Source organism: Effusibacillus pohliae DSM 22757 (genome assembly GCF_000376225.1).
GTDB lineage: Bacteria > Bacillota > Bacilli > Tumebacillales > Effusibacillaceae > Effusibacillus > Effusibacillus pohliae.
The window spans coordinates 1-40,485 of record NZ_AQXL01000107.1; the positions used below are offsets into that span (position 1 = coordinate 1).

44 protein-coding genes, 1 tRNA gene and 1 pseudogene are annotated in these 40,485 nt (G+C 55.0%); 6 read left to right on the forward strand and 40 right to left on the reverse strand.

The window, feature by feature from the left end; translation table 11 throughout:
- Nucleotides 1–138: 138 nt before the first annotated feature.
- The 3 genes from C230_RS0105410 to C230_RS21245 all read right to left on the reverse strand — a co-directional run bounded on the left by C230_RS0105410 (nucleotide 139) and on the right by C230_RS21245 (nucleotide 1,951).
- On the reverse strand, nucleotides 139–954 hold the full coding sequence (locus C230_RS0105410) for an SDR family NAD(P)-dependent oxidoreductase (RefSeq protein ID WP_018131018.1): 816 nt from the start codon (nucleotides 952–954) through the stop codon (nucleotides 139–141).
- A gap of 96 nt (nucleotides 955–1,050) precedes the next feature.
- The gene (locus tag C230_RS0105415) at nucleotides 1,051–1,371 is read right to left on the reverse strand and encodes an ArsR/SmtB family transcription factor (protein ID WP_018131019.1); all 321 of its coding nucleotides are present in this window, start codon (nucleotides 1,369–1,371) and stop codon (nucleotides 1,051–1,053) included.
- A 133-nt stretch (nucleotides 1,372–1,504) separates the two neighbouring features.
- The gene (locus tag C230_RS21245; RefSeq protein ID WP_156807361.1) at nucleotides 1,505–1,951 is read right to left on the reverse strand and encodes a hypothetical protein; all 447 of its coding nucleotides are present in this window, start codon (nucleotides 1,949–1,951) and stop codon (nucleotides 1,505–1,507) included.
- Nucleotides 1,952–2,137: 186 nt separating this feature from the next.
- On the opposite strand from C230_RS21245, the gene C230_RS0105425 reads away from it, so the two are divergent.
- On the forward strand, nucleotides 2,138–2,719 hold the full coding sequence (locus C230_RS0105425; RefSeq protein ID WP_018131021.1) for a Uma2 family endonuclease: 582 nt from the start codon (nucleotides 2,138–2,140) through the stop codon (nucleotides 2,717–2,719).
- Nucleotides 2,720–2,775: 56 nt separating this feature from the next.
- Here the strand turns inward: C230_RS0105425 and C230_RS0105430 are convergent, their stop codons facing one another.
- The 6 genes from C230_RS0105430 to C230_RS19565 form a co-directional block, all read right to left on the reverse strand.
- Nucleotides 2,776–4,299 (reverse strand): amino acid permease, encoded by a 1,524-nt coding sequence (locus C230_RS0105430; protein WP_018131022.1) that lies wholly within the window; start codon nucleotides 4,297–4,299, stop codon nucleotides 2,776–2,778.
- Nucleotides 4,300–4,335: 36 nt separating this feature from the next.
- The gene (locus C230_RS22920) at nucleotides 4,336–4,476 is read right to left on the reverse strand and encodes a hypothetical protein (protein ID WP_018131023.1); all 141 of its coding nucleotides are present in this window, start codon (nucleotides 4,474–4,476) and stop codon (nucleotides 4,336–4,338) included.
- Between the two features lie 16 nt (nucleotides 4,477–4,492).
- A complete protein-coding gene (locus C230_RS0105440; RefSeq protein ID WP_018131024.1) occupies nucleotides 4,493–5,260 on the reverse strand; it encodes an SDR family NAD(P)-dependent oxidoreductase in 768 nt (255 codons plus the stop codon).
- A 111-nt stretch (nucleotides 5,261–5,371) separates the two neighbouring features.
- Nucleotides 5,372–6,757 (reverse strand): glutamine synthetase family protein, encoded by a 1,386-nt coding sequence (locus C230_RS0105445; protein WP_026174153.1) that lies wholly within the window; start codon nucleotides 6,755–6,757, stop codon nucleotides 5,372–5,374.
- Nucleotides 6,758–6,795: 38 nt separating this feature from the next.
- A complete protein-coding gene (locus tag C230_RS0105450) occupies nucleotides 6,796–8,250 on the reverse strand; it encodes an NAD-dependent succinate-semialdehyde dehydrogenase (protein WP_018131026.1) in 1,455 nt (484 codons plus the stop codon).
- Nucleotides 8,251–8,293: 43 nt separating this feature from the next.
- Complete coding sequence (locus tag C230_RS19565; RefSeq protein WP_018131027.1) at nucleotides 8,294–9,052, reverse strand: gamma-glutamyl-gamma-aminobutyrate hydrolase family protein; 759 nt, start codon at nucleotides 9,050–9,052, stop codon at nucleotides 8,294–8,296.
- Between the two features lie 268 nt (nucleotides 9,053–9,320).
- Here C230_RS19565 and C230_RS23845 point away from each other — a divergent pair.
- Nucleotides 9,321–9,530: pseudogene (locus C230_RS23845) on the forward strand (PH domain-containing protein); the annotation flags it as partial.
- 106 nt (nucleotides 9,531–9,636) lie between these two features.
- The gene (gene yfbR, locus C230_RS0105460) at nucleotides 9,637–10,215 is read left to right on the forward strand and encodes a 5'-deoxynucleotidase (protein WP_018131028.1); all 579 of its coding nucleotides are present in this window, start codon (nucleotides 9,637–9,639) and stop codon (nucleotides 10,213–10,215) included.
- Between the two features lie 318 nt (nucleotides 10,216–10,533).
- Here the strand turns inward: yfbR and trhO are convergent, their stop codons facing one another.
- Together trhO and C230_RS0105475 are read right to left on the reverse strand one after the other, a co-directional pair.
- Complete coding sequence (gene trhO, locus C230_RS0105470) at nucleotides 10,534–11,415, reverse strand: oxygen-dependent tRNA uridine(34) hydroxylase TrhO (RefSeq protein WP_018131030.1); 882 nt, start codon at nucleotides 11,413–11,415, stop codon at nucleotides 10,534–10,536.
- A gap of 209 nt (nucleotides 11,416–11,624) precedes the next feature.
- On the reverse strand, nucleotides 11,625–11,828 hold the full coding sequence (locus tag C230_RS0105475; RefSeq protein ID WP_018131031.1) for an alpha/beta-type small acid-soluble spore protein: 204 nt from the start codon (nucleotides 11,826–11,828) through the stop codon (nucleotides 11,625–11,627).
- Between the two features lie 183 nt (nucleotides 11,829–12,011).
- On the opposite strand from C230_RS0105475, the gene speE reads away from it, so the two are divergent.
- Nucleotides 12,012–12,878 carry a polyamine aminopropyltransferase gene (speE, locus tag C230_RS0105480; protein WP_018131032.1) on the forward strand — a complete coding sequence of 289 codons (867 nt, stop codon included), beginning with the start codon at nucleotides 12,012–12,014 and terminating at the stop codon, nucleotides 12,876–12,878.
- A gap of 81 nt (nucleotides 12,879–12,959) precedes the next feature.
- On the opposite strand, the gene C230_RS0105485 is transcribed toward speE, so the two are convergent.
- The 12 genes from C230_RS0105485 to C230_RS0105540 form a co-directional block, all read right to left on the reverse strand.
- On the reverse strand, nucleotides 12,960–13,784 hold the full coding sequence (locus tag C230_RS0105485) for a phosphate/phosphite/phosphonate ABC transporter substrate-binding protein (RefSeq protein ID WP_018131033.1): 825 nt from the start codon (nucleotides 13,782–13,784) through the stop codon (nucleotides 12,960–12,962).
- Nucleotides 13,785–13,900: 116 nt separating this feature from the next.
- Nucleotides 13,901–15,028 (reverse strand): acyl-CoA dehydrogenase family protein, encoded by a 1,128-nt coding sequence (locus tag C230_RS0105490; RefSeq protein WP_018131034.1) that lies wholly within the window; start codon nucleotides 15,026–15,028, stop codon nucleotides 13,901–13,903.
- Nucleotides 15,029–15,046: 18 nt separating this feature from the next.
- A complete protein-coding gene (locus tag C230_RS0105495; protein ID WP_018131035.1) occupies nucleotides 15,047–16,330 on the reverse strand; it encodes a hypothetical protein in 1,284 nt (427 codons plus the stop codon).
- A 110-nt stretch (nucleotides 16,331–16,440) separates the two neighbouring features.
- Nucleotides 16,441–17,319, reverse strand: a complete 879-nt coding sequence (locus C230_RS0105500; protein WP_040393006.1) for a DUF72 domain-containing protein — start codon at nucleotides 17,317–17,319, stop codon at nucleotides 16,441–16,443.
- 5 nt (nucleotides 17,320–17,324) lie between these two features.
- The gene (locus C230_RS0105505) at nucleotides 17,325–18,152 is read right to left on the reverse strand and encodes an aldo/keto reductase (protein ID WP_026174156.1); all 828 of its coding nucleotides are present in this window, start codon (nucleotides 18,150–18,152) and stop codon (nucleotides 17,325–17,327) included.
- 76 nt (nucleotides 18,153–18,228) lie between these two features.
- Entirely contained in the window at nucleotides 18,229–19,440 is a 1,212-nt protein-coding gene (locus C230_RS0105510) for an MFS transporter (RefSeq protein ID WP_018131038.1), read from the reverse strand.
- A 78-nt stretch (nucleotides 19,441–19,518) separates the two neighbouring features.
- Nucleotides 19,519–19,725 (reverse strand): MscL family protein, encoded by a 207-nt coding sequence (locus tag C230_RS0105515; protein WP_018131039.1) that lies wholly within the window; start codon nucleotides 19,723–19,725, stop codon nucleotides 19,519–19,521.
- Nucleotides 19,726–19,952: 227 nt separating this feature from the next.
- A complete protein-coding gene (locus C230_RS0105520) occupies nucleotides 19,953–21,425 on the reverse strand; it encodes a 5-methylcytosine restriction system specificity protein McrC (protein WP_018131040.1) in 1,473 nt (490 codons plus the stop codon).
- A gap of 1 nt (nucleotide 21,426) precedes the next feature.
- A complete protein-coding gene (locus C230_RS0105525; RefSeq protein WP_018131041.1) occupies nucleotides 21,427–22,893 on the reverse strand; it encodes an McrB family protein in 1,467 nt (488 codons plus the stop codon).
- Nucleotides 22,894–22,960: 67 nt separating this feature from the next.
- Nucleotides 22,961–23,440, reverse strand: a complete 480-nt coding sequence (gene rlmH, locus C230_RS0105530) for a 23S rRNA (pseudouridine(1915)-N(3))-methyltransferase RlmH (RefSeq protein WP_018131042.1) — start codon at nucleotides 23,438–23,440, stop codon at nucleotides 22,961–22,963.
- Nucleotides 23,441–23,537: 97 nt separating this feature from the next.
- A complete protein-coding gene (locus C230_RS21855; RefSeq protein ID WP_018131043.1) occupies nucleotides 23,538–23,714 on the reverse strand; it encodes a CxxH/CxxC protein in 177 nt (58 codons plus the stop codon).
- 219 nt (nucleotides 23,715–23,933) lie between these two features.
- Nucleotides 23,934–25,097 carry a S1C family serine protease gene (locus C230_RS0105540; protein WP_018131044.1) on the reverse strand — a complete coding sequence of 388 codons (1,164 nt, stop codon included), beginning with the start codon at nucleotides 25,095–25,097 and terminating at the stop codon, nucleotides 23,934–23,936.
- Nucleotides 25,098–25,301: 204 nt separating this feature from the next.
- Here C230_RS0105540 and C230_RS0105545 point away from each other — a divergent pair, with 204 nt between their 5' ends.
- The gene (locus C230_RS0105545) at nucleotides 25,302–25,520 is read left to right on the forward strand and encodes a hypothetical protein (RefSeq protein ID WP_018131045.1); all 219 of its coding nucleotides are present in this window, start codon (nucleotides 25,302–25,304) and stop codon (nucleotides 25,518–25,520) included.
- A gap of 109 nt (nucleotides 25,521–25,629) precedes the next feature.
- Here C230_RS0105545 and C230_RS0105550 read toward each other — a convergent pair whose 3' ends face one another.
- The 5 genes from C230_RS0105550 to yycF are packed head-to-tail and all read right to left on the reverse strand — an operon-like array spanning nucleotide 25,630 to nucleotide 31,016.
- Nucleotides 25,630–26,454, reverse strand: a complete 825-nt coding sequence (locus tag C230_RS0105550; protein WP_018131046.1) for an MBL fold metallo-hydrolase — start codon at nucleotides 26,452–26,454, stop codon at nucleotides 25,630–25,632.
- Nucleotides 26,455–26,478: 24 nt separating this feature from the next.
- Complete coding sequence (yycI, locus tag C230_RS0105555) at nucleotides 26,479–27,282, reverse strand: two-component system regulatory protein YycI (RefSeq protein ID WP_018131047.1); 804 nt, start codon at nucleotides 27,280–27,282, stop codon at nucleotides 26,479–26,481.
- Nucleotides 27,283–27,285: 3 nt separating this feature from the next.
- A complete protein-coding gene (locus C230_RS0105560) occupies nucleotides 27,286–28,563 on the reverse strand; it encodes a YycH family regulatory protein (protein ID WP_018131048.1) in 1,278 nt (425 codons plus the stop codon).
- On the reverse strand, nucleotides 28,560–30,323 hold the full coding sequence (locus C230_RS0105565) for an ATP-binding protein (RefSeq protein WP_018131049.1): 1,764 nt from the start codon (nucleotides 30,321–30,323) through the stop codon (nucleotides 28,560–28,562). Before C230_RS0105565 ends, C230_RS0105560 begins: the two co-directional genes overlap by 4 nt.
- Before the next feature lie 6 nt (nucleotides 30,324–30,329).
- Nucleotides 30,330–31,016: a response regulator YycF gene (gene yycF, locus C230_RS0105570; RefSeq protein WP_018131050.1), complete on the reverse strand. Its 687-nt coding sequence runs from the start codon at nucleotides 31,014–31,016 to the stop codon at nucleotides 30,330–30,332.
- A 198-nt stretch (nucleotides 31,017–31,214) separates the two neighbouring features.
- Between yycF and C230_RS0105575 the strand changes: the two genes are divergently transcribed.
- Nucleotides 31,215–31,619 carry a hypothetical protein gene (locus tag C230_RS0105575; protein WP_018131051.1) on the forward strand — a complete coding sequence of 135 codons (405 nt, stop codon included), beginning with the start codon at nucleotides 31,215–31,217 and terminating at the stop codon, nucleotides 31,617–31,619.
- A gap of 109 nt (nucleotides 31,620–31,728) precedes the next feature.
- Here the strand turns inward: C230_RS0105575 and C230_RS0105580 are convergent, their stop codons facing one another.
- The 12 genes from C230_RS0105580 to C230_RS22930 all read right to left on the reverse strand — a co-directional run.
- Entirely contained in the window at nucleotides 31,729–33,006 is a 1,278-nt protein-coding gene (locus tag C230_RS0105580) for an ArnT family glycosyltransferase (protein WP_156807363.1), read from the reverse strand.
- A 257-nt stretch (nucleotides 33,007–33,263) separates the two neighbouring features.
- A tRNA-Phe gene (locus C230_RS0105585) sits at nucleotides 33,264–33,339 on the reverse strand.
- A gap of 59 nt (nucleotides 33,340–33,398) precedes the next feature.
- Nucleotides 33,399–33,569 carry a hypothetical protein gene (locus tag C230_RS22380; protein WP_018131053.1) on the reverse strand — a complete coding sequence of 57 codons (171 nt, stop codon included), beginning with the start codon at nucleotides 33,567–33,569 and terminating at the stop codon, nucleotides 33,399–33,401.
- An 80-nt stretch (nucleotides 33,570–33,649) separates the two neighbouring features.
- Nucleotides 33,650–34,177 (reverse strand): hypothetical protein, encoded by a 528-nt coding sequence (locus C230_RS0105595; protein ID WP_018131054.1) that lies wholly within the window; start codon nucleotides 34,175–34,177, stop codon nucleotides 33,650–33,652.
- 45 nt (nucleotides 34,178–34,222) lie between these two features.
- Complete coding sequence (locus C230_RS0105600) at nucleotides 34,223–34,951, reverse strand: hypothetical protein (RefSeq protein ID WP_018131055.1); 729 nt, start codon at nucleotides 34,949–34,951, stop codon at nucleotides 34,223–34,225.
- On the reverse strand, nucleotides 34,951–35,493 hold the full coding sequence (locus C230_RS22925) for a hypothetical protein (protein WP_018131056.1): 543 nt from the start codon (nucleotides 35,491–35,493) through the stop codon (nucleotides 34,951–34,953). The genes C230_RS0105600 and C230_RS22925 overlap by 1 nt, the downstream gene beginning before the upstream one ends.
- Complete coding sequence (locus tag C230_RS0105610) at nucleotides 35,490–35,999, reverse strand: methyl-accepting chemotaxis domain-containing protein (RefSeq protein ID WP_018131057.1); 510 nt, start codon at nucleotides 35,997–35,999, stop codon at nucleotides 35,490–35,492. Before C230_RS0105610 ends, C230_RS22925 begins: the two co-directional genes overlap by 4 nt.
- A gap of 19 nt (nucleotides 36,000–36,018) precedes the next feature.
- Nucleotides 36,019–36,546: a hypothetical protein gene (locus C230_RS0105615; RefSeq protein ID WP_018131058.1), complete on the reverse strand. Its 528-nt coding sequence runs from the start codon at nucleotides 36,544–36,546 to the stop codon at nucleotides 36,019–36,021.
- Between the two features lie 11 nt (nucleotides 36,547–36,557).
- A complete protein-coding gene (locus C230_RS19570; RefSeq protein WP_018131059.1) occupies nucleotides 36,558–38,408 on the reverse strand; it encodes an AMP-dependent synthetase/ligase in 1,851 nt (616 codons plus the stop codon).
- Nucleotides 38,409–38,563: 155 nt separating this feature from the next.
- Nucleotides 38,564–39,847, reverse strand: coding sequence for an adenylosuccinate synthase (locus C230_RS0105625; RefSeq protein ID WP_018131060.1), 1,284 nt, complete (start codon nucleotides 39,845–39,847; stop codon nucleotides 38,564–38,566).
- A 143-nt stretch (nucleotides 39,848–39,990) separates the two neighbouring features.
- Nucleotides 39,991–40,140: a hypothetical protein gene (locus C230_RS22390; protein WP_156807364.1), complete on the reverse strand. Its 150-nt coding sequence runs from the start codon at nucleotides 40,138–40,140 to the stop codon at nucleotides 39,991–39,993.
- Between the two features lie 40 nt (nucleotides 40,141–40,180).
- Nucleotides 40,181–40,485, reverse strand: a 305-nt coding sequence (locus tag C230_RS22930) for a hypothetical protein (protein ID WP_026174159.1), incomplete at its 5' end; no start/stop codon positions are given.

Genomic DNA, 40,485 nt, shown 5'->3' on the forward strand with positions numbered 1-40,485 from the left:
GCCTCGGGGTCGATCCCCCATAAAAAACACAACCTTCCTGTCCTGCTTGGTTTCATATTCGCTTATGGACGCCGAAAAGTAAATCGCTTTGGAGGACATTTTCATAATCATGTTGTGCCCCGCCAGGGGCATGGGGGTTTAAGCCTTTATGTTTTGCGAGGGCGTTCTCGGTTCATGCTTTAGCTTCCCCTGCACCATACGGACGATGCGGGTAACCGTGTTGCGCGGGAGAAACCGGACCGAGAACGCCATCAGTTTGTTTTTTAGCCCGGGAATCACAACCGTCTTGTTTTGCATCAACCCGACATAGCCGATGTTCGCCACCGTTTCGGAATCCATGGTTCCGCTTTTGAACAGTTTGGACTGCTCCAGCCCCGCCCGTTTTTCAAACCCGGTGCTGGTGGGGCCGGGGCAGAGGGCGGTGACGCTGACGCCGGTACCCTGCAACTCATTCGCCAGTGCCTCCGAAAAGGACAGGACATAGGCTTTCGTCGCATAATACACGGCCATTAGCGGCCCAGGCTGAAAGGCTGCCATGGAAGCCACGTTCAGAATTTTTCCTTCCCCCCGTTCCATCATCGCCGGCAGGAACAATTTGGTGAGCTGCGTCAAAGCTGCGATATTGAGCTGGATCATCTCCCATTCGGCCTGCCCGTCGGTTTCGCTGAAAAAGCCGTACAGACCGAAGCCGGCATTGTTGACAAGCACGTTCACCCGGATGGACTCTTTTTGCAGTTCTTCATAAATTTCAACCGGTGAAGCGGGCAGCGCCAAATCTTTGACAATCACTTTCACGGATATCCCGAACTGCTCTTGCAATTCTTTTGTCAACCGGGACAAAACCGACTCGCTTCTTGCCACCAGGACAAGATCATATCCGTCTCTCGCGAACAGCTTGGTCAAATCTCGGCCGATTCCACTGGATGCTCCTGTAATCAGTGCTGTTTTCCCCATTTTTTCTCCTCCGTTTCGCACGATTTCCCAATTTGGTTTGTTGGTTTAAACATTTAAACGTTAAGGGCAAAAACAGGTCTTCGACCGGATCGCAACCTATAGGCAGGTTTCCTCGGCGGCTTTGATCAGTTCTTTCAGCAGTTGCAGCGCATCTTCCAATTGCAAGGAGTAATAGTTTTCCGTTCCCTTCCGGGTAACGGACACCAGCCCCGCTTCCCGCAAAATTTTCAGATGATGCGAGATGGCGGGTCTTGACAAAGGCAGCTGCTCTGCAATCTGATTGACGTTAAGATTCTCATGATCGGCCAGCAGAAGGATGATTTCCTGCCGCATCGAATCACCCAGCGCATGAAACAGCGGGTTGCATTTTCGAAATAGCATCAGCACGTCCTGGTGGTTTGCGGTGGAATCTGACATCTCTTCGCCCCGTTTTGTTTTTTCGTTTAAACGTTTAAACTAATCGCCTTCATATTACAACGGTACGATCGTTTTTGTCAAGACAAATGACGCAAACAACAAACCGCCGCCCGGTCCGAACGGCGATTTTCTTTTAGTATTCCAGCTTTTTGGCATACTCCCACATCGACTCGCCGACCAGCGACCGGGCGAGAACGATCGCCTCCCGCAGATGAACCAATTGCTGCTCCTGCCACCGCTTCGCGGTGCGCACCCATTGTTCGGCCGTCCTCGTGGTGGCCGACCGCAACATGCGATCCATGGCTCTTCCCGTTTCCACATCATGCTCTTCCGCCTCGAGCATGCAGCGAATCATGATTCCCATTACATCCGGGTGCCGTTCACCCGCCAGTATCCGGCGGAGGCATCCAATCGCCGTCGTCCGGTGGTAACTGCTTTCATAGTTGTGTTTGTCCACGTCCCGCAAACCGGGAAGCGCTTTCGTTTCCGGGTTCAGTTCCATTTGCGTCGACAGCGAGCATTGCACCTCCAGCGCATACAGACTGTTTTGCAGGTGTGCCAGCACCTGACGATTTGCCATTCCCATCCGCCCCTCCCCTGTTTTTCCGCTACAACCTATGCCCAGAGCGGAAAGAATGACACCGCGCCCGCTTGTCTCCGCTTGCCATTTTTTCGTGAATCGGAATGGAGCTCCACTCTTCAATTGACAGATACGAACATACGTGCGACAATGAATATAAAATGGGTGTGCGCGGAGGTGGAACCCATGGACTATGAAAGCAAGAAAAAGCCGCTTTCAGTCAAGGAGTCAGGGTGGACTGTCGAGGAGTACCTGAAGCTTCCGGAAGACGGTAACCAGTATGAAATTGTCGGCGGGAGACTGGAACTGAAACCGTCCCCCACAACCACCCACCAGCGGATCAGCCAGCAGTTGGAGCGTACGCTGATCGATTCGTGCGAACAGGAGTACATTATTCTTCATGCGCCTGTCGACGTGATCCTGTCTGATACGGAGACCCGGCAGCCTGACATCCTGCTGGTTCACAGAAGCCGGAAATCGATCGTTCAGGAGCACGGGGTGGTCGGTCCGCCCGATCTGGTGATCGAGATCCTTTCGCCGAACAGCGCGAAACGGGATCGGGTCATGAAGAAGGAATCGTATGCGCGATTTGGCATACCTGAATACTGGATTGTCGATCCTCCCCATCTGACGATCGAACTGTATGTACCGGAGCGTCCCGGTGAGCCGTATGTTTTGGCGAATGTGTTCGGGGCGGAAGACACAGTCCGGTCGGAACGCGTTCCCTGTGTGTCGTTTGTGGTCAGCGAGGGGCTGAAGATTGTGTAAAGCTGGATACAGACGCACACGCCCCCTGTTCGGCACAGGGGACGTGGTGTTGTCTCTCACATATCAAACTCCGCTTCCCTGCGCCTGATTTCCTCCTGCGAAGTGGCAAGCGCCGCTTGCGGTCCCGCAAAATGCCGCTTGTAATAACCGAAATCCATCACCAGCAGCAAGACAAACATGCCGATCAGCGCATACAGCGCATTTTCGTTCGGGGGAATCACCATGATGACGGAGATAAATACAATCCACAGCAGGCTGATGGCGTTAACCGGCTTGCTCCAGCTTCCGAGATTCCAAGGTCCGTAATGTTTTGGCAAAAATACGCCTTTCGCTTCCGCCCGCAACTTCAGAAAAATGGGGATTCCATACGATACGTACAGACCCACCACACTGACCGCGGTCAGAAACGCAAGCGTGGTGTAGCTTGTATCGGGGTTGACCGATTTTACAATATAATCGAACAACGCCAGCGCAAACGACAATACCACTGCCAGCCAAATCGCCTTCGCGGGAGTGCGGTATTTGCGGCTGATTTGCGCCCAGTGAGAGCTCCCGGGCATCCCTTTGTCGCGGGAAAAAGCGTACATCATGCGGGAGAACGAAGTCACCGACGAAAGCCCGCAGAACCACATCGCCAGCGTCACCAACCACAGCACCACGTTGCCGAATGTGCCACCCAGCGCTTGACTGATAACGTAAATAAACGCGTTGCTGGCACCGCTGGCTGCCGCCGCATCCTGTATCGACAGGGTGACAACGGCCAGCATGATGAACCCGAACACGAACGAAAACGCGACGGACGTAAAGATTCCCCACGCGGCACGCACCCGCGGGTTGACCGTTTCCTCGATCGTGTGGGCCGAAGCGTCATAGCCCGTGAACGTCCACTGCGCTTGCAGCAGTCCGATCAGAAACGCCAGGGCATACGGTTTGTCGGAGAATGTCTGCCCCAGTTGGAACAGATACTCGATCGGCTGCAGGCTGTTTTTTGTAAAAAACGCCAGGCTGATGACGAGAACAGCCACCACCGCGATATGATACCAGGCGGAAAAATCGTTCAGCCGCGCGACCATCCGAATCCCGACATGGTTCAAAATGCCGTGCAGCAGGAGAATGATGCCAAATACGAGCAGCGTCGTCGTTTCGGTCGAACTGTAGCCGAACGCTCCCGCCAGCAGCGGATCGGCAAACAGAGCGCATGAATAGTCAATCCCGGCGACGATCCCAATCTGGCCGATCAAGTTGATCCAGGCCGTATACCAGCCCCACCTTTGGTTGCCGAGAATCGCCGCCCAGTGATAGAGCGCTCCGGCAGTCGGAATCGCCGATGCCAGTTCCGCCATCGAGGTGGCGATCAACAGGACAAACAGCGCCACCAGCGTCCAGCCGAAGCCCATTATGCCCGGTCCTCCGTAGGTGAGACCGTGACCGTAAAGAGACACCGCCCCGGTTAAAATCGAGATGATCGAAAACGAGATCGCAAAATTGGAGAATCCCCCCATGTCGCGCAGCAGTTCCTGCGCGTAGCCAAATTGATGCAGGTGCTTCTTGTCTTCCAACGCCTGTTTCCGCTTATCCATCGGTATGCCTCCCTTCTGATTCCGATGTTTGCCCCTTCACTTCGGTTGGGCCCGGGAGCCAAGAAAGCTCTCATGCTGCGACTCATCAAATGTGCGCACACTTTCGTTCGCCCTCCGGCCAATCGCCACCGCCACCGCGAGCGTCACCAATACAAGCAAAATCCCCAGCGCCGTCATCCCCGTCCCACCTCCATCAAAAATAGTTGCACGTGATGCCCCCGTCCACGTTCAGAATCGCCCCGTTCGTCCAATCTGACTCGTCGGACGCCAGGTAAATCGCGCAATGCACGATGTCTTCCGGTCTGCCGAATCGCCCGCTCGGTTGCCGGCTCAAGCGGATGCGCTTCGCCTCTTCGTCTTTCACCAGCCAATCGAGCAACAAAGGGGTCTCGATCGGGCCGGGACAGATCGCGTTGCTGCGAATTCCGTGCGGCCGGAACTGGATCGCCAGCGAGCGGGTGAGCGACACGACCGCACCTTTCGATGCGGTGTACGCATCCTGCGGCACGCTGCAGCCCATAAACGCTACAAACGAGGCGATATTGATGATCGATCCTTTTTGCCGGGGCAACATCTCCGGAATCACATATTTGCACATCAGGTAGATGCCTTTCACGTTCACATCCATCACCCGGTCCCACACCTCGACGGGGGTGTCGATCACCGAGTGGTCCTCCGCCGGCATGATACCCGCATTGTTGTACAGGACGTCGATTTTGCCGTAACATTCGATTGTCCGGCGGACCGCCTGTTTCACACTGTCCTCATTCGCCACATTGCAAGCGAAAAATTCGGCCTCTCCGCCCGCTTCCCGCACCAGTTCCACCGTCCGCCGGCCCGCCTCTTCGTTCAGTTCGAACACGGCGACTTTCGCCCCTTCTTTGGCAAACAGGCGGGCTGCCGTCTGCCCCATGCCGCTTCCCGCACCTGTGATGATACAAACCTTATCTTGCAACCGCATCCTCATCCGCTCCTTTTGCAAGTTTCATGTCGCTGAGAGTCAGTACCTGTTGGATCCCAAGTACTCGGAATGCGCTCGAAACTTTGCGTCGCTTTGATGGGAGATGATCGTTTACCCCTGCTCAAAATACCGCGCCCGCTCCCAGGCGGTGACTACCGCGTCAAACGCCTGTTGCTCCACCCGCGCCATGTTGTAATAATGGTCGGCCACCAGTCCGCCAAACACTTCGCGGACGGCCCGGCTTTCCTTCCACAGTTGCATCGCCTCATACAGCGATCCCGGCACCCGCGGCACGCCCGACACCTTGTAAGCGTTGCCCCTGAATTCGGTCGGCAGCGGCAATTTCTGCTGAATGCCCTGCAGCCCCGCGCCAATCATCGCCGCATACGCCAGATACGGGTTCATATCCGCTCCCGGAATCCGGCACTCGATCCGCAGGCTCGCCCCATCGCCGACGATCCGGTAGCCGGCTGTCCGGTTGTCGCGGCTCCACACGATTGACACGGGCGCCCAGCTTTCCGGTGCATACCGTTTGTAGGAATTCACATTTGAGGCAAAAAACAGGGAAAACTCCCGCGTATAGGCCAACAAACCGGCCAGAAAAGATTCCATCAGCTCCGACATCCCATACTGCGTCCCTTTCGGGTCATGGAACAGATTCGCTTCCTGTTTCACATCCCACAGGCTGATATGCAGATGGCCGCTCGATCCGGTCCATCGATGATCCGGTTTGGCCATAAAGGTGATCGCATACCCCTCTTGCAGGCAGATTTCTTTCGCACCATGCTTGAAAAATACATGCCGGTCGGCGGCGGTCAACGCATCGCCGTACTGCATGTTGATTTCGTGCTGCCCGGCGCATGCCTCCCCTTTCGACGACTCGATCGGAATGTCCGCTTCCAGCATCCAGTTGCGGATTTTGCGGTAGATCAGCTCGTTCCGCGTTGCTTGCAGCAAGTTGTAGTCCTCGTTGTAGTGGCCCGCCGTTTGCAGCACGCTGTATCCGTTTTGATGGATCTGTTCGTAGGTTTGCTTGAACAAATAGAATTCCAGTTCGCTGGCCATCTGCAGGCGAAACCCCATTTTTTCCGCTTTCTCCAACTGGTTCTTTAAAATGCTGCGGGGTGCCACCGCCACCCGCTCACCCGTCCGTTCATCGACCGGATCGGCTAGCACGAACGCCGTTTTTTCCAGCCAGGGAACCACCCGCAAGGTCGACCAGTCGGGCTGCGCCAGCCAGTCCCCGTACCCGGTTTCCCAGTTCATCAACTGGTAGCCGCCCGGCGTGTTCATCTCCATGTCGGTCCCCAACAGATAGATGCAAAAATGGGTCCCCTTCAACCCGTTGCGCAGGCAATACTCACCGGTCAACCGCTTTCCCATCAGCCGGCCCTGCATATCGCAGATCGCGATGATCAGCGTATCGATTTCCCCTTCGATCATCGCCTGCTCCAACTGCTCTTTCGAGATCAATCCGCGATACCGTTTGTGTTTCATTTCCACGCTCCCTCCCCCTCTCACGCTTCTCGTTTCCGTCAATCCAGCGTCATGGCCACATACTTATACTCCAGATACTCCTGCAGCCCGTGATGGCCTCCTTCCCGTCCCGTTCCGCTTTCCTTGATGCCGCCAAACGGCGCTTGCGGCACACTGAGGGACGTCCCGTTGACGGCCACCATGCCAAATTCCAAACTTTCGCTCATGCGAAAGACGCGCGAAATATCACGGGTGAACACATAGGCCGCCAGGCCATACGGTGTATCATTCGCGTGGGCCAGTACCTCCGCCTCCGTTTCGAACGTGATCACCGGTGCCACAGGCCCAAAAATTTCTTCGTGCGCCAGCGCCATCCCGCGTGTCACGCGATCGAGCACAGTCGGCGCAAAAAAGGTTCCGTTCCGGTACGGCCCATCCGTCAACCTGGCGCCCCCCGTTCGCACCCGCGCTCCTTTTGCCGCCGCATCGGCCAGCAACGCCTCCACGCGCCGCAGGGCCGTCTCATCGATCAAAGGACCCACCGCGACTCCCGGTTCCAAACCGTTGCCGACCCGCAACGCTTGTACACGGGACACGATTGTTTCGGTCAGCGCTTCTGCGATCTCCCCGTGCGCATAGATGACGTTGATGCCGTTGCAGACCTGCCCGCAGTTCTCAAACTTGTTCGCTACGATCGCATCGGCCGCCCGGTCGAGATCCGCATCGGGGAAGACGATCGCCGGGGCGTTGCCGCCCAGTTCCAGCGACAGCCGTTTCACCTGATCAGCCGCCTGCCGCATCAGATGTTTGCCGACTTCCGTCGAACCGGTGAACGAGATTTTGCGCACGCGCCGATCCGATAAAAGCGCTCCGCCGATCGCCGCCGAATCACCGGTCACCAGATTGGCCGCCCCGGCCGGTATCCCGGTATCCATCAGATGCTCAAACAGCGCAATCGCAATTTGCGGCGTTTGTTTCGCCGGCTTCAGCATCACCGTACAGCCTGCCGCCAGCGCGGGCGCTGCTTTACGCGCCACCATCGCCGCGGGAAAATTCCAGGGCGTGATCAGGCCGGCCACCCCCACCGGCTGGCGTATCACCAGAATCCGCCGATCGCTGTGCGAGGCCGGAATCCATTCCCCGTACGCCCGCTTCGCTTCCTCCGCGTACCAGCGGACAAAAGCGGCCGCCCCCTCGATCTCCCCTCTCGCTTCCGCCAGCGGCTTTCCCTGCTCCAACGTCAGCAGCAATGCGAGCTCATCGCGGTTCGCCAGAATCCGGTCGGCCCAGTCCTGCAGGTATCCCGCCCGTTCATGCGGGGGCAATTTCGACCACTTGGAAAAGGCGCGCCAGGCAGCTTCGACCGCCCGCCTTGTCTCGGCTTCGCCTCCCAGCGGGACATGCCCAACCACCTCGCCGGTCGCCGGGTTTTGCACTTCGATCATTTTCGTCAAAGTCACTTTTTCTCCGTTAATCCACAGGAAGTTCCATCTGTCTGCAGCCAATTTTGCCAATGGTTCTCCCTCCTCCGCGATCGTATGCGGTTAATGCCATGCTTCACCCGCCGTTGCGTTGCCGAATCGTGTCAACCAGCCAACGGAATGGAATCAGGCCCGCTTCCGATCGGACGGCCATCATTTCCGGATGCCATTGAATCGCCAGCAGCTGCGGATGATCCGGATGCACCAGCCCTTCCACGATCCCATCCTCCGCCACCGCCGCCACCTGCAAACCGCCGCCTGCTGCCTTGACCGCCTGGTGGTGATAACTGTTCGTTTCGATCTGTTCCGCCTGATAGAGTTGTTGCAAAACAGGCGAAATCAAATTGACGCGATGTGCCGTATACCAGCGAGGTGCCCGCGGAACTTGATGGGCCAACACTTCACCCGGGCAGTCTGATAGGTCCAGATACAAAGAACCGCCAAAAAATACGTTCACAAGCTGCATGCCCCGGCAAACGGCCAGCAGCGGTTTGTTCTGCCGAAGCGCCTCTTCGATCAGGGCCAGTTCAAACCGGTCCCGCTCCGGCACAATCGTCCAGCAGCGCAGATCGGGATGCGACCCGTACAGCATCGGATCAATATCTTCACCGCCGCTGAGGATCAGTCCGTCCACCGCCTCGATCACCTCGTGCGCGTGCGAAACGTCACCTACCGGCACTCCCAACGGGATCCCCCCTGCCCGCTGCACCGCGTGGATGTAATCGTGGCCGACCACGCTGAATCCCTGTCCGGGCACGCCGCGGAACGATCCCCCGTATCCTTCCTCTCCGCGCACATGATAGCCGGTAATGCCGATGATCGGAGTCCGTTTCATTCGCCTCACTTCCTTTCCACCTGTTTCATTCATACGTGGACACGATTCGGGAAATGCCTGCAAAAACAAACGAATCCCCGCGTTTGCCGAAGGGGCTTGCAGCCATTGACTGCACGGGCCAAACGGCGCTACACACATTGCGGATGATGATTCCCGCTGCGCTCGTGGCAGTAACTTTGTCAATCGCTTTCTTTCCGCATGGGCTGTGGAGCCTGCTGCTGGTTCCGGTTGCCGGTCTGTTTGGCGCCTGGCAATTTCACGATACCGGATGGGCCATCGCAAACGGCACAATCCTGATTCGTGCCGTCATATCGCGCGCGAGACGGCAATCGTACCGCGCACCCGCATCCAGTCCTGTGCGTTGTCCCGCTCTCCTCTGCAGCAGGAGCCGGGTTGCCACCATCAGATCCGCGTTGCGACAGGCAGCGCAAGAAAAGCCTTCAAAATCCGGGACATCGCGGAACAGGAGGGGACCCGGTTGTTCGACTGGTTCCAGCTTCTGAAGTTCAAACAGCTCCCGAAGTTGTGGTACACTGGTTGGGGCAAGCGGTTGCTGCCACTTATCGAATGCAGAGGGATGCAAAATGGAAAGTCATTTTTTTGCCTATATGTACCGGTTGCGCTACATCAAGCGCTGGAGTCTGATGCGCAACGTAGTGGACGAAAACGTGGCGGAACACTCCTTTCATGTAGCGTTGTTGACCCACGCCCTTTGCTCGATCGCAAACGGCGTGTTTGGCAAACAGGTGCCGACGGAGAAAGCGGTCACGTTAGCCCTGTTTCACGATGTCACCGAAGTGTTCACCGGCGACATTCCGACTCCGGTCAAACACCACAACCCGAACATCCTGCACAACTTCCGGGAGATCGAACAAATGGCGGCCGACCGACTGCTGAATATGATCCCCGAGCCCCTCCAACAGAGGTACCGGCCGCTGATTCTGGAAAAATCGGACCCGCACCTGTGGCACTGGGTGAAAGCGGCCGATTTGCTCGACGCCTATTTGAAATGCGCATCCGAACTGTCGGCCGGCAACCGCGAGTTTGCCGTCGCGCAAAAGCAGATCGAGCAAAAAATGCAGGAGTTGAACATGCCGGAACTGGACTATTTTCTCGCGCATCTCGCCCCCAGTTTCGAAAAAACGCTGGACGAAATTTCGTGAGCATCGGCCCTAAAAAAAATGTGATCGGAAAAATGTGGGCCGGCCAGGTTGCTGTGCAACGCACCAGGAAAAATACCGGGAAAGGGGCATTTGCCAAATGAAAGATCGCTGGGAGGATCACGATTTGCAACGGCCTGGGATCGCACGGTGTTGCAGGGAAATCCCGCGAGAGCAGAGCAGTTGGACCTTTAATCGGAATGTGAGGAATTCTCCAACTGCGGAAAACGGTGCAAGCGGCCGTGAGTGAGGTTTTGTCCGAATGAAATCAGCCGTTCTGAGAAAAAATACCCCTGTGTCGGAAAAGACCAGGGGTATGCGTTATGATTTGACGACCTGAGCCATGCATTCCTCCGAGCAAAAGCCCTGGAATTTTTCCTCACATTCCGGGCAGCAGATGTGCTGCAAATGGCAAGGATCGTATGCGCAGTTGATGTAGCGGTCCTCCGGTTTGCCGCAGTGGTGGCATTTTCCGACGATCACGTCTTCCACCTGATTGATCGGAATGGAGATCCGCTCGTCAAACACGTAGCATTTTCCGTCAAACAGTTGTCCTTTCACTTCCGGGTCTTTGCCGTAGGTGACGATGCCGCCTTCCAGTTGATAGACTTCCTTGAACCCTTCTTTCAGCAAAAAGCCGGACAATTTTTCGCAGCGAATGCCGCCCGTGCAGTACGTCAGGATTTTCTTGTCCTTGTACTGGCTGAGATTTTGGCGGATCCATTCGGGAAATTCGCGGAACGATCGGACTCCCGGCCGGATCGCGTTGCGGAAATGGCCGATATCATACTCGTAATCGTTGCGGCCGTCGAGGATAAGCACATCGTCCCGCTGCATCATTTCGAAGAACTCTTTCGGCTTGAGATATTTGCCGGTCAGTTGGTTCGGGTCGATGTCCTCCTCCAGCCGGAACGTCACCAGTTCCTTCCGCGGGCGGACCGAAATCCGCTTGAACGCATGGTCATCCGCTTCGTCGATTTTGAATATCATATCGGCAAAACGGGGATCGTTGTGCAGCGTTTCCATATACGTGTCGGTTTGCTCAACCGTACCGGAAATCGTGCCGTTAATCCCCTCTTCCGCCACCAAAATGCGGCCTTTCACTCCGAGTTCCTTACAGAACTGCAGATGTTCTTCCGCAAACCGCACGGGATCGTCTATATGAACATACTTGTAGTACAGCAATATTCGATAAGGTTTCATAGCAGCACCACCTGTCCGTTTGAAAGTAGCAGTTAACATAATAACACCAATCCATACAACGATGCAAGTCACCGGCCGCCCCGCTGTCTGCCAAATCGCTGACTTCAGGTTCCGTGCCGTGTTCTTACTGTAGCACATTTGCGATTCTGAAAAAAGCTGGTTTTCATGCAAAAAGCCCCCAAGCGGGGGCTTTTATACCAATTATGAATTTATCGAGCTTGACCGGTTTGTCCAGCCAGCGCCTGTTCTGCAAACGCCACCAGACGCTTCGTAATTTCTCCACCAACGGAACCGTTTTGACGCGAAGACGTTTCAGCCCCCAATTCGACACCGAACTCGGCAGCGATTTCGTACTTCATCTGATCCAGAGCGCGAGCTGCCCTAGCGACCACCTTGTTGTTGTTGTTTGGCATTGAGAGTTCCTCCTTTCAGTGGTGTATTTTCAATTTGCGCAGATCCGGCATGTTTTACACTAGAAAATTGTGGAGCGGCTTCCTTCTGTGAGCGCCCCTTTCGTTGGCCTTTCAAAAATGGATGTGCTAGACTAATCGTACTGGACATGTCGAATTTGGATACTGCTGATTCGGGAGGTTACAATGAATTCCTTGCCAAAATTTCTGCACCATCATAATGATGACATATGGCTGACGGAAAACGAACGGGAAAACCTGCAGATCAGCTACCGCATCAAAGAAGTGGTGTTCGCTAAAGATTCGCAACTGCAGCACGTGATGATTCTCGATTCCTATGATTTTGGTCGGATGCTGGTGCTCGACGGTGTGGTGCAAACCACCTCAATCGACGGGTATATCTATAACGAAATGATTTCCCATATTCCGTTAAACTTTCATCCGAATCCGCGCCGGGTGCTGATCATCGGCGGCGGAGACTGCGGCGCCGCCCGAGAAGTGACGAAATACGAGCAAGTGGAAACGATCGATCTGGTCGAAATCGATGAACTGGTGGTCAAAGCGTGCAAAGAATATTTGCCGGAAGTCTCGGGGAACTTGTCCGATCCGCGCGTTCGTTTTATCTACCAGGACGGCGTCGAGTTTGTGAAAAATCTGGAGGCGCAGTACGACGTGATTATCGTCGATTCGTCCGATCCGATCGGCCCGGCGAAACAGCTGTTTGAGCTGAGCTTTTACCAAAATCTGCATCGCGCTTTAAAGCCGGACGGACTGATGGTCTGCCAAAGCCAGTCGCCGATTTTTCATGCGGACATTATGCGGCAAACGTACCAACGCGTCAGCCAACTGTTTCCGATCACCAAGCTGTACACGGCGATCGTGCCGACCTATCCAGGAGGACTGTGGAGTTTTACGCTCGGTTCGAAAATCCACGGCTACCTGAACGGCCATCAGCCGTTTGACAAAGATACGCGGTATGTGAATGAGGGCATCCTCAACCAGTGCTTCGAACTGCCGGAATTTGTGAAAAAGATCATCCAGCCGGCGCGTTAAGCCGGGAACGCGGGCTTGTGCCTGCTGGGAGTATCCGGCTTAAAAGGGGCTGCCCCACAAGTACCGGGAGCAGCCCCTTCTTTACAGCAAGCCCTGATCCTTCATTGCCTCTTGCAGCACTTTGTATCCCGCAAGGCCCTCTCCTTCCGCCGCAACCCACTCGTTCAGCCCTTCCATCTCCATCATCTTGCGGATCTCCGGCTCGTTCGGGTCCATCGCGAACAGCAGCTCACGAAACCGTCGTCCGAGCGCGTCGTCAAAATCGGGCAGCACCGTAAAGTTGCAGTGCGAATAGCCGAGGGACGTCCAGACCGATTTCACCTCGCTGGAGTCGGCCAGTCCCTGTTCCAGCATGCGAATCCAAGTCGATTCGCCGATCGCGCCGGCATCCGCCTCGCCTTGCTTGAGCGCTCGCAGCACCTCATATTCGCTGGTGCCGGTGTCCCCGTGCTTGCCGACGTCCAGGTTAAACCGGATGAGCTGCAGATCGGTTTCCGGATCGATCCCGTTTTGTTTCAGGAAATGATACGGCAGAATCGCCGCCTGTGCCGAATCCGCGCTACCCAACGCGAGCCGTTTGCCTTTCAGATCCTGCAGCGAGTCGATGCCGCTGTCCGCCCGCGCGACGATTTTCGATGTGAAGTGAATGTCCGTATCGCGCATCCCCAGCACTTTCGCTTTGCCTTCAAGCGCCGCCTGAATCCGCACATACGCCACGTTGGTGTTCCAGGCGATGTCGATAAACCGGTTGAGCAGCGCATCGACCTGTGCTTCATAGTTGGAGAACAAAACATAATCGATCGGAAACTCGTGTTTCTGGTAATAATCCCGGATGATGTCCCAAATCGCGATCACCTTCGGATCGTAGGCGACAGCTCCCACCAACAATGCCCGTTTGCTCGCCATGGTCAGTTCCTCCTCGTCATTTATATTCCCGCCAGGTGCACCCGCTCGCGGCCAAGCTCGGGAGCAGGTCGGTTGTTCCGCAACCCGGCGGCCTCCCGGCGTAGCAACCCCGCGCCTTAGAAAAGCGGGACTCCCGCAACCGATTTGCCGACCCATTCCTTCAAGACTTCCGTGGTCGGTGCCATCACCGCTCCTGCCCGCGCGTCGCGCAGATACCGCTCCACCGGAAGCTTTTGCGTGTAGCCTTGGCCGCCGCACACCTGCATCGCCAGGTTGGTCACTTTGACCGCGCTTTCGGAAGCCAGCACCTTTGACTGCATCACGCGCAGCACCGCGTCTTCCCGTCCTTCAACCGCCGCTTTCGCCGCATTCCGGGCGAACAGGGAAGCAGATTCTACAGCCCCGAACATATCGGACAGGTAAAATTGGATCGCCTGGATTTCCGCCAGCGAACGCCCATCGGCGTATTTTCTCATTTTCGCATGCTCCAGCGCCGCCAGATACGCGCCTCGCGCCAAGCCGACGTTGACTCCCGACACACCCAGAATAAAGCTCGGTGCCACCACCTGAAAAATCAGGTCCATCCCGTCGCCTTCCGCACCGACCAATTGCGCTTTCGGCACCCGCACATTTTCCATCAGCAGCGAGATGCTGTTGTTCCCGCGCAGCCCGATGCCGTCCCACTCGCCTGCAAAGCGGACGCCCGGCGTGTCTTTGTCGACGATGAACATGTTCAATCCTTTATCAGCGTCCGGCGCGTTGGTCAGCACGATGAGAAAATCGGCCTGATCCCCGTTCGTCACGAAGCTTTTCCGGCCATTCAGAACGAACGACTCTCCGTCCCGTGCCGCCTGGATCTCCGGCGAATAAAAATGGGCCCCCGTTCCCGTTTCGCTGAAAGCGAGCGTCCCGATTTTTGTTCCTTCGGCGATCGGGCGCAGATACCGCTCCTTTTGGTTCTCGGTCGCTTTTGCCGCGATGACCATCGTCGCGCAGGAGTGCATTAAATAGCACATCGCCGTCGATCCGCAGCTTTCTGCAATCGTTTCCGTGACAGCCACCAGATCTTCCAGCGTTCCGCCCAAACCGCCCGCTTCTTGCGGCACGAGCAAACCGAGCAAGCCCGCTTTTCCAAACGCTGCGAACGCTTCCTTGGGGAATCGCCCGCTGCGGTCGATGTCCGCCGCCAGCGGCGCAACCACTTCATCGGTAATTTGTTTCGCCAGTTCCAATACGGATGCCATGTTGTTCCAGCTCCCCTTTTACATAAAATTGGGTGTATGCGCAGTTGAAATTTTCTCTGCTGTTGCCATGTCCATGCCGATTTGCAGCATGCGTTGAATCCGATGCTCGTACATCGCTTCCTGCAATCGTTTCACCCTTGCAAAGCCTGTTTTCAGCTGTTCCGGGGTGCGGCCGCCGCCCGCCAGAATCGCCAGTGCTTCCATCAGCTGCGAGTTTTCGTGGGTTCCGGCCCCCGCCAGATATTCGTTCCGTTCCTCCGCCGCTTCCACCAGCGATTGCACCAGCTTCGGGTTCCGCTGCAACATGTGGCGGACGTGCCCGATTCCGTAGGCGACGTGGCGGCCCTCGTCGATTTTCGCCAGGTGGACGATCTGTTCGGACACCGAGTCCGGCGCGTATTCCTCAACGAAGTTCAGCAGGTCGAGAAATGTGCCCTCGCCCAACACATGCAGCAAAAACGATGACTTGAAATAATCCTCCTGAATAAACAAACTGTGCAGCGACCGCTCGGTCAGCGTCGAGGAATACTGCAATCCTCCACCGTTGGCGAGCGCCCGCTTGGCAAACGCTTCGATGTGCCGCGCCTCGTCCTGCACCAAAGTCGACAGGTACATCAGGACTTCGATGTAGTGCGGATTGATCCGCGCCATGAATTTGGCGGGGATGTAGAGAGCCGAGTACTCGTTTTCCGCCAGGAAGGTCATGATCTGGCAGACAGCCCACTCCATGTCGTCCGGCAGCGGCCGCAACCGGTCCCAGGCAATGTCAGTGGTGGCATTCCACTGGCTCACTTTCGCCTGCTCGTACAAATCGAGCAGATTGTCCGCCCACACTTCCTCCTTGCGGTTCAGGTCAAAACCGAAATCGGGCACGCCCGGTTCCGCCACCGCTCCCCTCGGAACGAATCCGATATAAGCGGGCGCTTGTTCCAGCAGATCCCCGACGCGTCCCTGAAACCAATCGCGGATATCCAGCTTGCCGCCCGCCCGCAAGGGGATCCGGGTGCCCCAATCCGGTTGTTCGCCGGCAGGATGCGTGTTGCGGAGCAAAAACCGGTAGTGGTCACCTCCGTCCATCACATTCAGCAATGTAACTTTATGCAGCCGGCACCAACTGCGCAGATCGTCCTTGAAATGCGGATTCGCGCTAACAACCTCCAAAATCCGAATGTCCCCGAGCCGTTGCAACGCATTTTTGATCAGCAGAAACGCTTCTGACCCGCTTGGCAAATCGCCAAGCTCCAGTCGGTCATCCGGCGTAACGCCCAGCAACTCCGTCTGCTGCTGCGAGGATTCGCTCATTCGATCACCTTCCTTCTCTATATAACAATATTCTATTATATTGATAACATTTAGTAATTTAGAACACAAAAAATTCTCCCGGATCCCTCAAGTTCACGGGAGGTCTGAAATCAAAGCTGAAACAAATCCAGCTGCCCGTGCACCAAACCCTGATTTTCAATCCCCAGCAGCCGCATCATTTGTTTGGCGTTGGCGGCGGCATGCCCGCCCGAATTGTTGTTGAAAATCAGGCAGATTTCGTCGGTTGTCTGTTGCAGCAGCTGCAGTTTCTCTTTCCATTCCAGCAACTCTTCTTTGCTATAGTGGTAGAGGTACCTGACATTCCGCCATGTTTCGTCACCGGTATGGTTCCAGCCGCTTGCGTTGCGACCATGAAAACGCACCAGTGTCAACCGGCGGTTGGTTGCGTGCAAAACAGTCGGCACGCAGCCGGGTCCCGCTTGCGGCTCGTCGCAAATGCTGTGGATCCAGCCCTCACGCTCCATAAACGCCAACGTCTTGTTCCGCATCGGCGGCGCAAACCAGCTTCGATGGCGGAATTCAAGCGCGACCGGCAGTTCCCCCATTTTCTCTCTGGCGTAGCGCAGCGCGTTGACATGGATGCGGGTGCATTCAAACCAGGGCGGATACTGAAACAGCACCGCTTTCAGCTTGCCTGCCTGGATCACCGGCTGGATCGACCGCTTGAACGCCTCGAACATTTCATCCAGGCTGGCAAACGGATGGTCTCCCCGCGAATGCCCGGTCATTCCTTGATAGGCCTTGATGACGAACGAAAAATCGGGAGGGGTGTCCGCGATCCACTTGCTGTAATTTTTCTCCGGCTGGATCGCGTAGAACGAACTGTCCACTTCCACGATCGGAAAATGGGCGCTGTAAGTGCGTAGCTTATTTTTTCGTGCTTGCGCGGTCGGGTACAGGTCCGGGTGGTCGCCCCAGCCGGTCAGGCCCACGAGAATCCTGTGCAGCGTGGATGGATCCCTGTTCATGCCGGTTAAAAATCAAAGTTGTCCGGATCGGGGCCAAACCGTTTGTTCCGGTTCATCGCGGCAATTTTCCCCATATCCTCGGTGGACAGTTCAAAATCGAACACATTCGCGTTCTCCAGAATGCGGCTGTGCGTCACCGATTTCGGAATGGTGACCACCTGTTGCTGCAAATCCCAGCGCAGCACGATCTGCGCCGGCGTTTTTTCGTATTTCCGGCTGAGCTCCGCCAGCGTCGGGTGATCGAGGTTCCCCTGCATCAGCGGACTCCACGCTTCCAGCTGAATCTGCTGCGCTTGGCAGAACCCGAGCAGTTCTTTCTGGGTCAGCAGCGGATGGAATTCCACCTGGTTGACCATCGGCTTGATTTCGCAATCGGCCATCACGTCCTGCAGGTGGTGAATCTGGAAATTGCTGACTCCAATCGCCCGCACGAAGCCGTCTTTGTACAATTTTTCGAGCGCTTTCCAGGTCGCCTTGTACTTGCCTTTCACCGGCCAATGAATCAGGTAGAGATCAATATAGTCGAGGCCCAATTTTTTGCGGCTTTGTTCAAACGCTTGCAGCGTCGATTCGTACCCCTGGTCGGCGTTCCACACCTTCGTGGTGATGAACAGATCCTCCCGCCGCACACCCGCATCGCGGATCGCCCGCCCGACGCCCACCTCGTTCCCGTATATCGCAGCCGTATCGATGCTCCGATAACCGGCCTCAATCGCCCACCGTACGGCGCTCTCCACTTCCTGCCCTTCCTTCACCCGCCACACACCAAGTCCCAACCAAGGCATTTCCACCCCATTATGCAGCACCGTGCAATCGGAAATATACTTCGGCATTCCCGGTTCCCCCTCGCGTTTGATTTTTCCGTCTACCATATTGTACCATAGTCCGGTTGGGGGATCACCGCCCCCATCACGTTTGCTGCCTGATCTCCGGATTCTCCATACAGAGGAGCCGTTTTTTCACACCGAGAGCATAGTAGATCGTAATGCAGAACGAAATCGTCCCAAACAGCAGCACCATTTTTGCAAACCCGATCGTATCTAGGCAAAGTCCGGTCGCCAGCAGCACGATCTGGAATAACACCCGGTCCATCATATTGCGAAACGAAAAAAATCGGCCGTGGTACTCCCGCGGAATCTGTTTCTGAAAGAGAGTGGAAACGAGCGGGAAAAACAACCCGGCGCAAAGGCCGAACAGGCCAAACGAAAGCAGGGAGGTCCACCGGTGGTCAGCCAGCGCGAGCGACAGGTGGGCCACCGCGATCCCCCCGGCAAACAGCAGCAACAGCTTGACCGGCTCGCGACCGTTGGCCCATTTTTTCACCAGAAACGAACCGAGCACAAAACAAACGCCTTCCACCGCGTACAGCAGCCCCTTCACCTGGGGGTCGTTCTGCATCTCGCTGATCCGGATCACCATCAGGTTGAACCCGCCGATGAACTCCGACGGAATCACCGTCAGCACCAAAACCATCACCGCCACCGGGAACTGCCGCAAGACGGGAAACATGTCGCGGAAGCCGGTTTTCTCAGCCGTCCGGTTCCGCCGCTCCGCCAGCTTTTGTTCATCGACTCGCAGGAAAAAGGTGGCGAACAGCAAACAGGCATAGGCAACGAGCGAAGCGGCATACAGGGCGGACAGGCTCATCACCGCCAGCATCAGCCCGGCCAGCGCCGTTCCCAAAATCCGCGCCACCGTGGCGACATTCATGTGCACGCCGTTCAGCGACAACAGGTCCTGATCCTTCACAATCAACGGGATCACCGATTGCAGGGCGGGAAAATAAAAGGCGGCCGCCACCTGCAAGGTCACCGCAAACAGCACCATCCACCAGACAGACTCAAAAGAGAGCGCCAGGAACATGAAACACACGCTCACCATCCGCCCGAGCCCCGCATAGAGCAAGACGGTTTTTTTGCGGCTCGAGTCGATCACGTTTCCCGCGTACGGGCCGACCAGCACACCGGCCAACAACCCGGCCGCCAAAATCAGCGATTTCAGGAAGTCGGACGGCACATGCCGCTGCATAAACTCCAGATTTGCTATGATCGACGTCCACAGCCCAAGCCCCGCAATCAGTTCCCCGGCCAGCACAATCCAGACATTCCGATTTTTCCACATACACGCCGCCCCGATCTGTAAGAGGATGACAACAGTTTTACCGTACCACAAATTCGGGGGAGAAAATAGTGACGAGGCTTACGTCCGTTGCTGCTGCTGTTTGAGCAAATCCCGGATCTCTTCCAAAAGTTGTTCCTCTTTCGATGGTTTGGCCGTCTCCTCGCCAGCTTCTTCTTTTTTTCGTTTGAATTTGACAATCTTCCCAAACGCCGCCCCTATGATCACCCCGATCGCCAGATCGACCACATTTCCCTTGAGGGAAAATTTTTTGAATTCGTTCCACATGGTGGGGTACCTCCTTTGGGAAGCGGGTGTGTGGGTGTGATGGTTGTGGTGGTTTTGTTGGCATCGAGACGCCCGGCTTTGGGTTGTCATTCTATCGTACCTATCGGATATGGGCAATGAATGGGGGGTTAGACCCCAGAACCATTCAATGGAACTGAGGTTTTTACAGTTATCCTGTAACCGCGCTCACCAGCGAATTCCTTTTGTTTTGTCCAACCTCTGGCTTTTTACTGATTTAGGGTCCACACCGTTTTCAACATGGCTTGCATGCTCTCTGCAATCTGATCGATCTGCCCATCCATCGGAACAGCCGTCAGTGCGAGCACGATCGTCTTTTCCCCCGCCCCAATGTGTGCATGGTGGAAAAGTCGGTTTCGTTCCTTCAACGATTCCCAAGTGTTTCTACGGCAGGGATACACCATACAGCAGATGGTCTTCTCAGCAGTCGATATGGAAGAGTAAGCTAGAACCTGCAGCAAATCGATCCGATGACGTTCTCGCAGTGTCTCATCGAGATTACCCCACCGCTCCACGCTCATCTCTTCCCAATGATTCTTGTATTTGGCATCAAAAATAATGGTCGTATTCCCCCTGGTATAAATGAGATCGGGCAGCAAATACTTCTGTGACCCCAAATACGGCCGATCCCATCGTAACGGAATGATTGTCTCCCGCTTTCTTCCTGTACGGACTACGCCACTGTATCTCTTTGCCAAGTGCGATACGATGGTTTCCACCCACGCCTCGAAAAACGTCTCCATGGGCATCATCCAGGACAGTCCTTCTAATTCTCCTATTCCAGCCAATCCTCGCTCGTCCACAGTCCAGTGGATGGCTTGGAGTCCATTTCGGAACACATCCGTATGCCCTCTTCTGGTTTTCCAAGCGTCCAAGTACACACCAGTCGGTTTCTTCGGAGGAATATGTCTAACTCTTTGTAGGAGAGACTGGCATAAATCGAGAAGTCGGAGAACAATGGCCCCCGCTTGCCGCTGGGATTCCAAACCGGCCCACTGTTTGAGAAGCGTATAGTGGATGGCAGCTTTCAGTTCACGGTTCTCCTCTAGCTCCGGAAACCGGCAGGGGACTTGCAACAACCGGGCATTCGCGACTCGGTTGGAAACGTATGTATCCCATCGGATCGTCCCTTTGGGAGATGTCAGATCTTCTTCTTTCGTGATGAACTGACGATCCAGGTTTTCGAGTAACTGACGCAAGCGTAATAAAATGGTGGAGGACAGAACCCACGGCGGAATCTTGCGATCAGATTGAGGCAAAGTAGGCAGGTTCAGAATCGATGGAACCACTCGCCAATTCATCACCCCAAGCATGGATCCGATCCCCATCCACTCAAATCGAGGTCGGACCACCAATCCGTAATCTGCTTGACCAGTAGTAGGGGACAGAAGTGGAATGGCCCCCACATGAGATTGGGTTTGAAACGAAATCATTACGTCCTGCCCGTCATACTTGACATCGGCGCTAACGCCAAAATCCCGCATAATCCCTCGATTGATTTTGATAAATAAATGGGCCAGCCGTGCTTCCATAGGATGCGGGTCTCTGGCCCGATAATCGCGAAACAGCATGGAAGCCGGGATTTGGTGATCCTGCGTGGTGTCTGACAATTCAATGAGGGATTGACCAGCAGGGGGCTCGTTTCTGGGAAGGAGGCGAAACTGTCGCTTGCGCTTTTTCATGTCACACCCTCAATTTCTGCATATAGGCGCGAATCTGTTCAGAGAAGCCGGTGACATACCCTTGCACCAGGTACTCTTCCAGCAATGGCAGCAGAGTTGCCCGAAGCAAGGACAGGTCATCGGTTCCATGCGGATTGAGAAAGTAGGAGTGCCCCGGCATCAACGACATCGCCTCGTCGTTGGCGTATTCCACAAAAATGGACTGCAGTTCCATAAATAACTGCTGCATAGTCTCATTACTATGCTCGTGGATCACACTCAGTTGCGGCCAAACGTTCACAAAAGCAAAACGCCTTTGTACGGCAATATCCAGGATGGCAATACTGCGGTCGGCGCTGTTCATCGTTCCAAGTATGTATAAATTGCTTGGCAACCAAAGCCGGTCATAGAACGGTTCGCCAAAGTCATACGGAAGCATCAAATCCCGTTGCTCCTCCACGGCGTTCGCTTCAAACAAGAAAATGGCCTCACCCAGTACTTTCGACAGATCCGCACGGTTAATCTCATCGATATGCAGTAGGTAGGGTTTGTCCGGATTTTGCAGAGCTCGCTCGATTGCTACCATCAGATGTCCTTTCTTGGGAGCAAATTGAAATCCGAATCCGCCTTCTGTCCGCATTGGGGCCAAACCGCCAATGAAATTTTCGTAAGTGGTATTTGCATGGAACTGGACAGAGAAACCGTTTCCGTGAAAATGTTCATTGAGAAGTATGCGGGCCATCCTGGTTTTACCGGTTCCAGGCGGGCCCTGAAGGATTACAAACCTTCTAGCATTCAGGAGATCGATAACATCCTCTTCCGATACGGTCGGCATCATGTGTGAAAGATATTGACTACGAATGGTTTCAGATTCGGCCTGTGCACCTTTTAATGGCATATGGCCACGTTCTTCAAACATCAAGTCGAGAAACGCAGTAACCGCTGAGCGCGTGGCCTCTTGATCGGCATTGGGTACAAAAAGACCGTATATTTCGTGACCATACCGTTTGAACACCGACTCGTACAACGAAAACTCACGTTTTACAGAATCAGGAACATTCAAGTCTGTTCGGATCGGGTCATGTTTAGCCCACGCAATTAATTTTCCCTTGCCGTATTGGTGATTCAACCATTGGCAAATAGACTGAACCTTTCTCGCATGGCCTGGCCTCGACAAGACAGCCTCGTCCGGGCTGAGTCCCTTTGTACCTACAACTAACCCAACCAGGCACGGTTCGTTTTCAACCGGAAAAATGACGAAACTCAGCCCTCCATAAGCACCTGAATCAGGATTCGAAGGATGAATGTACGCAGCAAACGGAACTCCTGAATCTCCACGGAACTCAGGAGCGCGCAGTTTGACACTTTTTCGAGCACTTTCCGGATACCGGCCACCATTTGCACCAAACAGCTCGTCAAATGCTTCTTGATTACGTTCGTTCCAGTTGGACAGGTCTCGGCTAAGGATGATGTTGATTATTTTTTGCATGCGATTTCTCCTTAAAGCAAAGCTATATCTATTGACATGAGAATGATTTTATTTACGTGCGATTTGGCTACTTATGATACTTCTCCCCCCGCAAAATTCGAAATCCCCGGTAAATCTGCTCCAGCAGAATCACCCGCATCATCTGGTGGGGGAAGGTGAACTTTGAAAAAGACAGTTGCAGGTTGGCACGTTCCAGAACGGATCGGTGCAGCCCCAACGAGCCGCCGATGACAAAGACAAAGCTGCTGTACCCTTGGCTTGCGGTCCGTCCGAAATACTCCGCCCAGGCTTCGGATGTGAAGGCTTGTCCCTCGATGGCGAGCGCCACTACATAATCCCGCTCCTTAATCTGGGCCAAAATGCGTACTGCTTCCTTCGCCTTGATCGCTTCCGCCTGGGCTGCAGATGGATTGTCAGGCGTGGGTTCGTCTGCGACCTCGACGATTTTCACCTTGGCGTAGGCGCTAAGCCGCTTCTCATATTCCTGATTCGCCAGCACCCAGTATTTTTCCTTCAATTTTCCAACCGCTACTACTGTGATGTTCATACTGGATCCCCTGCCGCCGGATCATGGGTTGAAGAGGAGCCGCCCCTTGACGTAATCAAGATGAAACGCCGTCCACAACCCCGGCGCGATCAAAAATTTACTGTTCGTCCCTTGTCACAAGATATTTGGCCGGTTCGCCGCAAAACTGGCATTTCGAGCGGCAGTCTTCAAATACGGTTGTTTCCTCGATCAGTCGCAATTCGGGTGGTTCCTGATATGTATTGACAAACTCGTCCAAGGCCATATCGATATGTTCCTCACACGCTGTGATCATGCTGCACCTCCATGTTGACAGTATTATAGCACGATCGAGGAACCATTTTCCAAACAATGGATTCGCTTCCCTGGCCACCGCAAAATACTAGGGAGACGATCTTTGATGTCGGGTCGACTTTCGGTCAACAAAGCAAGGCGGCAGTCTCCGCTAAAGGAGCCATACCAACGCCCAACAAAAAAGGATTGCCCGCATCATAGGCAATCCTTCTTTATTTTACTACTTCAATTCACCCAATGTAACCGATACGGTTTTCTCCTGGCTGTTCCGGTAGATTGTGACCTGCACAGTGTCACCCGGCTGTTTGGAAAACAGGTATTTTCGCAGGTCAAGGAATGTGTTGATCTTGACATTGTCGATCTTTGCAATCACGTCGCCTTTTTGGATACCCGCTTTATCCGCCGGTCCGCCCGGTTGAACTGCGGAGACGACAACACCGTAGTCGATCGTCAAGCCTGCCCGATAGTTTTCGGGAATGTCTCGGACATCCAGGCCTAAACCAACCCCCAGCGCCGCCCGCACCACTTTTCCTTTGGTCATCAATTGATTGATGATCGGTTTCGCTTCATCGATCGGAATCGCAAAGCCGAGGCCTTCCACTCCGCTTTTGGCGATTTTCGCCGAGTTGATTCCGATCAGCTGCCCCTTGATGTTGACCAGGGCGCCGCCCGAATTTCCCGGGTTGATCGCGGCATCCGTCTGCAGCACTGTCTGCTCATACGTGACTCGACCAGTTGGATCTTCAACCGGGATTTTTCTGTTTTTTGCCGAAATCACACCGACTGTAACCGTTTTTTCAAACTCACCCAACGGGTTTCCGATGGCGATCGCCGGTTCCCCAATCTGCAGGGCGTCGGAACTTCCAAATTCGATCGGTTGAATATCCTTGATCTTGTCGATTGGAACCTGTAAGACTGCCAAGTCGGTCAAGCGGTCAGTCCCCAGCACTTTCGCTTTCACATGCTCATCATTGATCACCACTTCGACGTCGGACGCACCGTCCACCACATGGTTGTTGGTGACGATATGGCCCTGCTTGTCGATCAGCACGCCGGACCCTTTGCCGACCGGTTGCTCATCCTTTTGCGAGAAGAAGCTGTCCACTTTTTGCAGGTTGACGACCGTTACGACGGCCGGTTTCGCGCGATTGACCGCCTGCACGATATCCGAATTTACATTATAGGTGACACCTTGCACCGGACCGTTGCCGTTGGAAATCACCGTTTGACTCTGTTCCGGCAGTTTGATCAAATTCGCTTTCAGCATCGTTGGCACCAGCAGCAACGTGCTGCCCGAGCCGACCAAAGCCGCGATTATGACAGATGCCAGCCATTGGGCGGACGTCCGTTTCGGCTTGGCATCGAACTCGTCGTAAAATCCCATCGCACTCCCCTCCTTGAGGAATCTAATGCCGTAGTATAGACCACGGCACACTTCAATTATACAAACCAAGCGTTTTTTTTCTCAACTTATCAAGCGGTTTTTACATAAATTGTTCAGATTCCCGCTTACACATTCCATACCCGGTTTCAGGATCGGTCAAACGGTCATACTAGTAAAATGACGCCATTTCGAGGAGGAGTTCTCATGAAAAAAAGCCGCCTCACAGCCGAGGTCGACTTGCTCGCACAGATTGCCGATCTGAAAGAGATCGATTACAAAAATACGCTGCTGTTGACCGCGCTGATCGAACTGCTGGTGGAAAAAGGGCTGATCCGCCGGCAGGAAGTGCTGGGCAAAGCGCAGCTTCTCGATGCGGAACTAGAGCATCAAATCGACCAGCAGCTTACGTCGGCCCAGCACTAGGGGGCTGCAGGCGGTGCAGCCCCCTAGTGGAAACGGCGGCGCGTGCCGTTCGCCCCCGGCTCCCGCACACCGCCACCGGAACACAGCCGGCCCATCAGCGGACAGGCGCCTACCGCGGCTTGATCTCATACAGCGCCGTCGGCTTGTCCGGATATGTATGATGCAGGCGAACCTGTTTGTTCGCCGCGGCCAGAATGCCCTGAACGGTGACTTCCGCCAGTTCCGGGTAATTGTTTTCCTGCGACAGGTGGGCGAGCAGCACGTCCAGCGTCCGTTCCGACATGATGTCGACAAGTGCTTCGCCCGCCGCTTCATTCGACAAGTGCCCCTTGTCGCTTAAAATCCTTTTTTTCAGATGCCACGGATACGGTCCGACACGAAGCATGTTGATATCATGATTGCTTTCCAGGATATACGCATCCGCGTCGGCAACCGTTTCTTTCACGCGTGAACTCATGTACCCGAGATCGGTCGCCAGCGTCAGTTTGTTGTTCTCGTGATAGAACACATAGCCGACAGGTTCTCTTGCGTCATGCGACAAAGGGAACGGTTCGATCAGCAGGTCCTCGAATTCGAGCTTGTCCCCCACGCGAACCGTTTTCCGGTACGGTTCCGGGTACTCTTTCACCACATTGTGCAGGTCATGCCACGAACCTTCGGTTGCGTAGATCGGGATTTCCGTTCGTTCGTACCCTTTTTTTCGCCGCTGGCTGATGATTTTCCGAGCGACCACCCCGACACCTTTGATGTGGTCGAAATGTTCATGCGTAATCAAGATGGCGTCCAAGTCTTCCAAGCAGACCGAAATCTCCGCCATCGCCGTTTCAATCTGCTTGCAAGCGACGCCAGCGTCGATCAGGATCCGGGTTTTTTCCGTTTCCACATACACCGCGTTCCCGGAACTCCCGCTTGCAAGCACACTAAACCGCAACATCGAATGCCCTCCTGCTTGTCCCCGTCATCTTGCCAATTCGACTTCCCCCGTCAACGCGTTGACGTAATAGACCTCCCGATCGCTGAGGATTCTCCACATCGGGATCAGGTACCATTCGTCCGCATTGAACGGCTTGCTGTAATAGCCGAGCCGAATTTCCCGTATGACCCTATTATCGGCCCTCTTCCCTGATTTGTCTATCGACTCGGACAAGGATCGCAGCGCGTGGAGGGCGGAAATCACCTGTTTTCTGCCGCCGCCTTCCCCGACCACATTCAGCGCGGTCTGCTGATACCGGATCAGCTTTCCCCCTTGCACGACCAGTTCCAACGGCGCGGAAAAAATCGGGTAGTTGTTATACATCTGCAGATACTGGATGATGCCGCTGTCTTTCGATTCCTGCAGCTTCCGGTCGTATTGGTACGTCTCTTTCGGCGACAGTTTGGCGCCGATCTGGGCGAGCGCCTTGTCGCCCGGATTGTCTTCTTCCAGATTGACCGCGATATGTTTCTCCGACAAGTCAACCGTCACCTGACCAGGCCCCTGGTGCAGCAGCTTGCCGCCGCCGATCCGCTTCGCCCATTCGTCCGGCGGCAGCGGCAGGTACCGGACTTGCAAAAATCCCAGTTCAGGCGTCGTTTTCGGTACCTCGGTACGCAACTCCCATTTTTGCGAAGCCAACAGTTCCCGCACTTCCGCCAGCTGTTCGGCGAACGATTGGACGTAACTGGCCTGTTCGGTGCGGGCTTGCCAATATTGATACCCAAGCACGATATCCAACAGCAGGAACGTCAAAATCAGATAGGTTTTCGCCCGGCTCCAGTCCACCTGTCATTCCCCCGTATCGAGCCATTTCTCGCCCGTTTGCGCATCGTAGATCGCCGTCGGTGTCCTTGGGTATTCCACGACCCATACCGGCTGCAGCCGGACGTTCCCTTCCGCTTCCTTCGCAGCGTAAGCCAGGTAGAGATCGCTCGCCCCCTGCCGAATCGCTGGTGCAGGAGGATGAATCTCCACAACCTCTTCTTTCAGAACGGCCCCCAGGTACATCGCGCTGCGGGTCATGTCCACCACTTCGCTGCCGTTCAGCGCCACCTGAATTCCTGTCACTCCTGACAACACCGGAAGTCCGTGCCGGTACTCGTTGAACAGATATTCTTGATGCTCCCCCCAGGCGGTTTGCAGCCGGCCGACATACGCCCCCTGCATGCCGCCATGCTCATTGACAAACGCGACCGCCCGCTGAAACGCATTGTCTTTCGGCTGCGAGTCCTGCTGTTTTTCCAGCGGCTGCGGGTTGGAATAGTGGATTTTGCGCCCTTTTGCAGAGATCTGCACCGTTCGGCTGCCGTCCGTCACAATCAGCGAACCGTCCCGCTCCTGAATCCTGCGGGTCAGCGTCGGATCGACAAAAAACGTCCGGGCCAATGAATCTGCCGGCAGCGGTACCGATTTGCAGGTGATCACCGGTACCCTGATTTTTTCGTTCGGCAGCAAAAATGGCCCGTTCGCTCCCGTTTGCTCCACATACTTTGGCAGCGAGCCCCACTGGGCCAGCTGCTGGAACAGTCCGGCCTGCTCCGCAATTCGGCCGCGGTAGACCGGCTGTCCTTTCGCAACCAGCGCCGCGTAACCGGCACCGGCAGGGTCCCGATAGACGAGAATCGCGGTAACCTTCAGCGGGAACTGGTTGGGTGCGATCGTCTTCAGGATGCGAAACACCTGTTCCGCGTTTAATTCCGTCCCGAACTGAAATTGCATGTAGGGGGCGGCGTGAATCGCCTGCAGCAGTGCGGCCGGATCCACCACCGGTAGCCACTCGCGGACCGTCAGCTTTTTCAGCTCGTCCCACGCTTTTTCGTACGCGTCCGTAAACGGTCCGGCCACGGTGAAACTCTTGTCCTCCAGCCGCGCCGAGATTTGTACAGGCACCAGCACTTGATCCACGCTTTTTCCCAACCCGAAAGCGGGATTCGGGATATACCCGGCCTGATCCAGCGGCTCGAACACGGGCGTGTTCGTCCACAGCGCGATCGACAAAACGATCGACAACGCCACCAACACTGCCAACAGGGCGCTTTTCACCCGTTCGATGCGATTCGCCGTCACGCCGCCCCCTCCTTTGCAACCGGCAGAGTGAAGGTGACTGTGGTTCCTTGATCAACCACGCTTTCAATCCAAATGTGACCGCCGTGCGCTTCAATGATCTGTTTGGCGATCGACAGTCCCAAGCCGGTGCCTCCCAATTTTCGCGAGCGCGCCTTGTCCACCCGGTAAAACCGCTCAAAAATCCGGGGGATGTCTTTCGGCGGGATGCCGATGCCGGAATCGATCACTTTCACTTCCACAACATCCTGCCGGGTGCTGGCCGTCAAACGGATCATCCCTTGCGGCGGCGTATGTTTCAACGCATTGGAAACCAGATTGTCCAGCACCTGCACCAGTTTGTCACGGTCGGCCCAGACCATTGGTAGGGTCGGCGGCACTTCCACAAACATCGAAATTTCCTGCTGCCGGCATTGAAACGAAAAGCGATCCGCCACCTCATCGAGAATCTGCAGCAAATTGGTGCCAGCGAACGACCACTGCATCTTCCCGGCATCCAGCCGCGACAGCTGCAGCAATTCGCTGACCATACGCACCATGCGTTCCGTTTCATTTTGGATCACCTGCAAAAACCGGGTGCGCAGGGTCGGCTCTTCGACCGCCCCATCCTCGAGCGCTTCCAGATAGCTTTTGATCGTCGTCAGCGGCGTGCGGATTTCGTGCGACACATTCGCCACAAAATCGCGACGCGCCTGCTCTTCCCGCTCTTCCTCGGTGATGTCGCGAATCACGATCACCAGCCCGGCATGCCCCTGTTCGCCGCGAATCGGCGAGGCATACGCTTGCAAAGTGCGTCCTTTCGGCCCTTTGAACTGCATTTCCCGGCCAGCCATCAGGAAGTCGGCCTTCTCCTGCTCTTCCTCGATCATCAGCAATTGGCTGATCGGCTGCCCGACCGGGTCTTCTTCGCAATCGAGCAACAATTTGGCTGCCGGATTGATCCGCACGATTCGGTTGGACGCATCGACGGCGATCACCCCGTCGCTCAGATGGGTGAGAATCGCCTCCAGCTTTTCCCGTTCCCGTTCGTTTTCGGCCAAGGCCCCCTGCAAGCGGTGGATCAAGTAGTTGAACGCTTCGCCCAACTGGCCGATCTCATCATCGCTGCGGACGTGTACGGTCTGGTTGAAATCGCCTTTTGCCATCGCCTTCGCTTTCCTCGTAATCTCGACAATCGGGCTGGTGATCGTCTGCGCCAGCGCCACACCAAGGATCGCCGTCAGCACGAGCGCAATCAGCAGCCCCGTGTAAAACATCACGTTGATCTCTTTGATCGTTTTGTAAATTTTGTTCATCGGGGCAACCAGATAAACCGCGCCGACCACTTCCGAACCGTTTTTGATCGGCACAGCCAAAAAAGTGTACCGCTGCCCGGTCGGCGCATCCTCCCGGATCACTTCGTCCTTGCTGCCGAGCAGCGCCCGGGTCACCTCCGTTCGCAGCCGTTTCTGTCCGACATACGACTTGTCGGCTGACGTGGCGATGATCGTTCCATTTTTGTTCAACACGTAGATTTCCGATTCGGAGGCAAATGAAGTAATCAGATTGTCGATATCTTTCACCGTTTCCGGGGTGATCTCTTTTTCCATGTAGCGTTCCAGTTGAGCGGACAAAAACCGCGCCTGTGTGTTAATGGTTGTCGAAAAATTTCCGAGGAAATAGGAGTTGACCGAGCGAATGAAATAGACGCCGATCAACTGCATCGCAAACAAAATCAGCAGCAGGTACATCAGCACGAGTTTGCCGCGAATGCTTCGGAACAAGGAGACCTACCTCCTCATGCAGTATCCGACACCCCGGCGAGTCAAAATGTACTTTGGATCGCTCGGATCCGTTTCGATCTTTTCCCGCAGCCGGCGGATCGTCACGTCGACCGTGCGGATATCCCCCAGGTAATCGAATCCCCAGACTTCCTGCAGCAGATGTTCGCGGGTCAGCACGGTGCCGCGGTGTCTCGCCAGATACACCAGCAACTCGAATTCGCGATGGGTCAGGTCCAGCACTTCCCCGTTTTTTGTGACCTGGTAGGTGGAAGTGTCGATCACCAGCTCATCGATCACATAACGGGGCTTCGCATGCAGCAGCGGTTCCTGGTTCTGCCGCCGCAGGTTCGCCTTGACGCGGGCCATCAATTCCCGTGACGAAAATGGCTTGGTCACATAATCGTCCGCCCCGAGTTCCAATCCGAGCACCTTGTCGATCTCCGAATCGCGGGCGGTCAGCATGATGATCGGCACCGCCAGGAAGGAACGGATTTCCTGGCAGACCTGAAAACCGTCTTTTTTCGGCAGCATCACATCGAGCAAAATCAAATCGGGCTGTTCCGCGTGCGCCATCTCCACCGCCTCTTCCCCGTCGTGGGCGAGGATCACCTCATAGCCTTCCTTCTCCAGGGAAAATTTTAATATATCGGCTATCGGCAGCTCGTCTTCGACCACCAAAATTTTCTGGTTCATGCATTTCCACCCTTTCCTGCTCGCCTATCCATTATCTACTTCAATTGTTGCGGCAAAATTCCTTCATAACAAATTGTTCCAGCATGGGAAACCGTTGCTCGGTCCAGACTAACGGGTAGCGAAGAAGTGGAAGCAACAGGCCGTCATCTGTCCCGCTCCGCAGAGGAATCAAATCAACCGGGAAAGGAATCGATGCCAATGCCAGTCAACCGACCGCTGAACAATCCGTTTGATCCGCTGAAAGAACAGGCGATTCTTGCATCATTCAAAGATCCGGATGTGGCGCAAAAAGCGTCGGAGGAACTGCAAAAAATGGGGATCGAAACGGTGCAAATCGACCGCGTATCGCCCTATCCAGGCCAGCCGGCGCAGCGCCTGATGAACCCGATCACCGGAAAAATCCCGTCACTCGGCGACGTGACGCTCGGCATGGACGACATTTCCAGCCGTGACGCGTCCGTGCTGATTGCAGCCGATCCGTCCGCCAGCGGGCTGTCGGGCGATCCCGTCTCGGGCGAGGATATCTTGATGACCGTGGTCTGCCCGAAAGACAAGGTGGAGCAGGCTGTGGAAGTGATCAAACAACATGGGGGAAACACCTAGGTTCACTTGGCCCGGGAGAGAACCAAAGCAATCACGCATAAAAGGAAAGATCGCCTCGATGCACGCGGCCAAACCGAGACGATCTTATTTTACAAAATATCCTAATTCGTTATTGGAGCGATTGAGGTTTGACCGGATCCTTTTCCATTAAACGGTCAAATTGCATTGCGTTATATGCGAAAGCAAGCGTTGCGATCACCAATAAAAACAACACAGGGAAATTGTAGCGCGCCTGACCTTCGAAAACAAAATAGATCGCAGCATAAAACAAAATATTCATCGTCAATATAACGGACGGAAAATCCGCAATACGACGCTTTCGAACTATGGCGACCACAGTTTTCGGGATGTTAATTAGTAAGAACAGCAGACCACAACCGCTCAACACATGGATGACGATGTCCGAAATGTGTCGAAACAACATAAATCGTCTCGTGTTTTTATTGGCGTTTTCCGCAATCGCCCACATTTCAATATCGTTTGCTCCACTAAAAAAAGTCAGCTTTTCCCTGGCAACGCCCAATTGCAAAAACTGAAGCGGGTGTGTCACAATCCAATGCTGGGCTTCCGCCCGGTACAAGGGCTCAAGTTTTGGGGAATACTGAGGATACTCGGCGCCAACCGAGCGCAGTTTTTCCTTGAACCCTTCCCGTGGTGTCACTTTTTCCAGCGGCATGTAGCCACCGTGGAGATTGTCGCTGTTGTTATTAATGAACAGGTTGACGCCTCCGTTGTAAGAAACCGGAATGAATGCATCGAACGTTTTGTAGTTCCGATAGATCCACGGTGAAAGGGTCAACGCCATCGCAACAAACACGGAGGCCGCCATCGCCACGGAACGTTTCAGGCTCTTTGTTTGGATCCAATGTAGCATCACCAAGACCGCGGGATAAGCCAGGAAAAACGGTCGAGTTAGAGCCGTCACGGCACAAAGGATGCCCAGCAAGGGGTAACGCCAGCGGTTGTCCACCTTTGTAATGCTAATCCACAATGTCACAGCGAACAGGAACGTGAACAGGATTTCCGAGCCGAGTACGCTGTTATACGCAATATAATTGGGTAAAAGCGCAAGGATGAGATATCCCGCCATGGCCAGCCGCCTGTTCGGCAACAGCTTGCGCATCATGAAGAAAAAAACGACCAGTGAAGCAGTCGAAATGATCACGTTGAACACTTTTGCCGTAAATACATCGGAATGGCCGACTAAGAGAAAATAACAGCCCAGCACCAACGGGTACATAATCCCCACATATCCGGCCGGTTCCCCGTCGACAGCCAACCCCTGATGGCGGTAAAAACTGAGCGCTGTCTTGTAATAGCCTAAAAAATCCATAATCGGCGGATTTGGTATCTTCACGATCCACAGATACCGCAGTACTGCACCCAAACAGGTGATCAACAGGAAAACGGCAAAGCCTGCCCAGTTTCCCCAATATCGCCTCAACCTCGATCCGCCTCCTTAACGCCTGCCTCAGTCCGATACTAACAATGAACATCCTATAAAATCAACTTTTTTGGACCGTGCAAGCTGAGTTGTGCAACAACATCCTGCTTCTGCATCAGAATGAAAACACGTCGAATAGTCGAATAGGAAAAAAGCGAGCCGAAGAGACCCGCTTTTTTGCCCATCATTTTTGAGTTGTCTGGTGGCTCGGGACGGAATCGAACCGCCGACACGAGGATTTTCAGTCCTCTGCTCTACCGACTGAGCTACCGAGCCGATTGCAAACGTCTCCTTGATCATACTGGAGACGCCGCAGGATGTCAATCGGTTTGCCGCTAGAAGATCCAGACAAAGACGGATACGCATGCGGCGTAAAAAAAGGCGGCCGCCGGAATCCACAACGTATGCAGGGAAGGGTTGGGTTCCCTCCGCCATTTTGCAATCCCATAGCGAATACAACCGTACGCCAGCAACAAAATGCTGATCGTGAGCACTGTTTCATACATAGCAGCTTTCCTCCTTTCGGGAGAAACGGTGTGTGTTTCGTTCCATTTGTGCTAGGTCGCGGGCATATGCGAACCCCTTATTACGGAAGCAGCCGGAGCGGATACAGTTTGTCGTTCAGTTCCTTCAGTTTTGCGATCGATTGTTGCGTCAACCGGTTCAGCTGCATGACCTGGCCGGCTTCCTGCCCGCTTTGCCCGGCAGAGACGTTGCTCGCCTGCAGAATGCCGGAATTCACCTGGCTCATGCTGAACAAGGCGCCGCTTGCCGATTGCGTCACCTGATTTAACGAATCGAGTCCCGCGATGATCGCTTGCTCACTATTGCCGATCGACCGCAGTCTGTCGTTCATCCCGGCCAAATTATTGACTATCTGCTCCTGTTGCTGTTCAATGTCGCTCAACGCATTGCTGGTTTCGTACAACGGCTGCAACGTGTCGGATGTTTCTTGCACCAAACGCCCGGTTGTCACAATCGACTGGTTGATCACATCCATCGCCTTGTTGATCTTCGCTTGCATGGCGGCCTGTTGCAGCAGGCTGTAGCCGAACGTACCGCCGCCCGCTGTCCCCAACAAAATCAAGCCGATCGTGACCCATTTTCCCATCATGACTTCCCCTCCCCGTCTTGTGCTTTGGCCACCCGGCCGAATGTCCTACAGCAAACTGCGTAGCGGATCAATTACGGAAGGTGTCTGTTGCGTCTGCCCGCCGCGCAGCAAGTGTTCGATCACTGATGGTGGCTGTTGCTGCTGCAAACCACGGAGCACGTCATTGATTACGGTGGAAGGCTGCCGCAAAAGGTCCTTCAGTTTGCCAAACAGCCTGAACGCATCCTGCGATCTTTGCAGTTCCGCCAACAGTCGGTCCATTTGATCGTTCAGCGTTCTTGATTCGCGGCTGCTGACTTGCAACGAACCGGCTACTTTCTGCAGGATTTCCGCATTCTGCGCCACATCTTGCGTCAGTTGCCGCACCTGGCTGTCCACCTTGTTCGTCCATGTAACGCTGGTTTGCTCCCGCTGCAAAATTTGTTCCATCAAGCTGACACCTTCGGCCGTCAACTGCTGTTGGGTTTTCAGTTCGATGATCAGGTTTTTGCCGGTTTCCGTCTGTTTTTGCAAAATCGCTTCTTGCTGATTGAGCTGGCCCAGTTTTGCCTCCACCTTTTGCACCTGTTGATGCAATGATTTCGTGTTGTCAAGCATCTGGTTGGTGGTGCCGCTGAGTTCATGAATCATTCCAAGCAGGTCACCCGATTGTACAAATGGCAGTTTCGGGGCGGCCGACGCCACCAGTCCGGCGATCCCGGATGCCAGCAGCAATCCGGCCAGGCTGATCCACGCCCACCGCGGAACCTGATTCACCTGCAGTTTTGGAATCATCAGTTGCCCCCCCATCTTGGCAAAATTGCCGTTTTCCGGTTCATCTCGTCGAGGTTCTGGTTGATCCGCTGCTGGTCCTGCATCATTTGATTCAAATTGGCGATCACTTGCCCGTTTGCTAGCGAAATCTTTTGCAAAAAATCGAGCAGCGCGCGGGCGGTCGCTTCTGTTGTTTGAATCTGACTGACCGATTGCTGCGTCGATTGGCCGATCGTTTGCACCGACTGGTTAATGCCGGCAACCGTCTGGTCAAGCGTCACCAGCCCTAGATGCATGTCGTGGGTGGCTGATTGCAGCTGTTTGACTGTGCCCGCCATGTGGAGGGTTGTGTCTTTTAACTCGGTCAGACCATTGAGTCCGCTTTTCATGGAGTCGGACAGTTGTTGCGCCTCCACGACCTGGGCGCGCAGCTTCTCCGATTTGACCGCAATGTCCCGCTGCACACCCATCTGCACCAGGCCGTTCACGCCAAGTCCCAGCAAACACAAGACGGTGATCAATTTCGGAATGGAAAGCGCTTGCAGCCAGTCTTTCGGATTCATGGTGACACCCCCGGCGTTTTTTGGTTCATTTGCTCGGTGTACTGCTTCATCTTTTGCAGATTGGCCCGGTCTTGCTCAGTCAGCTGCTGGAGCCGCTGGAGCGATCGGAAGAGTTGTTCAGTCGCCTGTTTGAGTTGCTCCATACCGCTCGTGATCGACTGCAGCGATTGGTTGCTTTGACTGCCCGATGCAATCATATTTTGATTTAGCTGCAGCGTGTCGGCGTTCAACTGATTGATCAGTTGGATGTTGGAGCGGATCGCCTGCGTCACCTGCAACGACGACCCCAGTTGCTGATTCATCTGTTTGGTGGTGGCGATCACTTGGCCAAGCGACTCGTTTTTCTCGATGATCGCCTTCTGCACGGAGATCAGCCGGGATGTGGAATCGAGGCTCGTGTTGAGGCCCGAGTCAATTTTTCCAAGGTAGTAGGTGGTCACCATCGTTTGCACCAGCAAACCGACCACCGCGGTCATTCCCAAGTAACCCAACGCTTTCAAAATCATCGCTTTTCCCCTCCGTGCGTTAAGGCATGTTCGATGCAACCTGGCCGCTCGCTTGTGTGGCGCGGTCCAGTTTGCCGGCAATGCTGCCGTTTACATCGGCCACCTCTTGCGCCAGCCGGCTCAACGAGTTGGCGGTCTCCAGCAGCTTTTGCACAGAACCGAATTGGCTGGCGGATGCCTGCTGAACATCACGCAGATCGGTTGCGAGGATGCCGGCCAAGCGGTTCAAGCTCGAACTCAGCTCGACTTGTTTGCTGCTCAGCCGGTTCAAGTCTGCCAGGGACGCGTCCTGCTCTGACATCCCTTGTTGCAGCGTCAGCAGGCCGTTATGAATGCGGGCGGTCGTATCCGACTGCCGATTGATGTTCTCCATGTCTTTCAGGATCTTGTCGTTGACGCTGTTGATCCCTTCGTTGTTGGCGTTGATATGGCGAATCATCCCAAGGACGTCCAGTTTTTCCGGAATATGCAGATGGGGCACCGGCGCCCACGCCACGACGGCGAACGGGATGCCAAATGCGAGGATCGCTCGCGTGTAATAGTTCATGCTCTTCCCTCCTATCTCACCCACAACCGGACCAGGATACCGAAGAGAATGCCGGCTGCCGCATAGGGCCAGATCGGTCGTTTGCGTCCCTGTTCGGTCGCCTGCGGCTGGCCGGCTGCCGGAAGCGGTTGGCCCGTTGTTTGAACCGATTCATCCGTTTGGTCAAAAATCGGCAGGTATTCTTCGCCCGCATACATCGACTCGATCTGCGGTCCGTATTTTTGCAGGATCACCTTGTTGCGGACTTTCAGCGTGGGCGTCAAATCCCCCGCTTCCATGCTCAGTTCGTTCGCCAGCAGGACTGCACGTTTCGGCCGTTCGAAATCGGCAAACTTCTCGGCGGCGCGCATCACTTCCTGCCGGATAAGCGATCGGACCGGCTCCGACTGCAGCCACACGTGCCGGTCATCGCCCAGATTGTGCTCGGCGGCGATCGGAGCCAGCGCGGCAAAATCGGGCACCAGGAGGCAGGCCACATAAGTTCGCCGGTCGCCGATCAGCACCGCCTCGGCGATGTACGGGCTCAACGTGATGCTGTTCTCGATCGGCCACGGGGCAACATTTTTGCCGGTGGCAAGCACCAGAATGTTTTTCTTGCGGTCGACGATCTTCACATAACCATCTTCGATTTCCGCAATGTCGCCCGTGCGCAGCCAGCCGTCTTCCGTGAACGTATTGGCTGTCTCGTCCGGCGCTTTGTAGTAGCCTTGCATGACGTTCGGGCCTTTCACCTGCAGTTCCCCGTCGTCCGCCAGCCGGATCTGCACGCCGGGAATCGGTTTGCCGACCGTGCCCGGCCGCGCCTCGTTGTAGCGATTGGCGCAAATCACCGGCGCCGTCTCGGTCATCCCGTATCCTTCATAGACAGGCAGGCCGGCCTGATGGAAAAATTCCGCAATATCGGCAGCCAATCCGGCTCCGCCCGAGATGATGTAGCGGATGCGTCCGCCGAAGCCGGCCCGTAATTTTCGCCGGATCAACCAACCGACCGGTAGAACCACCCGCAAAAATCGCGGAATTTTGTTCGTCCGCTGCTGAATGCCGGCGTACACTTTTTCAAGCAGACGCGGTACGGTGGTGAACACGGTCGGCCGCACCTCGCGCAGGTTCTGCTGGATTTTTTCGATGCCTTCCGCGTAGGCGATGGCCGCTCCGCACGACAAAACGGCGTACTGTCCGACCGTTCGTTCAAAAATATGCGACAAAGGAAGAAACGATAAGGTGACATCGGTCGGTTCGACAGGCAGGCAGGTCAAACTGGCTTGGATATTGGAAACAATGTTTGCGTGGGTGAGCATGACGCCTTTTGGCGTGCCGGACGTGCCGGATGTATGGACGATCGTGGCGAGCTGGTCGTCTTCGATGGAGGAAATGTCGGGCAACTGCAGCGACGGCAACCGTTCCTTTCCGATCGCGCGAATGTCCGCAAACGTCAGGATCTGTCGGCCGCAGTCCACCGGATCCCCGAAAAATTGCACCGCCAGCTTGAGATGGGACGGCCAGCGGGCGTCCACTTTTTGCAGTTGGGCGGCGTCTTCCGCCATCAGGCAACTGACATCCGCATTTCGCAAAATGAACTCCACTTGCTCGGCCGGCAGGGTCGGATAGATCGGCACGACAACCGCCCCAAGCGACAAAATCGCGTAATCGCTGATCGCCCACTGCGGACAATTGGTGGACAAAATGGCGACCTTGTCGCCCGGCTGCACGCCGCATGCCAGCAAGCCGGCCGCAACCTCCCGGATCGCGTCCCAAAATTCCCCGTACGTGATCGACTGATAGCGCTTTCCCTGCTTGTAGAGAAGACACGGCCGGTCAGCGTGATTATTTACTGACTTGCGCAACAATTCGAGAAGATTCATCCCCACTCGCTCCCCTTTCCCCCGAATGTATTATAGACATACGGATAGTGTCTGATTTTTTTGACTGTTGGGTTTAAAAAATATACCACAAAAAAGCACATAAAAAAACAGCCACCTGGCGAGCAGGCGGCTGCTTGTGGTTGGTTCGTTTCTCTTTAGTAGATCTCCGTCACCGGGACGGTCTGTTCGCGGTTCGGGCCGATCGAGAAGATCGCCAGCGGAACGCCCGTGACTTCGCTGATCCGTTCGATATAGGCGCGAGTGTTGGCCGGCAGTTCGTCATAGGAGCGGACACCCGTGATATCTTCCTCCCAGCCGGGCAGCGTTTCGTAGATCGGCTCGCAGTTGGCCAGCACCTTCAGGCTGGTCGGGAACTCTGTCAGCACTTCGCCGTTGTACCGGTAGCCGGTGCAGATTTTCAGTTCCTTGAGGCCGGTCAAAATATCGAGCCGGGTGATCGCCATTCCGTCAAGCCCCGATACGCGCCGCGCGTGACGGACCACGAGCGCGTCAAACCAGCCGACGCGGCGGGGACGACCTGTCGTGGTACCGTATTCACGCCCCGTTTCCCGGATGAATTGGCCGGTTTCGTCCAGCAGTTCGGTCGGGAACGGACCATCGCCGACACGGGTGCTGTACGCTTTGACGACGCCGATCACTTTGTCGATTTTCGTCGGTCCTACGCCCGCCCCGATGCACACGCCGCCGGCCACCGGATTGGATGACGTGACGTACGGATAGGTGCCCTGGTCGATGTCGAGCATCGAAGCCTGTGCACCTTCAAACAATACGTCTTTGCCGGCGTCGATCGCTTCGTTCAGCACAACCGACGTATCGGTCACGTATGGACGGATGACTTCGGCGTACGACAGATATTCCTGATACACCTGTTCGAATTTGAACCCTTCCGCACCGTAAATTTTTTCAAAAATCCGGTTTTTCTCCGCCAGATTGCGCTGCAGCTTGGCCGCAAACTCTTCCGGATCGAGCAGGTCGACCATCCGGATGCCGATCCGCGCCGCCTTATCCATGTAAGCGGGACCGATCCCTTTGCGGGTGGTGCCGATTTTGTTGGCGCCTTTGCTTTCCTCTTCCAGCTCATCGAGTCGGATATGGTAGGGCATCACGACGTGCGCCCGGTCGGAGATGCGCAGGTTGTCAGTCGAAACGCCATTGTTTTTCAAGTATGTCAATTCGTCAACCAACGCTTTCGGGTTGACCACCATGCCGTTGCCGATCACGCAGATTTTTTCCGGATAAAAAATCCCGGACGGAATCAGGTGCAACTTGAATTCCTTGCCGTTGATCGAGATCGTGTGACCGGCGTTGTTGCCCCCCTGGTAGCGTGCCACAACTTCTGCTTTTTCCGCCAGAAAATCGGTAATTTTGCCTTTTCCTTCATCGCCCCACTGGGTGCCCACAACCACTAAGGTTGCCATGCGGCAACACCTCCATATCAATACGTTCCCCGGGACATGCGGCCGCCATGCACACGCTGTCCCTTAGTGAGTGTAGCAGGAATGGGGCGAAACGTCAAGATAAAATCCGAACGATAAAGGTGTAAGGTCGTTTTTTGTTCGGATTATGAACCGTCCCATGATTCATTCCACTTGCGCAGAAGCAACCGATCGTGCCAGCGGCCAAGCACAATCAGGGACAGGGTGGCAAAAATTAACACATCACGTTTTTGTTCCTCTCTTGACGCCATGATGCAAACCAGAATGCTTACCACACGCACCCCCAGTTACTTGGTCTAAGGGGTGCGCCAACTGTTAAAACCCGATTCCGTATTCAGGAAATTTATATCGGTAAGCAGGCTTGTCATCCCGGGGAATAAAGATCCAATGGCGTGTTACTCCCTCCGGAATTCCCGCTGCTTTATACAATTGGACCCCTTCATCGCTCCGTTTGTAGGGAGCGAATTTCGACTCTTTAAATGTTCCGCTGTACAGAAGTGTCGTTCCGTTCAGATGAACGTTGGGGGCTCCCGAGACAATGCGGTAGATATGGTTCATAACCGGAACTCCGCCGCGCCACCAGACGGTCAGATCCGCTGCAACCGCCAACAGAACGGCCG

What these genes read in the sequence shown, in the direction of transcription:
- C230_RS0105410 (WP_018131018.1), bottom strand. Translation starts at nt 954, where the DNA reads ATGGGGAAAACAGCACTGATTACAGGAGCATCCAGTGGAATCGGCCGA.
- C230_RS0105415 (WP_018131019.1), bottom strand. Translation starts at nt 1,371, where the DNA reads ATGTCAGATTCCACCGCAAACCACCAGGACGTGCTGATGCTATTTCGA.
- C230_RS21245 (WP_156807361.1), bottom strand. Translation starts at nt 1,951, where the DNA reads ATGGCAAATCGTCAGGTGCTGGCACACCTGCAAAACAGTCTGTATGCG.
- C230_RS0105425 (WP_018131021.1), top strand. Translation starts at nt 2,138, where the DNA reads ATGGACTATGAAAGCAAGAAAAAGCCGCTTTCAGTCAAGGAGTCAGGG.
- C230_RS0105430 (WP_018131022.1), bottom strand. Translation starts at nt 4,299, where the DNA reads ATGGATAAGCGGAAACAGGCGTTGGAAGACAAGAAGCACCTGCATCAA.
- C230_RS22920 (WP_018131023.1), bottom strand. Translation starts at nt 4,476, where the DNA reads ATGACGGCGCTGGGGATTTTGCTTGTATTGGTGACGCTCGCGGTGGCG.
- C230_RS0105440 (WP_018131024.1), bottom strand. Translation starts at nt 5,260, where the DNA reads ATGCGGTTGCAAGATAAGGTTTGTATCATCACAGGTGCGGGAAGCGGC.
- C230_RS0105445 (WP_026174153.1), bottom strand. Translation starts at nt 6,757, where the DNA reads ATGAAACACAAACGGTATCGCGGATTGATCTCGAAAGAGCAGTTGGAG.
- C230_RS19565 (WP_018131027.1), bottom strand. Translation starts at nt 9,052, where the DNA reads ATGAAACGGACTCCGATCATCGGCATTACCGGCTATCATGTGCGCGGA.
- yfbR (WP_018131028.1), top strand. Translation starts at nt 9,637, where the DNA reads ATGGAAAGTCATTTTTTTGCCTATATGTACCGGTTGCGCTACATCAAG.
- trhO (WP_018131030.1), bottom strand. Translation starts at nt 11,415, where the DNA reads ATGAAACCTTATCGAATATTGCTGTACTACAAGTATGTTCATATAGAC.
- C230_RS0105475 (WP_018131031.1), bottom strand. Translation starts at nt 11,828, where the DNA reads ATGCCAAACAACAACAACAAGGTGGTCGCTAGGGCAGCTCGCGCTCTG.
- speE (WP_018131032.1), top strand. Translation starts at nt 12,012, where the DNA reads ATGAATTCCTTGCCAAAATTTCTGCACCATCATAATGATGACATATGG.
- C230_RS0105485 (WP_018131033.1), bottom strand. Translation starts at nt 13,784, where the DNA reads ATGGCGAGCAAACGGGCATTGTTGGTGGGAGCTGTCGCCTACGATCCG.
- C230_RS0105490 (WP_018131034.1), bottom strand. Translation starts at nt 15,028, where the DNA reads ATGGCATCCGTATTGGAACTGGCGAAACAAATTACCGATGAAGTGGTT.
- C230_RS0105495 (WP_018131035.1), bottom strand. Translation starts at nt 16,330, where the DNA reads ATGAGCGAATCCTCGCAGCAGCAGACGGAGTTGCTGGGCGTTACGCCG.
- C230_RS0105500 (WP_040393006.1), bottom strand. Translation starts at nt 17,319, where the DNA reads ATGAACAGGGATCCATCCACGCTGCACAGGATTCTCGTGGGCCTGACC.
- C230_RS0105505 (WP_026174156.1), bottom strand. Translation starts at nt 18,152, where the DNA reads ATGCCGAAGTATATTTCCGATTGCACGGTGCTGCATAATGGGGTGGAA.
- C230_RS0105510 (WP_018131038.1), bottom strand. Translation starts at nt 19,440, where the DNA reads ATGTGGAAAAATCGGAATGTCTGGATTGTGCTGGCCGGGGAACTGATT.
- C230_RS0105515 (WP_018131039.1), bottom strand. Translation starts at nt 19,725, where the DNA reads ATGTGGAACGAATTCAAAAAATTTTCCCTCAAGGGAAATGTGGTCGAT.
- C230_RS0105520 (WP_018131040.1), bottom strand. Translation starts at nt 21,425, where the DNA reads ATGAAAAAGCGCAAGCGACAGTTTCGCCTCCTTCCCAGAAACGAGCCC.
- C230_RS0105525 (WP_018131041.1), bottom strand. Translation starts at nt 22,893, where the DNA reads ATGCAAAAAATAATCAACATCATCCTTAGCCGAGACCTGTCCAACTGG.
- rlmH (WP_018131042.1), bottom strand. Translation starts at nt 23,440, where the DNA reads ATGAACATCACAGTAGTAGCGGTTGGAAAATTGAAGGAAAAATACTGG.
- C230_RS21855 (WP_018131043.1), bottom strand. Translation starts at nt 23,714, where the DNA reads ATGATCACAGCGTGTGAGGAACATATCGATATGGCCTTGGACGAGTTT.
- C230_RS0105540 (WP_018131044.1), bottom strand. Translation starts at nt 25,097, where the DNA reads ATGGGATTTTACGACGAGTTCGATGCCAAGCCGAAACGGACGTCCGCC.
- C230_RS0105545 (WP_018131045.1), top strand. Translation starts at nt 25,302, where the DNA reads ATGAAAAAAAGCCGCCTCACAGCCGAGGTCGACTTGCTCGCACAGATT.
- C230_RS0105550 (WP_018131046.1), bottom strand. Translation starts at nt 26,454, where the DNA reads ATGTTGCGGTTTAGTGTGCTTGCAAGCGGGAGTTCCGGGAACGCGGTG.
- yycF (WP_018131050.1), bottom strand. Translation starts at nt 31,016, where the DNA reads ATGAACCAGAAAATTTTGGTGGTCGAAGACGAGCTGCCGATAGCCGAT.
- C230_RS0105575 (WP_018131051.1), top strand. Translation starts at nt 31,215, where the DNA reads ATGCCAGTCAACCGACCGCTGAACAATCCGTTTGATCCGCTGAAAGAA.
- C230_RS22380 (WP_018131053.1), bottom strand. Translation starts at nt 33,569, where the DNA reads ATGTATGAAACAGTGCTCACGATCAGCATTTTGTTGCTGGCGTACGGT.
- C230_RS0105595 (WP_018131054.1), bottom strand. Translation starts at nt 34,177, where the DNA reads ATGATGGGAAAATGGGTCACGATCGGCTTGATTTTGTTGGGGACAGCG.
- C230_RS0105600 (WP_018131055.1), bottom strand. Translation starts at nt 34,951, where the DNA reads ATGATTCCAAAACTGCAGGTGAATCAGGTTCCGCGGTGGGCGTGGATC.
- C230_RS22925 (WP_018131056.1), bottom strand. Translation starts at nt 35,493, where the DNA reads ATGAATCCGAAAGACTGGCTGCAAGCGCTTTCCATTCCGAAATTGATC.
- C230_RS0105610 (WP_018131057.1), bottom strand. Translation starts at nt 35,999, where the DNA reads ATGATTTTGAAAGCGTTGGGTTACTTGGGAATGACCGCGGTGGTCGGT.
- C230_RS0105615 (WP_018131058.1), bottom strand. Translation starts at nt 36,546, where the DNA reads ATGAACTATTACACGCGAGCGATCCTCGCATTTGGCATCCCGTTCGCC.
- C230_RS19570 (WP_018131059.1), bottom strand. Translation starts at nt 38,408, where the DNA reads ATGAATCTTCTCGAATTGTTGCGCAAGTCAGTAAATAATCACGCTGAC.
- C230_RS0105625 (WP_018131060.1), bottom strand. Translation starts at nt 39,847, where the DNA reads ATGGCAACCTTAGTGGTTGTGGGCACCCAGTGGGGCGATGAAGGAAAA.